Origin of the sequence: Streptococcus sp. 2018WUSS126 (assembly GCF_044427425.1) — a bacterium.
Classification (GTDB): Bacteria; Bacillota; Bacilli; order Lactobacillales; family Streptococcaceae; genus Streptococcus; species Streptococcus hashimotonensis.
This window is the reverse complement of the sequence record NZ_JAOTGB010000007.1, coordinates 1-57,671: the sequence shown is the minus strand read 5'-3', so window position 1 is coordinate 57,671 and position 57,671 is coordinate 1. Positions and strand designations below refer to the sequence as shown.

General features: G+C 41.4%; 52 protein-coding genes and 1 pseudogene (1 of these 53 running past the window's edge). 11 read left to right on the top strand and 42 right to left on the bottom strand.

The genetic code is table 11. The annotated features are described in order from the left end of the window. The 11 genes from ODU34_RS03890 to rplK all read right to left on the bottom strand — a co-directional run. A protein-coding gene (locus tag ODU34_RS03890) for a YozE family protein (protein ID WP_009910192.1) crosses the window boundary here: on the bottom strand, window positions 1–62 show its 5' portion. Its footprint begins 154 nt before the window's first position; only the first 62 of its 216 coding nucleotides appear in the window; the start codon lies at window positions 60–62; the stop codon falls past the left edge of the window. A gap of 5 nt (window positions 63–67) precedes the next feature. Then, window positions 68–523 carry a DUF1801 domain-containing protein gene (locus tag ODU34_RS03885; protein ID WP_105179024.1) on the bottom strand — a complete coding sequence of 152 codons (456 nt, stop codon included), beginning with the start codon at window positions 521–523 and terminating at the stop codon, window positions 68–70. 8 nt (window positions 524–531) lie between these two features. Then, window positions 532–1,452, bottom strand: a complete 921-nt coding sequence (locus tag ODU34_RS03880) for a 2-dehydropantoate 2-reductase (protein ID WP_105179023.1) — start codon at window positions 1,450–1,452, stop codon at window positions 532–534. 9 nt (window positions 1,453–1,461) lie between these two features. Then, the gene (gene cvfB, locus ODU34_RS03875; protein WP_024384950.1) at window positions 1,462–2,316 is read right to left on the bottom strand and encodes an RNA-binding virulence regulatory protein CvfB; all 855 of its coding nucleotides are present in this window, start codon (window positions 2,314–2,316) and stop codon (window positions 1,462–1,464) included. A 131-nt stretch (window positions 2,317–2,447) separates the two neighbouring features. Beyond that, a complete protein-coding gene (frr, locus tag ODU34_RS03870; protein ID WP_024391695.1) occupies window positions 2,448–3,005 on the bottom strand; it encodes a ribosome recycling factor in 558 nt (185 codons plus the stop codon). 151 nt (window positions 3,006–3,156) lie between these two features. Continuing rightward, window positions 3,157–3,891, bottom strand: coding sequence for a UMP kinase (gene pyrH, locus ODU34_RS03865; RefSeq protein WP_015445263.1), 735 nt, complete (start codon window positions 3,889–3,891; stop codon window positions 3,157–3,159). A gap of 166 nt (window positions 3,892–4,057) precedes the next feature. Next, window positions 4,058–5,698, bottom strand: coding sequence for an oligosaccharide flippase family protein (locus ODU34_RS03860; RefSeq protein WP_398578325.1), 1,641 nt, complete (start codon window positions 5,696–5,698; stop codon window positions 4,058–4,060). Window positions 5,699–5,952: 254 nt separating this feature from the next. Then, window positions 5,953–6,741 carry a glutathione-dependent disulfide-bond oxidoreductase gene (gene yghU / locus ODU34_RS03855; RefSeq protein ID WP_105179022.1) on the bottom strand — a complete coding sequence of 263 codons (789 nt, stop codon included), beginning with the start codon at window positions 6,739–6,741 and terminating at the stop codon, window positions 5,953–5,955. Between the two features lie 8 nt (window positions 6,742–6,749). Then, window positions 6,750–7,040 (bottom strand): hypothetical protein, encoded by a 291-nt coding sequence (locus ODU34_RS03850; protein WP_012775208.1) that lies wholly within the window; start codon window positions 7,038–7,040, stop codon window positions 6,750–6,752. A 106-nt stretch (window positions 7,041–7,146) separates the two neighbouring features. Continuing rightward, the gene (rplA, locus tag ODU34_RS03845; RefSeq protein ID WP_004194879.1) at window positions 7,147–7,836 is read right to left on the bottom strand and encodes a 50S ribosomal protein L1; all 690 of its coding nucleotides are present in this window, start codon (window positions 7,834–7,836) and stop codon (window positions 7,147–7,149) included. Between the two features lie 40 nt (window positions 7,837–7,876). Next, the gene (rplK, locus tag ODU34_RS03840; protein WP_002935890.1) at window positions 7,877–8,302 is read right to left on the bottom strand and encodes a 50S ribosomal protein L11; all 426 of its coding nucleotides are present in this window, start codon (window positions 8,300–8,302) and stop codon (window positions 7,877–7,879) included. Window positions 8,303–8,456: 154 nt separating this feature from the next. Between rplK and ODU34_RS03835 the strand changes: the two genes are divergently transcribed. After that, window positions 8,457–8,825 carry a DUF3397 domain-containing protein gene (locus ODU34_RS03835; protein ID WP_205014586.1) on the top strand — a complete coding sequence of 123 codons (369 nt, stop codon included), beginning with the start codon at window positions 8,457–8,459 and terminating at the stop codon, window positions 8,823–8,825. Window positions 8,826–9,134: 309 nt separating this feature from the next. On the opposite strand, the gene ODU34_RS03830 is transcribed toward ODU34_RS03835, so the two are convergent. From ODU34_RS03830 to ODU34_RS03810, 5 genes are all read right to left on the bottom strand, one after another. Beyond that, on the bottom strand, window positions 9,135–9,521 hold the full coding sequence (locus ODU34_RS03830; RefSeq protein WP_002935887.1) for a VOC family protein: 387 nt from the start codon (window positions 9,519–9,521) through the stop codon (window positions 9,135–9,137). Further along, window positions 9,521–11,890, bottom strand: a complete 2,370-nt coding sequence (locus ODU34_RS03825) for a DNA translocase FtsK (protein ID WP_105179020.1) — start codon at window positions 11,888–11,890, stop codon at window positions 9,521–9,523. The genes ODU34_RS03830 and ODU34_RS03825 overlap by 1 nt, the downstream gene beginning before the upstream one ends. Window positions 11,891–11,975: 85 nt before the next feature. Next, window positions 11,976–12,515, bottom strand: a complete 540-nt coding sequence (locus ODU34_RS03820) for a hypothetical protein (RefSeq protein WP_053866828.1) — start codon at window positions 12,513–12,515, stop codon at window positions 11,976–11,978. Further along, window positions 12,516–12,893: a VOC family protein gene (locus ODU34_RS03815; protein ID WP_105179019.1), complete on the bottom strand. Its 378-nt coding sequence runs from the start codon at window positions 12,891–12,893 to the stop codon at window positions 12,516–12,518. It lies immediately after the preceding gene. 84 nt (window positions 12,894–12,977) lie between these two features. Further along, complete coding sequence (locus ODU34_RS03810; RefSeq protein ID WP_024413393.1) at window positions 12,978–13,331, bottom strand: DUF2500 domain-containing protein; 354 nt, start codon at window positions 13,329–13,331, stop codon at window positions 12,978–12,980. Between the two features lie 143 nt (window positions 13,332–13,474). On the opposite strand from ODU34_RS03810, the gene ODU34_RS03805 reads away from it, so the two are divergent. Continuing rightward, window positions 13,475–14,278, top strand: coding sequence for a peptidylprolyl isomerase (locus ODU34_RS03805; RefSeq protein WP_398578296.1), 804 nt, complete (start codon window positions 13,475–13,477; stop codon window positions 14,276–14,278). Between the two features lie 255 nt (window positions 14,279–14,533). Here the strand turns inward: ODU34_RS03805 and ODU34_RS03800 are convergent, their stop codons facing one another. Next, window positions 14,534–16,078 (bottom strand): peptide chain release factor 3, encoded by a 1,545-nt coding sequence (locus tag ODU34_RS03800; protein WP_002935863.1) that lies wholly within the window; start codon window positions 16,076–16,078, stop codon window positions 14,534–14,536. A 237-nt stretch (window positions 16,079–16,315) separates the two neighbouring features. Between ODU34_RS03800 and ODU34_RS03795 the strand changes: the two genes are divergently transcribed. Continuing rightward, a complete protein-coding gene (locus tag ODU34_RS03795) occupies window positions 16,316–18,652 on the top strand; it encodes a cation-translocating P-type ATPase (RefSeq protein ID WP_205014587.1) in 2,337 nt (778 codons plus the stop codon). A gap of 29 nt (window positions 18,653–18,681) precedes the next feature. Here ODU34_RS03795 and ODU34_RS03790 read toward each other — a convergent pair whose 3' ends face one another. The 12 genes from ODU34_RS03790 to yycF form a co-directional block, all read right to left on the bottom strand. Continuing rightward, window positions 18,682–19,380, bottom strand: a complete 699-nt coding sequence (locus ODU34_RS03790) for a TIGR02206 family membrane protein (protein ID WP_105179016.1) — start codon at window positions 19,378–19,380, stop codon at window positions 18,682–18,684. Between the two features lie 160 nt (window positions 19,381–19,540). Continuing rightward, entirely contained in the window at window positions 19,541–20,137 is a 597-nt protein-coding gene (locus ODU34_RS03785) for an NAD(P)H-dependent oxidoreductase (protein ID WP_105179015.1), read from the bottom strand. A 94-nt stretch (window positions 20,138–20,231) separates the two neighbouring features. Then, the gene (locus ODU34_RS03780; protein WP_161498328.1) at window positions 20,232–20,771 is read right to left on the bottom strand and encodes a Crp/Fnr family transcriptional regulator; all 540 of its coding nucleotides are present in this window, start codon (window positions 20,769–20,771) and stop codon (window positions 20,232–20,234) included. 11 nt (window positions 20,772–20,782) lie between these two features. Continuing rightward, window positions 20,783–22,144, bottom strand: a complete 1,362-nt coding sequence (murF, locus tag ODU34_RS03775) for a UDP-N-acetylmuramoyl-tripeptide--D-alanyl-D-alanine ligase (RefSeq protein WP_105179013.1) — start codon at window positions 22,142–22,144, stop codon at window positions 20,783–20,785. A gap of 341 nt (window positions 22,145–22,485) precedes the next feature. Further along, window positions 22,486–22,866, bottom strand: a complete 381-nt coding sequence (locus tag ODU34_RS03770) for an OsmC family protein (protein ID WP_105179036.1) — start codon at window positions 22,864–22,866, stop codon at window positions 22,486–22,488. A gap of 101 nt (window positions 22,867–22,967) precedes the next feature. Further along, window positions 22,968–24,014, bottom strand: a complete 1,047-nt coding sequence (locus tag ODU34_RS03765; RefSeq protein ID WP_105179012.1) for a D-alanine--D-alanine ligase — start codon at window positions 24,012–24,014, stop codon at window positions 22,968–22,970. 104 nt (window positions 24,015–24,118) lie between these two features. Continuing rightward, a complete protein-coding gene (recR, locus tag ODU34_RS03760; RefSeq protein WP_105121818.1) occupies window positions 24,119–24,715 on the bottom strand; it encodes a recombination mediator RecR in 597 nt (198 codons plus the stop codon). 9 nt (window positions 24,716–24,724) lie between these two features. After that, complete coding sequence (pbp2b, locus tag ODU34_RS03755) at window positions 24,725–26,800, bottom strand: penicillin-binding protein PBP2B (protein ID WP_136646830.1); 2,076 nt, start codon at window positions 26,798–26,800, stop codon at window positions 24,725–24,727. A 91-nt stretch (window positions 26,801–26,891) separates the two neighbouring features. Further along, complete coding sequence (vga(F), locus tag ODU34_RS03750) at window positions 26,892–28,277, bottom strand: ABC-F type ribosomal protection protein Vga(F) (protein ID WP_032497549.1); 1,386 nt, start codon at window positions 28,275–28,277, stop codon at window positions 26,892–26,894. Window positions 28,278–28,632: 355 nt separating this feature from the next. Continuing rightward, window positions 28,633–29,436 (bottom strand): MBL fold metallo-hydrolase, encoded by an 804-nt coding sequence (locus ODU34_RS03745; RefSeq protein ID WP_024407014.1) that lies wholly within the window; start codon window positions 29,434–29,436, stop codon window positions 28,633–28,635. A 6-nt stretch (window positions 29,437–29,442) separates the two neighbouring features. Next, complete coding sequence (vicK, locus tag ODU34_RS03740; protein WP_105095421.1) at window positions 29,443–30,792, bottom strand: cell wall metabolism sensor histidine kinase VicK; 1,350 nt, start codon at window positions 30,790–30,792, stop codon at window positions 29,443–29,445. Then, on the bottom strand, window positions 30,785–31,489 hold the full coding sequence (gene yycF / locus ODU34_RS03735; RefSeq protein ID WP_105179009.1) for a response regulator YycF: 705 nt from the start codon (window positions 31,487–31,489) through the stop codon (window positions 30,785–30,787). The genes vicK and yycF overlap by 8 nt, the downstream gene beginning before the upstream one ends. A 193-nt stretch (window positions 31,490–31,682) precedes the next feature. On the opposite strand from yycF, the gene ODU34_RS03730 reads away from it, so the two are divergent. From ODU34_RS03730 to ODU34_RS03715, 4 genes are read left to right on the top strand one after another with little or no spacing between them, the layout of a single operon-like run. After that, window positions 31,683–32,444: an amino acid ABC transporter ATP-binding protein gene (locus tag ODU34_RS03730; RefSeq protein ID WP_002935839.1), complete on the top strand. Its 762-nt coding sequence runs from the start codon at window positions 31,683–31,685 to the stop codon at window positions 32,442–32,444. 10 nt (window positions 32,445–32,454) lie between these two features. Further along, on the top strand, window positions 32,455–33,294 hold the full coding sequence (locus tag ODU34_RS03725) for a transporter substrate-binding domain-containing protein (protein WP_105179008.1): 840 nt from the start codon (window positions 32,455–32,457) through the stop codon (window positions 33,292–33,294). A gap of 14 nt (window positions 33,295–33,308) precedes the next feature. Next, a complete protein-coding gene (locus tag ODU34_RS03720; RefSeq protein WP_105179007.1) occupies window positions 33,309–34,007 on the top strand; it encodes an amino acid ABC transporter permease in 699 nt (232 codons plus the stop codon). A 14-nt stretch (window positions 34,008–34,021) separates the two neighbouring features. Next, window positions 34,022–34,681 (top strand): amino acid ABC transporter permease, encoded by a 660-nt coding sequence (locus tag ODU34_RS03715; RefSeq protein WP_105179006.1) that lies wholly within the window; start codon window positions 34,022–34,024, stop codon window positions 34,679–34,681. A 46-nt stretch (window positions 34,682–34,727) separates the two neighbouring features. On the opposite strand, the gene ODU34_RS03710 is transcribed toward ODU34_RS03715, so the two are convergent. The 6 genes from ODU34_RS03710 to ODU34_RS03685 form a co-directional block, all read right to left on the bottom strand. Further along, on the bottom strand, window positions 34,728–35,591 hold the full coding sequence (locus ODU34_RS03710; protein WP_105179005.1) for a hypothetical protein: 864 nt from the start codon (window positions 35,589–35,591) through the stop codon (window positions 34,728–34,730). A gap of 64 nt (window positions 35,592–35,655) precedes the next feature. Next, window positions 35,656–37,605: a threonine--tRNA ligase gene (thrS, locus tag ODU34_RS03705; RefSeq protein WP_398578295.1), complete on the bottom strand. Its 1,950-nt coding sequence runs from the start codon at window positions 37,603–37,605 to the stop codon at window positions 35,656–35,658. 2 nt (window positions 37,606–37,607) lie between these two features. Then, on the bottom strand, window positions 37,608–37,943 hold the full coding sequence (locus tag ODU34_RS03700; RefSeq protein ID WP_398578294.1) for a MazG-like protein: 336 nt from the start codon (window positions 37,941–37,943) through the stop codon (window positions 37,608–37,610). Between the two features lie 269 nt (window positions 37,944–38,212). Continuing rightward, entirely contained in the window at window positions 38,213–38,587 is a 375-nt protein-coding gene (locus ODU34_RS03695) for a hypothetical protein (RefSeq protein WP_024384912.1), read from the bottom strand. Between the two features lie 14 nt (window positions 38,588–38,601). Then, a complete protein-coding gene (locus ODU34_RS03690) occupies window positions 38,602–39,915 on the bottom strand; it encodes a glycosyltransferase family 4 protein (RefSeq protein WP_024384913.1) in 1,314 nt (437 codons plus the stop codon). After that, window positions 39,916–40,914, bottom strand: a complete 999-nt coding sequence (locus ODU34_RS03685) for a glycosyltransferase family 4 protein (protein WP_105179003.1) — start codon at window positions 40,912–40,914, stop codon at window positions 39,916–39,918. Window positions 40,915–41,223: 309 nt separating this feature from the next. On the opposite strand from ODU34_RS03685, the gene ODU34_RS03680 reads away from it, so the two are divergent. Further along, window positions 41,224–43,143: a Spy0128 family protein gene (locus tag ODU34_RS03680; protein ID WP_105179002.1), complete on the top strand. Its 1,920-nt coding sequence runs from the start codon at window positions 41,224–41,226 to the stop codon at window positions 43,141–43,143. Window positions 43,144–43,576: 433 nt separating this feature from the next. Here ODU34_RS03680 and ccpA read toward each other — a convergent pair whose 3' ends face one another. After that, window positions 43,577–44,581, bottom strand: coding sequence for a catabolite control protein A (gene ccpA / locus ODU34_RS03675; protein WP_105179001.1), 1,005 nt, complete (start codon window positions 44,579–44,581; stop codon window positions 43,577–43,579). A gap of 209 nt (window positions 44,582–44,790) precedes the next feature. Here ccpA and ODU34_RS03670 point away from each other — a divergent pair, with 209 nt between their 5' ends. Next, entirely contained in the window at window positions 44,791–45,876 is a 1,086-nt protein-coding gene (locus ODU34_RS03670; RefSeq protein ID WP_105179000.1) for a Xaa-Pro peptidase family protein, read from the top strand. Window positions 45,877–46,318: 442 nt separating this feature from the next. Here the strand turns inward: ODU34_RS03670 and tgt are convergent, their stop codons facing one another. Continuing rightward, a complete protein-coding gene (gene tgt, locus ODU34_RS03665; protein ID WP_044763490.1) occupies window positions 46,319–47,461 on the bottom strand; it encodes a tRNA guanosine(34) transglycosylase Tgt in 1,143 nt (380 codons plus the stop codon). A gap of 532 nt (window positions 47,462–47,993) precedes the next feature. Between tgt and ODU34_RS03660 the strand changes: the two genes are divergently transcribed. Beyond that, window positions 47,994–48,836, top strand: a complete 843-nt coding sequence (locus tag ODU34_RS03660) for a DUF975 family protein (protein ID WP_136646828.1) — start codon at window positions 47,994–47,996, stop codon at window positions 48,834–48,836. Between the two features lie 304 nt (window positions 48,837–49,140). Here the strand turns inward: ODU34_RS03660 and ODU34_RS03655 are convergent, their stop codons facing one another. From ODU34_RS03655 to ODU34_RS03635, 5 genes are all read right to left on the bottom strand, one after another. Further along, window positions 49,141–49,569: a CoA-binding protein gene (locus ODU34_RS03655; RefSeq protein WP_136646827.1), complete on the bottom strand. Its 429-nt coding sequence runs from the start codon at window positions 49,567–49,569 to the stop codon at window positions 49,141–49,143. A 224-nt stretch (window positions 49,570–49,793) separates the two neighbouring features. Beyond that, a complete protein-coding gene (locus ODU34_RS03650) occupies window positions 49,794–50,576 on the bottom strand; it encodes a glucose-6-phosphate isomerase (RefSeq protein ID WP_398578324.1) in 783 nt (260 codons plus the stop codon). Next, window positions 50,563–53,199, bottom strand: coding sequence for a DNA polymerase I (gene polA, locus ODU34_RS03645; RefSeq protein WP_136646825.1), 2,637 nt, complete (start codon window positions 53,197–53,199; stop codon window positions 50,563–50,565). The genes ODU34_RS03650 and polA overlap by 14 nt, the downstream gene beginning before the upstream one ends. A 99-nt stretch (window positions 53,200–53,298) precedes the next feature. After that, on the bottom strand, window positions 53,299–56,664 hold the full coding sequence (locus ODU34_RS03640; RefSeq protein ID WP_398578293.1) for an FtsX-like permease family protein: 3,366 nt from the start codon (window positions 56,662–56,664) through the stop codon (window positions 53,299–53,301). 11 nt (window positions 56,665–56,675) lie between these two features. Beyond that, entirely contained in the window at window positions 56,676–57,377 is a 702-nt protein-coding gene (locus ODU34_RS03635) for an ABC transporter ATP-binding protein (protein ID WP_012027323.1), read from the bottom strand. A gap of 158 nt (window positions 57,378–57,535) precedes the next feature. Here ODU34_RS03635 and ODU34_RS03630 point away from each other — a divergent pair. Next, window positions 57,536–57,671 (top strand): annotated as a pseudogene (locus ODU34_RS03630) (IS4 family transposase); the annotation flags it as partial.

Below are 57,671 nucleotides of genomic sequence, written 5' to 3'. Positions count from 1 at the left end.
ACTGGTTCATTACTTTTCGGGTTGCGCTGGGTCATCAACCAAGAATAAAAACTTCTTCTCACTACATCTACTTTCTATGATTTTTTTCGTAGAGCTCTATATAGCGCTCCATAGACATCTTACTAACCAATTCCCCTATCAATTCATAAGGAATGTTCTTGGGATTTTTCATGCGAACACAGGACTTGCCCATATCCAGTTTGGTAGGTACCTGTGCTTGATAAGCAGCAACGAACCAATCATTCAATTCTTGGTCCATATAGATTCCCATGTGGTAGAGGGCGATGTGTGCCTTTTGTGATGCCAAGGTAAGGAAAGGCAGGGGCTCTCCCGGTGTGCAATGATAACCATCAGGGTAGGCATTAAGCGGCACATAATAGTTAATCATACCTCCCAAGATGCCTACTTCAAAACCAGCTGGTAACTGTTCCACAATCACTTGATGGAGCCGTTCAACCGCTTCCTTCCGATTCTCAGGCAAGGCAACCATATATTCTTCAATCGTTTCCACTTCAATCAGCATAGCAACCCCTATCTCAATCCAAGCATAGCTTCCTTAGCATGCACCATTTCCGTAATCATCTGGCAATAAGGCGTTGGAATACCTGCACGTTTACCCTTGAATACAACAGCTCCATTCAGATAATCAATTTCTGTCTTTCGACCATGTTGGACCAAATCCTGATGCATAGATGGATAGTGATTGGAAGCTTTCTTCGAAGCATCAATAACATATTTCCAAATAGCTTCTTCGTCAATTCCATCTGCCTCAGACTTAGCAACAGCAATAAATTCTTTGAAAATCCCCTGTACTAGATTCAGTCCAGCCTCCGTACCAAATAATTCACCAATTGTACAGTCTAAAATGGTACAAGTTGGATTCATCACACCATTGACACAGGCTTTCTGCCAAATAGCACTGACAACATGATTGTCATAGGTCACATTTAGTCCAGCTTCATTCAGCATTTCAATAATATCCGCAACTGAATGCTCATCACCAAGAATATGCTGAACGGAGATAGAACCTGGCCCCTGCAAATTCGCGTGTCCTGGCCCCTTAAGCCCAGCCAGCCAAATAGTCACACCGACCATGATACTTTCATCTGGCACATAACGGCGCATGGTAGTCGCATGACCCAGCCCATTCAACAGGCTAAGAACCTTGGTCTTCTTGCCAATAATCCCTTTAATATCCTGCAACATCTTGGGCAACTGGTCCGCCTTGGTCAGAAGAATAATCAAATCAGCCACTTCCGTCGCCTCAGTCGGCTTCATAATCGGTAAGTGGACCACATCATCAAAATCACCTGTCACCTTTAAGCCATTTTCACGAATGGCCTCAATGTGAGCATCCCAATTATCCAGCAAAATCACTTCATGAGCTGTTTTGGACAACTGATAACCAAACCGACAGCCCATGGCACCACTTCCAGCAATATATACTAGCATAGACGCCCCCTACACCAACTCTGTTCCCAAAGAATCCTGTTTAATTTTTCCAGCCTTCATCAGACCTCCAAGAGCTTTTTTGAATTGCCCTTTGGAAATACCAAAGGTGGCCTTGATGTCTTCCGGAGCAGACTTATCGTTCAAGGTCATGAAACCTCCATTGCTTTCCAGATAAGTCAATATCATCTGGGCATCATTTTCCAGCATCTCAAATGAACGTGGCTTGAGAGACAAGTTCAAGGTCCGATCAACTGCACGGTAGCCGATGACACGCGCCTCTAAAACCTGACCCAAACGTGGTTCCGCGAAGCGTTCGCTCGGATGGATAAAACCAAGCATGTTGTTGTCTGGCAAATAAACAAAAGTACCATTCATTTTCAAACGATAGACAATCGCTCGCAGATTTTGATTTTGCATATTGTCATAGGCAGGTCCAGCCATTTTCTGAAAATCTTCCTGAAAAGCTGGCAGAGCCCAAATGCGATCCTTCTTATCGACGTCTAATTTGACGTACAACTGATCCCCTTTTTTCGGCCAGAGTTCCTTGATTTCAGGCAAAATGTCTAAGGAAACAACCACTTGCTTGTCTGGCAGACCTGTATCCACAAAGACCCCCAAATCCTTACGTACCTCTGTGACAGTTCCCCAACCAAAGCTGGTACGACTCGCCCCAACTTCCTTAGTTGTCAAACGGAGTTTTTGTTTCATATCGGTATAGGCAAATCCCTTAACAGATTGACCTAGACTATGTTCTCCTTCATCCTTAGAAAGAGCAAAGGTTCTACCCTCTTTTTGGACAAAGTAAAACTGATCGTTTTCGTCAGTCACTAAACCAACGATATACTGTGCTAATAAATCATTCATGATTTTCTTCTTTCTGATTAAAAAGTGGGGGAAGTCTTGTCTAACTCCCCCCATTAGATTTCTTATTGGTTCACCACTGGAAGTTAGACAGCCCGGTGATGATTTGTTTTTGTAGCCTAAAAACGTGTTGATTAAACTTCCAACAATTCTTTTTCTTTGTCGGCAGTCATTTTATCAATTGTTTTGATAGCATCATCTGTTACTTTTTGAATATCTTTTTCAAGTGACTTCAATTCGTCTTCAGTGATTTCTTTTGCTTTTTCAGCTTTTTTAGCATCATCCATAGCATCACGACGGATATTGCGGATAGCAACTTTAGAGTTCTCACCCACTTTTTTCACATCCTTCGCCAAGTTCTTACGCGTTTCCTCTGTAAGGGCAGGGATAACCAAACGGATAACAGTACCGTCAGATTGTGGCGTCAAACCAAGATCTGAAGCGTTCAAAGCACGCTCAATATCCTTCAAGATTGACTTATCAAACGGAGTAATCAATAAAACACGCGCTTCTGGCACTGTAATACCAGCCAACTGGTTCAATGGTGTTGGAGAACCGTAGTACTCAACGGAAATACGGTCCAACAAACTAGCATTGGCACGGCCAGCACGAATGTGGCTAAATTCACGTGCCAAACTCTGATGAGATTGATTCATGCGCTCTTGCGCTTTAGCAATAATTTCTTTAGACATAAGACTTCCTTCTTTGTATTTTTTTTACAGTCTTTTAGTTTACTTTTAGTACTAGGCAACGAGCCACAGGCATAATTGAAGTTGGAAATAAGGAAACAATACTTCCTCGATCGTCGAAGTACATAAAAGAAAAACTAAATGACGATATGATTTATTTTTCTTCTGAAGAATTTGAAACGGTAGTACCGATTGGCTCACCGAAGACAACACGTTTAATATTTCCTGGTTCATTCATATTGAACACGACCAAATCAATATCATTGTCCATTGAGAGAGTTGATGCCGTCGCATCCATGATTTTCAAACCACGACTAATCACTTCACGGTGTGTCAATTCATTGAATTTAACTGCATTAGCATCTTTCTTCGGATCAGCATTGTAGACGCCATCCACACCATTTTTAGCCATCAAAATCGCATCCGCTTCAATTTCTGCAGCACGAAGAGCCGCTGTCGTATCCGTTGAGAAGTACGGAGAACCAATACCAGCTCCAAAAATAACAATGCGACCTTTTTCAAGATGACGAAGAGCACGACCGCGAATATAAGGCTCTGCAACTGACTGCATCGCAATCGCTGTCTGCACACGTGTATCCACACCAAGCTGTTTAAGGGAATCAGCCATTACAAGAGCATTCATAACAGTCCCCAACATGCCTGTATAGTCTGCTTGAACTCGATCCATACCCGCTTCAGCAGCAGGTTCTCCACGCCAAAGGTTACCACCACCAATAACAAGGGCAATCTGAATACCTGATTCTGCGACTTCCTGAATTTCCTTTGCCATTTCCTGAACAGTTTTAAGGTCAATACCGACACCACGTTCACCAGCCAAGGCCTCACCAGATAGTTTGATTAGAATACGTTCGTATTTAGGTTTCATCATCTCTCTCCTCTTTTTTATCCCTACTATTCTACCACAAAAACCGTTTTTTTTATACTGAAATCTCCAAGAAAAAAGGAAAATTCTCAACGAACTTTCCTTCTCGCATTCTAAAACGCCTCTTTTTCCCAGCTTTTCAATAGTAGAAAATAGAGATTTTTAAAACAAACTAGCCTAGGCGCAATTTCCTCCGTAAACTCTGAGCCCGACTTCCAATTAAACGATCTAGCTGACGAGTCTTCAATGTCAAGATGACAAAAACAAGCATACCTGCTCCACCTGCAACAGCCAAGTGGATAAAGCTAGATACATAGCCATTTGCTGGAAGGATAAGATTCAGGACAAATTCAATCCCCCATACAATGAATCCCATTACGATAGAAATCCAACTAATGGTCGCAATATCTTTTATCACTAGTCTTTCATCAATATGCAGAACCTTATCAATTCGTCTATAGAAGAGGTACAGCATAATTCCCAACCCAAATATCGTCGAGATAAAGCTACCATATACCTTAAAGACATAGATCATTGGTACTTGTAAAATGATTTTCACTAGCATCCCAATCAAGAAATAATAAATCGCTCTTCTATTTTCAAATATCGCTTGAATGACTACACTAATGACAGAATATAGTCCCAGAGGTAAAATTAAAAATAAGTTCCAAATGAATAGAGTAATGGCGATAGGCTCTGACGGTCCGTAAAAAATCGTATAGAGTGGCCCGGCTAACAGGACTGTTCCAACAATTGCCGGTATAGTGAATATAAAGAGTAATTGTAGATTATCCGCCACTAAATGAGACGCCGCCTTCAAATCTTTCTTGACAAATTTCTCTGTAATCAATGGAATAGCAACACTTCCCAAACTCAGTGAAATCCCGATAATCATCATCGTAATCTTACTTGGATTGGCAGCCATATATGAATAAAGTTCCAAAAGTTCCGAATTACTGTAATCCGTAATTCTTTCCATAACACGAATAAAGGTGACTTGGTCAATAAACTGCAATAATTGAATCGTTAGACCTAAAATGATAATTGGAATCGCATCTCGAACAGTTTCCTTAATAAGTTGACCTGTATCCAAAGAAATCTTTTGTTTCTTAGCATGAAGCAACTTGCCAAGGTAACCTTGCTTCCATAAAGTATAAACTAAAATCCCAACACTAGCAATCATCCCGACAAAAGCTGCAAAGGTAGATTGGACAACCGCTTCAAGATAGTCACCGTTACCCAACTTCATAATCATAAATGTTGCTGCCAGTATCCAGATAACCCGTACCAGCTGCTCTGCAAGCTGACTGATCGCATAGGGCTTCATATCGTGCCGACCTTGGAAAAAACCACGCAAAATACTCATGGCTGGGAAGATAAAGAGAGGCGGGACTAGACTATACATGACTGGAAGTAACTTTTCCTTTGACCCCGATGCGTCTGCCAACCACGGAGCACTTAGATACATGACCCCTGCAAAGACAGCTCCAAAGACCAACATGAGCTTGAAGAATTCTCTGACCAAGTAAAGCGACACCTCTTCTTTACCCAAGACATTGTATTTAGCTACTTGTTTGGCAATAGCTGTCGGAAGACCAGCTGTTGAAATCAATAAGAAGTTGGCATAGATTTGATACCCCATACTAAAGAGGGCATTGGCTTCAGCTCGATATTCCCCTAACCAAATATACCAGGGAATAACATAGGCAACACCAAGCAGGCGACTAAGAATATTTCCAGCAGTCAACCAAGCCAAGCCTCTGGCCATTGTCGCCTGTTCTTTGGACTGCTGCATTTCAACTTTTTCGGACATTTTTCTATTACTTTCTATGTAAATATAAGACAGGAAAAACTCATACTCTTCGAAAATCAAAATCAGACGTTGTTGACTTGATTTGATGAACTTCAGTTCTATCTGCATCTACGTCGCCTAGTCTAATTCTGATTTTCATTGAGTATCAATTATTAATTTCTATTTTTGGATTTTCACAAAGTCTAACTCTTTCATTATAAACTTTTATCATACCAAAGTAAAAGAAAAACCCACCTATAAGGTGGGCAAGTCAATTAATTATCAATTGAATGATATTTCACTGTCAACCCTCGTTGTACAGCTGGGCGTTGGGCTATTTTCTCTACCCAGGACTTTAGATGCTTGTAAGAATCAACATCTAAAAATTCTGCCGATCCTGGATATAGTTCTCCTTGAACCAAGCGACCATACCAAGACCAGATAGCAATATCTGCGATGGTATAGGTATTTCCAGCTACATATTCTCTTATCCCCAATAATTGATCCAAGAGATCCAGCTGACGCTTAGTTTCCATTGTATAGCGATTAATCGGATATTCTTGCGCTGTCGGAGCGTAATGGAAGAAATGTCCAAATCCTCCACCAACAAATGGAGCGGCGCCAGTTTGCCAGAAGAGCCAATTAAGAACCTCTGTCCGCTCTGCCCAGGCTTTTGGTAGGAAGGCGTCAAACTTTTCTGCCAAGTAGAGGAGAATATTGGCTGATTCAAAGACCGAAATCGGTTCTTGCTCGGAATAATCTACCATAGCTGGTATTTTGGAGTTGGGATTGATGGCAACAAAATCCGAGCCAAATTGATCTCCTTGACCGATATTGATGAGAAAGAGGTCATAATCAGCTTCCGAAATACCTAACTCTTTCAACTCCTCCAACATAATAGCAACCTTAATGCCATTCGGAGTCCCCAATGAATAGACTTGGAAAGGCTTCTCTCCCTTTGGTAGGTCTTGCTCAAAGCGACTGCCCGCTGTTGGACGGTTGCCAGATCGGTTGTCATTTTCATCTTCCCACTTCCAAACGAGTGGTTTTGTGTATTCTGTCATGTTTTCTCCTATTTTACCTTTCCTGGAAAAAGACTGGCATAGCGATAATGGTTTTGAACCTCTTGAAGGTAATGGGCTAGTTGCACCAATTCCTTAGGCGCTCGGCAAGTCAGAGCTGTTAACTCTGCATTGATAAAGCGACTTAAGTGTCCTGCCAGTATATAGAGATTTTCCTCCTTGTCCAGCTGACCTGCTACCTCCAATATTTTTTCACGCAGGGCTTCTGAAAATGCTTCCTGCGGAAGGTTGTAGGCTGCAGAAAGGTATTTATAAAGCTCTTCTTTCTCTGCTACTTTCATTGGATAACTCCTTTTATGTAAATTGAATATAGTATAAATCGAAATCAAGTGCTTGTCAAGAAAATCTCAAGAAAAAAAGATTGCCTTAAGACAATCTTTCTATTGATTAAAGTGAGTTAGGATCAACTTTGATACCAACACCTTGTGTTGTTGTGATTGATACTGAAGTCATGTAAGTACCTTTAGCTGTAGCTGGTTTAGCTTTAGCCATTACATCGTGGAAAGCTTTGAAGTTTTCAACGAGTTTGTCAGCGTCAAATGATACTTTACCGATAAGAGCTTGTACGATACCTGCTTTGTCAGCACGGTAAGTGATTTTACCACCTTTAGACTCTTCAACTGCTTTAGCAACATCCATTGTTACTGTACCAGTTTTAGGGTTTGGCATCAAGTTACGTGGACCAAGTACACGACCAAGACGTCCAACAACTGCCATCATATCTGGAGTTGCGATAACAACGTCGAAGTCCAACCAACCACCGTTGATTTTAGCAACGAGGTCGTCTTCACCAACAAAGTCTGCACCAGCAGCTTTTGCTTCTTCTGCTTTAGCACCACGTGCGAAAACAAGAACGCGTGAAGTTTTACCAGTACCGTTTGGCAATACCATTGCACCACGGATTTGTTGATCAGCTTTACGTACGTCGATGTTCAAGTTGTAAGCAACTTCAACTGACGCATCAAATTTAGCGAAGTTAGTTTCTTTTGCAAGAGCAACAGCTTCTTCTACGCTGTAAAGTTTTGTGCTGTCGATTTTTTCAAGAGCAGCACGCAAGTTTTTGCTTTTTTTAGCCATGTTATATGTCTCCTTGTAATCAGATAATCTTGGGTGCTACTTAGTCAGTAACAGTGAATCCCATAGAACGAGCAGTACCTTCGATCATACGCATTGCAGCTTCAAGAGATGCAGCGTTCAAGTCAGGCATTTTAGTTTCAGCAATTTCTTGTACTTGTGCACGAGTAACTGTTGCAACTTTAGTTTTGTTTGGTGTACCTGAACCTTTTTCAACACCTGCAGCTTTTTTCAAAAGAACAGCAGCTGGTGGTGTTTTAGTGATGAAAGTGAATGATTTATCTTCATACACAGAGATAACTACTGGGATAATCATACCAGCTTGGTCAGCTGTACGAGCGTTAAACTCTTTTGTGAATCCCATGATGTTGATACCTGCTTGACCAAGTGCTGGTCCGACTGGTGGAGCTGGAGTAGCTTTACCTGCAGGAATTTGAAGTTTTACGAGTTTTTCGACTTTTTTAGCCATGATATAAAATCCTCCTATTGTGGTTTTGGCGGTAATTAAAGATTTTTACCTCCCACAAATATGTGTTTTACACATACCTTTTCATTATACACGAATTTCAAAGAAATGCAAGCTTTAGGTTTACTTTTTTTCACATTTTTTATAGAATGAATGTATGTTTGAATCGATTATATTTTTAAAAATAATAGCCTTTCTATTTATCTTTCTAACCTTGGCCATTTCGATAATTGCTGTCAAGTTTTTTAGGTTGCAAAACCGAGGATGGAACTTTGCAGACATTGCCTTTCCTCTCTATGCAATTGAATTTTATCTGATTTCGGACAAGGCCTACTATAACAGTCTACTGCCTCAGCTTGTCCTAGCCCTCTCACTACTAGCGATTGGTCTTTGTGGTTTCTTCCTTTTAAAGAAAAAGAATTTTTTATACCGCCGTTTCTTCAAGGTTTTCTGGCGAGCTAGTTTTATCTTGACCTTTTTGATGTATCTAGCTTTGGTTATTGCGGTCTTCACTTTAAAATCCTAAAATCATCCATCCTTTCATCGATGGCATAATGAATCCCCATTGCAGGCGCAGCGGGGATTCTTTTTTATACTAAATCAGACAAGGCGACATAGATGCATAGTCGAATGAATTAGCTTTCAGACAAGGAACTGAGGTGCAGGCTGTACTATAGTACGGCAAGCCGAAAGTGACGATGTATCAAAGTTAATTCAAATGACTATAGATAGAACTGACGTTCATCAAATCAAGTCAACAGCGTATGATTTTGATTTTCTAAGAGTATTAATTAGTTGTCATATTGATAGGCCTCTCTGGACATGAAAAGATGGACTATTCATGAATTTCTAGAGGGAGGCCATCTGGATCAAAGAAGAAGGCCATTTTTTTACCATCAAAATCATCTGTTCGCAGGACTTCATGTCGGATGTCCAGACGATCAAACTCTTCCAGACAGGCTTCCACATCTGCAACCTGGAAGGCTAGATGGCGTAGACCTGTATGTTCAGGATTGGGCATGACCGGACGCATTGGTGCATCTGGTTTGATGAAGATTTCCAAGATCAGATTGCCTTTTTTGACATTGAAGAGAATATCATTTTTTTCTGGGCGAATATGTTCATCCACCTGTTCAAAGCCTAGTTTTTCAACATAAAATTCTCTTGTTTTGTCATAGTCACTACCGATAATTGCAATATGATGAACTGCATCAAATTTCATTATTGTGTTTCCAATACCTTTCTAGGTTTTGTTCCTTCAGCCGGACCAATGACACCCGCTGCTTCTAGCTCTTCCATGAGGCGTGTTGCCCTGTTAAAACCAACAGACAAGCGTCGTTGAATCATAGAGGCGCTGGCTTTTTGTGTCTCAACTACCAAGGCACGTGCTTCGTTGAAAAGTGGATCTCCTCCAGCATCACCAAAACCTACATCGCCATCACCTTCTGCCACTTCACCAGGATCAAAGGATTCATCATAATCTGCATCTGCCTGATCCTTGATAAAGCCAACTATCGCTTCTACATCATCATCGGATATAAAGGAACCTTGCAAGCGGACTGGATGGTTTTCATCAATCGGTTTAAAGAGCATGTCACCGCGGCCCAAGAGTTTTTCAGCACCATTTTCATCTAGAATCGTCCGACTGTCTGTACCGCTTGATACGGCAAAGGCGATACGAGATGGTACATTGGCTTTAATCAAGCCTGAAATAACATCAACAGATGGTCGCTGGGTAGCAAGAATCATGTGGATGCCTGCTGCACGAGCCTTCTGTCCCAAGCGAATAATGGCATCTTCCACTTCCTTGCTGGCTACCATCATCAAGTCTGCCAACTCATCTACGATGACCACAATGAGAGGAAGTGGAATCTGTTTTTCTTCTGAACGGCTATTAAATTCTTCGACCTTCGCATTATAACCTTCTAAGTTTCGGACACCAATTTGGCTAAACAACTCATAGCGTTTCTCCATTTCATCCACTACTTTTTGAAGAGCTCGAGCAGCCTTGCGCGGGTTGGTCACAACGGGAATCAATAGGTGGGGAATATCATTATAGACCGATAATTCGACCATTTTGGGGTCAATCATCATGAACTTAACTTGGTCTGGACCAGCTTTCATGAGAATTGAAGAGATGATACCGTTGACAGCAACAGACTTCCCTGAACCAGTTGAACCAGCCACCAATAGATGGGGCATACGTGCTAGGTTAAAGGAACGGACGGAGCCATTTACAGCCTTACCGAGAGGAATTTCCAGAAGCTTGTCTGGGTCTGTTTTAGATTGTTCCCAGAGCTCACGGAAAGGTACTGTAGCCACTTCGGAGTTTGGAACTTCAATACCGACCAGAGATTTTCCTGGGATAGGAGCTTCAATACGGACATCTTTAGCCGCAAGAGCTAGAGCCAAGTCATCAGCTAGGTTAGAAATCCGATTGACTCGGACACCGACTGCTGGTTTGACTTCATACTTGGTTACCGATGGTCCAATCTCAGCACGCTCAACCACCACCTTGATTCCAAAACTGGCAAAGGTATCTTCTAAAACTTTAATATTCTGGCGAACAATCCGTTTTTCATTGGACTGACTCTTAGCTTTTATAGGAGCAAATAAGTCTATGGACGGAAGTTTATATGCTAGTCTCTGCTTAGGCTTGAAATCAATCTGCATATCTATCTCGTCCTTCTCAAACTCATTTGTTTCAGAATCCTGGCTTGCCGAGTTTGATGGTGCTGGTTGGTCATCTTCTGCCAACATAATAGGAAATTCATCTTCTATGTCTAAGTGGTCATATTCTGAAATAATCGGTACTTGAACAGGCTCTTCTTCTAGGATTTCACCCGTTTCTAAATCGAAATGTCTATCTACCAGCGCCAAAGCCCGAGCTGACTCTTCCTCTTCCTCTAGACGAAGGCGTTCCTCTTCTAGACGAGCTAATTCTTGCTGACGTTTTTCTTCTCGTTCTGCTTTTTTCTGTGTTAGAAGCTCTGCTCTTTTTACCTGCGTCTCCGCCAACTTATCTTTGGCAACCGCCAAGCCATCGGCAACATCATAAACAGACCATGGGCTTACAAAAAAGATACCAAATGCTATCACTAGAAGACCGATGAAGAAGGAACCGACATTTGCAAAGAGGAAGGAGACTGGCAGATAGAAGATACTTCCAATCATCCCTCCACCTAGAAATGCTGTTACCTGAAACTTAGCTAGGTCTGACAAGGCCAATTTTAGAGTATGACCGAATAGGTCACTCCCTTGATAGGTCCAGTCTAAATAAGCCTGAAATTCAATTAATAACCCGATAACAATCAGCCAGAAGCCCGATATGGTCCCTTCTCTTTCGCGTAAGATTTTGGGAATAAGAAGGTAGATAAATGCACCCGCCAATAATAGATAGGCCAGACTACCAAATAATAGCCGGAAAATATTGTAGCTGGTCACTCCAAACACACCTAAGCGACTGGCTGCAAAGGCAATGAATAAAAGCCCCAATACTCGAAGGGTGATATTTTTAACACGTTCTTGCTGTGCTAATTCTGCCTTGGTTGGTCGCCTCGTAGCCTTTCCTTTTTTACTTGTCTTTCTCATAGATACCTCAACTTTCTCAATCTCTTTATTCTATCATAATTGGGAAGAATTTTCATGGGAGAAAAAATAGACCAGCCTTGCCAGTCTACATTTTCTTCTTTGGGTGTTTGTCAATAACTTCTGGATGATTTTCCAGAGCAGCTCTGCCTTTTTCCGTCAGGGCATAGCCACGGACAGCAAAGTAGGGAGCTAGTTTCTCTTCTGTCAAGTGGTCCTTGAGGGCAGTGTCGAGGTCGGCCGCCTTCATCTTGGAAAGACCGGTCACGCCTTCTGCCTTGAGGATATTCTTCTTGGCAGTGGAAGTGATGTGGTCCAGCGAATCAAAGGCTGACTCTAAATAAACATAGCCATCCACCAACAACTTTTCCATGTGGGCAGGTCCGTTGATGCCGTAAATGTACTCAAAATACTTGGAATAGGGCGTCGTAGTTGTAAAAGTGCCAAAATTGACACGCCAGAGGAGGATAATGTCCCCTGCCAGCAGACCTTCTTCTAGCCGAATCATATTGCGTTTTGGAACGGGCTTTGCCTCCAAAAGCCAGGCCGCCAGGTCACGTTCAGGGGAAATATAGGGCTTGACCTCATGGTCTTTATACATTTCTTCAATACGATTCTGAATTGACATTTATTTTACCTCTTGTACTGCGTAATAGTTGCCTTCTTCGTCGCTAAAGTTGAAAGTTTTCATAAATCCAAGATCCATAACTGGGTTGGCATTGACACCGCGTTCGATAAATTCTTGGTAGGTTTTTTCAACATCTGCAGATGCCATCAAGATGGATGGAATACCAAGAAACATCTCTGGATGCATTTCAGCAACTGCTGCCTTATCATGAAGAACAAATTGAACATTGCTATCTACTTTTGGCGCGATAACATAAGAAACTTGCGGACCTTGTTCTTGGCGTTCTACACGCTCAAAGCCAACTTTTTCATTCCAGAATTTTGCAGCTGCTTCAGGATTATTGACATACAGCATAACCTGTCCGATTGATTGAATCATTTTAAATACCTCTTTTGTGTTGTACGAATATCTGTTCAGACCATTATACACTAGGTAGGGATATTTTCAAAAGAAAAACGACTCTTAGAGCCGTTCAAAACCTAGGAAGCGAGTCCCCTGAAAATGCAGGCTGCCTACATCTCCCTCTGCCAAGAGGGCATACTCGTCTGAGCGTACACGGAACTCCTGCCGTCTTCCCTCCCATTCAAACGTTACATAATAATTGGTTCGTGCTACTTCATTACCAAAAACATGGGTTCGTTTAGAGACAAGCTTGGCCCTGTAGGATTCTTTTGGGGCCTGATTGTTATGGTGCCATTCCATAAAATTTTTAATAATATGGAAACAAACCGTCGCTAATATGATTGCAGAAAAACTGTAGAAAAGGACCGTATGCCATACTAGGCTTCCATCTGGGCCAAACAAGTTCTCAAACATCACTATTCTCCTTTTTACATTTGTGAATATAGTATATCATATTGTTGAATTAGATACACTTTTTATACTAGATAAAAATTGAAAAAATCCATATTTCATGGTAGAATGAGCATAATTTTGAACAAGACAAGAAAGGATTTTCAATGAAAAAAATACTAGCTCTTGCTCTAGCTTCGAGCATCTTGCTAACTGCCTGCACAAACAACTCGACAGCTAATAGCTCATCTTCTGCAGCATCTAGCTCTAGTTCAAGCTCGACTACGACAGCTGATACAACTGCTTCTAGCCAATATGCCAAATCTTTGGCATACGCCATTAACAATCCCAAAGCTACATTCCCCCAACTTTCCAATGAAATTGGTGAAAATGAGGCTGCTATTAAAATAAAAACAACCGAAGGCGATATCACTATAAAACTCTTCCCCGAGCAAGCTCCACTAACTGTGGAAAACTTTCTGACCCATGCCAAGGAAGGATACTATAATGGAACGATCTTCCATCGTGTCATTAAGGATTTCATGATTCAAGGTGGCGATCCTCTTGGAAATGGTACTGGTGGAGAGTCTATCTGGGCCGGAAAAGATACTACTATCGATGCTGGAAATGGTTTTAAAGACGAGATTTCAGCTTTCCTTTATAACATTCGTGGCTCACTTTCTATGGCAAATGCTGGTGCAGGAACAAATGGAAGTCAGTTTTTCATCAATCAAAATACAACTGACATGTCTAGCCAACTCTCTAGTTCTAGCTATCCTGGTAAAATCATTGATGCTTATAAAAACGGAGGCAACCCAAACTTAGATGGCAAGCATACCGTATTTGGTCAAGTCATTGAAGGGATGGACATCGTAGATAAAATCGCTTCCGTCGAAACAGATGGTAGCGATAAACCTAAAACAGATGTAAAAATTGAGTCTATTGAGATTCTGAAAGATTACACCTTTTAAAAATGAAGCTGGGCAAGACATCTATGATGTCTTGCCCAGCTTCATGTATTCTATCATATCCTTTTATAGTTATCTTTATCAAGGTAAACTGACTACCGTCAGTTCCTATTCCCAACTAGAAAAGGTCCACTGGACTTCGACGCAGTAGGCGTCAACAAATCACTCTTCGCATTGCTCGAGTTCTTTGGACGCCCTTGCGAGGGAAAGACGACGAAATCAAATCAACTTTGTTGATTACTGATTTCTGTCTTTCCGCTACATCTTCTCTTCCAACTCCACATCAGGATATTTGTCCGCGAACCAGCGGAGGGCGAAGTCGTTTTCAAAAAGGAAAACTGGTTGGTCAAAGCGGTCTTTGGCTAGGATGTTGCGGCTTGATGACATGCGTTCATCCAGGTCTTCTGGCTTAATCCAACGGACAGTCTTTTTTCCCATTGGGGTCATGACTACCTCAGCATTATACTCGCCTTCCATGCGGTGTTTGAAAACTTCAAACTGGAGCTGACCAACGGCACCCAGCATATACTCGCCTGTCTGGTAGTTCTTGTAGAGCTGGATAGCCCCTTCCTGTACCAGTTGCTCGATTCCCTTGTGGAAGGATTTTTGTTTCATGACATTTTTAGCGGAAACTTTCATGAAAATTTCGGGTGTGAAAGTCGGTAGCGGTTCGAATTCAAACTTGTTCTTACCTACGGTCAAGGTATCTCCTACCTGATAGGTCCCTGTATCGTAAACCCCGATAATGTCACCCGCCACTGCATTTTCCACATTCTCACGGGACTCGGCCATGAACTGCGTCACGTTGGACAACTTGGCTCCCTTGCCTGTACGAGGTAGGTTAACCGCCATACCGCGTTCAAATTCGCCTGAAACCACACGGACAAAGGCGATACGGTCACGGTGACGAGGGTCCATGTTGGCTTGGATTTTGAAGACAAAGCCTGAAAAATCTTTGTTGAGCGGGTCAATGACGTCACCAGTTGTCGTCTTGTGACCGTGTGGCTCTGGAGCAAATTCCAAGAAGGTGTCCAGGAAGGTCTGCACCCCAAAGTTTGTCAAGGCTGAGCCGAAGAAAACCGGTGTCAAATCGCCGTCCAAAATCGCCTGCTCTGAAAATTCATTCCCAGCTTCCGCTAAAAGTTCAATATCATCCAGAACTTGTGCATAAAAGGGGTTAGAACCAAAGAGCTTGTCACCCTCGTCCAAGCTTGCAAAACGCTCATCACCTCGGTAGAGTTCCAAGCGTTTATTATGGAGATCATAAAGTCCCTCGAAGGATTTCCCCATACCAATCGGCCAGTTCATTGGGTAGCTGGCAATGCCCAAGACTTCTTCCAACTCCTGTAACAAATCCAACGGCTCACGACCGTCACGGTCCAACTTGTTGATAAAAGTAAAGACTGGAATATTGCGGTGCTTCACAACCTCAAAGAGCTTTTTGGTCTGGGCCTCGATACCCTTGGCAGAATCCACCACCATGACAGCCGCGTCCACCGCCATCAAGGTCCGATAGGTATCCTCAGAGAAGTCCTCGTGCCCTGGTGTATCCAGGATATTGACCCGTTTGCCCGCGTAGTCAAACTGCATAACAGACGAAGTTACCGAGATCCCACGCTGCTTCTCAATATCCATCCAGTCAGACTTGGCAAAGTTACCAGTCTTTTTCCCCTTGACCGTACCAGCCTCACGAATCTCACCCCCAAAGTAGAGCAACTGCTCGGTAATGGTGGTCTTACCTGCGTCCGGGTGAGAGATGATCGCAAAGGTGCGGCGTTTCTTGATTTCTTCTTGTAGTGACATAATGCTTCCTTTTCATTTTTTTGTATTTTGATTCATAGCAGAGCTGAGCTTTTATCTTATTCGATTTGCATTGGATTCATCCTTATTCTTTACTAGACAACTCTCTTATTATATCGGAAATAAGGGAATTTTTCAAACTATTGAAGAATAGGTCTACAGACCTATACTGTTGTATTATAAATATGTTACAATAAGTATGAGATGTATTCTATATACTAGAAAAAGAAAGATAAAATAATGAACAAAAAAATAAAAGGTTTATCAACCAAGGAAGTACAAGAACGTATTCAAAACCAGCAAACCAATCATTTTAAGACAAAGACCAGTGCCAGTAATTGGGAAATCTTCAGACGAAATGTGTTTACATCTTTTAACGCACTCAATTTTGCCATTTTCTTAGCCTTACTAGCTGTTCAGGCATGGTCCAACCTTTTCTTCTTCGGAGTCATTGTCCTCAACGCTGTTTCAGGAATGCTGACAGAATGGCGGGCACGACGAATGATTGACAAACTCAACCTGATGAACAAGGATTTTATCCGAGTTGTTCGTGACGGCGAGACAATCTCTATTGCACCAGAAGATATTGTCTTAGATGATGTTCTCTTGCTGTCTGCTGGCGAACAAGTTCCTAGTGATGCTATCGTTTTAGAAGGTATAGCCGAGGCAAACGAGGCCATGTTAACCGGTGAAAGCGACTTGATTGTGAAAAATAATGGGGCTGAATTATTGTCTGGTAGCTATCTAGTTAGCGGACAGATTTATGCAAAAGTCATCCATGTTGGCGCAGAAAACTATGCCAATAAACTCATGCTTGAGGCGAAAACTCACAAACCTATCGTCTCTCGTATTCTTTACAATATGGATAAAATTGCTAAGTTTACAGGAAAAATTATCATTCCATTCGGGCTCGCTCTTTTTCTAGAAGCCTTTTTCATCAAACTTCTTCCCTTAAAAGACTCAGTTATTACCAGCTCTACTGCCCTACTAGGTATGTTACCAAAGGGAATTGCTCTGCTAACCATCACTTCTCTCTTAACTGCCGTTATCAAGCTGGGAATGAAAAATGTCCTCGTACAAGAAATGTATTCCGTCGAAACACTTGCCCGAGTTGATGTTCTTTGTTTGGATAAGACCGGAACGATTACTCAGGGGAAAATGACCGTCGAAAACCTGCTCCCCTTAACCAACCATTATTCACTTGACACTATCCAACAGATACTCGCTACCTATATCCAGACAAGTGAGGATACTAATTCAACAGCTCAGGCCATTCGAAAAGAATATGGTGATTTAGAGCACCACTATAAAGCTAGTCACATCATTCCATTTTCTAGTGATAGAAAATGGGGAGCAATGACAATAGAAAACATTGGTCACATTTTTCTAGGGGCACCAGAAATGCTACTAACACAAAATCCTCCTTCTGTTTCTGAGGCACAGGCTCGTGGTTCCCGTGTCCTGATTCTTGCGCTTAGCCAACAGTCCCTTCCTTCTTCTCAAAATCAGCTACCTGAGAATATTGAACCTCTAGCTCTATTAGAAATTGCCGACCCAATCCGAGAAGACGCCGCAGAAACACTAGCCTATCTTCGCTCGCAAGAAGTGACACTAAAAATAATCTCTGGTGACAATCCCGTGACTGTCTCACACATTGCTAAGGAAGCTGGATTTGCTGACTACGATAGCTATATCGATTGTTCCAAAGTTGACGACGAAGAACTAATTGCCAGAGCTGAAACAACCGCCATTTTCGGTCGCGTATCCCCACATCAGAAAAAATTGCTCATCCAAACCCTCAAAGCACAGGGACATACTACTGCAATGACCGGTGACGGGGTCAATGATATTCTCGCACTACGCGAAGCTGATTGTTCCATTGTTATGGCAGAAGGCGATCCCGCTACCAGACAAATCGCTAATCTAGTCCTCCTAGATTCTGAATTTCGAGATATTCCTGAGATTCTCTTTGAGGGACGACGCGTTGTTAATAACATCTCCCACATTGCACCCATCTTTCTTATCAAAACAATTTACTCTTTCTTACTTGGCCTTATCTGTATCGCTAGTATCGCCCTAGGTAAAGCAGAATATTTGTTAGTTTTCCCATTTATTCAGATACAAATGACTCTCATTGGTCAATTTGTTGAAGGTTTTCCTCCTTTTATCCTAACTTTTGAACGAAATATCCGCCCCGTAGAAAAACATTTTCTCAGAAAATCTCTTCTCTTAGCCCTACCAAATGCTCTCATGGTTGTTCTCAGTGTCCTTATTTTCCATTTAATGCAAGTCTTTGGATACTTAAACTTGCATGACATGCAAACCCTCTCTTATTATGTTCTTGGTTCAACAGGTCTACTGGCTGTCATTCGTGCCTGTTTGCCACTGTCAAAAGCTCGACTGGCTCTTATTATTTATTCCGTTTTCGGTTTCTTCATCAGCTCCCATTTCCTACATGGTCTGATTGAAATTCACCCCCTAAACAGTCACACATTGCCAATCTATTCTGGATTAATGCTTATTTTTATCCCTGTCTTTTTCTGGATTAGCTACAAACAAGGCGCGTTTAAACGCTAAAAATAAGACTTGAAAGCAATTTTCAAGTCTTATTTTTTCAGTATCTGCGAATCCATTTGTCTGCTTTCTTTTTTCAAATAAGTAATCACCATAGCTTGTATACTCAAAATAGAGAAACAGAGCAGACAGGTTACCAAGAAGAAATTCAAAGGAAGATTATTAGTATTCACTAAAGGTGCCTGTCTCAAAAATCCATAATTTCCGCCAGTTAAAAGAGCTACTCCTAGAATCAGCATATTCATAATAAGCGTATATTTCGCCACCTCTTTTCCTTTCAACATCTCCCCTTCTAAATCAGATAACAGGTACAACATACAATTAACAGTCAAGGCGTAGTGGCCAATAACAAAAGTAAAGAAGGTTAGATGCGGGAAAGCAAATGGATCAAATACCGGATGAATAAAGGCCGAAAGCGATCCGAAAAGACCGAGATAAGCAAAATAACGTTTCAGAGGTCCGGGCTTAGCCCAAAGAATAAAGAGCATAGCCAAGCGACAGTGATAAAAAGGAAGACTCTCAGAAATAGAAAAATCAGCCATAATATACCAAGTATAGAGGGAGACAATCTGTATAAATTGAAGCCACCAAAAAACAGTATGAAACCATCTCTTTTGGTAACAACGAAAACAAAGATAGAGCATGAAAAACCAAATAATCATGAGAAACAGATGTTCCAATACGTCCAAGTTCGGTGCTTCAGAAATCTGATTACTAAAAAAATCACTCATCTTATTAAATTCCTTTCTTTCCCCAGGAATCAGTATATCAACTTTTCGGTATTTTGACAAGACTTGCTAAAAAAGAGAGGTCTCACCTCTCTACTTTTCTATTGCTTCCACCACTTTTCCAAGAATCATAGAGTTGGAGCCTTTGAAGAGGATTGACTTATCACTGTTGAATACGTTGATAAATCCGTTTTTCAATCTGCTCTAGCCAAGATTTTCTTTTCCTATCATCAACCATTTTTACCATGTTATAACTCATCCATTTCACATCTTTGTAGCCTGTCTTCTGAAATGTTCCCTTGATTAACGCATTTTTGATAGCATTCCCATAAATTAGTTGATACAAAAATTTAGGAGTATTCATAGTTGTGATTATGGTGATAGTTTTTAGCTTCTCGTGACGTGCCTGCATACTATAGCTATTTGCTTTATAGTCGTAAAATGCTCCTGGAAAAATAACTTTGTCAATGAAGCCTTTCATCATCGCTGGCATCAACTCCCACCAGATTGGAAAAATCAAGATGAGATGATCTGATTCTCCGATATGCTTTGAATAGGTTTGGGCTTGTGGATCAACCTGCTGATGTTTCACAAATCCGAGCAAATCTTCACTAGTCATCACAGGATTAAACTTTTCTGCATCTAAATCAATAACCTGCACTTGACTACCCGCCTTTTGAGCACCAGCTATACTGGCTTCTAAAATAGCGTGATTATATGATTTTTCATAGGGATGGTTATAGACAATTGTTGTTTTCATTGAAATTTCTCCTCTGTTTTTTTTATTGTTCCTTGTTTATCATTCAAGGTACAACCAGTATATTACAATCTAAAAAGACCGACATTAACAAATGTTAAGTCAGTCGTTTTTTTATTCTAGAAAGTGATACAGGAGTTATTCCTAGGTAAGAAGATAAATAAATATCTGGAACTCTCCATAACAGGTCAGATTTTTCTTGAACCAATTCTAAAAATCGTTGCTCAGGTGAGTTTTTTATTCGTGACAGAAAAAGATGGTTGTATTTAATCATTTTCTGACTTAAAAGTATTGTCAACGAGCGATAATACTCTGGGTGTTCTAGTAAAAATGTTTCAAATAGTTGCCGATTTAGGCAAGAAACCACAGTATCTTCAATAGCTTGAAGACTGTAAATACTTTCTGTCTTCGTTAAAAAACTTTCAAGAGACGAAACCGAATCTCCCTCAAAGAAAAACTGAATAGTGATGTCTTTTCCGTCATGGTTATGCCACAGTCTCAACGCACCGGACTTTACAAGATAAATCATATGCGAGACTTGACCTTCATCTAAAAGATGGTCTTTTGCCTTTATTTCTTTATATATTAAATGTGGTTGAATATCTTCATGTTGAAACAATTCATCTAGGATTGACAATTCTATTTCTCCTATTTTTCTAACGCTTCCACCACTTTTCCAAGTTTCATAGAATTAGAGCCTTTAAAGAGGATTTGGTCCTCTTTCCCTAGACTTTCCCTAATCTGTTTTACCAGGTCTTCAAATTGATCCTGCTCTGCATTTTTCCTAAAGAAATAGACTTTTCCAATTGGGAACATCTGACTAGCCAACTGAGCCAGACCTTCAATATCCTGACCGTAGAAAATAACGGTGTCTAGCACATCAGGCGACAGGCTCAGAATCATTTGATTGTGGAGATTGACGGACTGGCTACCCAGTTCTTTCATGTCTGCCAAAACGGCGATTTTCTTGCCACCTTCATTGGCTGGAATGCTAGAGAAGGTTTCCAAAATCAATCGCATGGCCGTTGGGTTTGCGTTGTAGACATCGCTGAGAATATCTGCTCCGTTTGCTGACTTCTTCCACTCGGTGCGGTTGCGGGTCAAGTTAAGACTGGCTAGAGCTGACTTGATTGCCTCATCAGGCACACCCAAGGTCTTGCCCACATAGCTTGCTACCATGGCATTGGTGGCATTGTACTTGCCTGTTACTGGGAGGAAAATGTCGCCGTCCATAAAGTTGACGGTGAAGGTCAGGCTATCTTTTGACTCGACCAGACTGGTCACCTGCAAATCAGCCTGCTCACCGAAGCGAATGAGTTCTACATGGCTTGGCAAGAGCTTGTCCGCAATCGGATCTGCTGGGATCAGAAGCTTACTACCAGCTGTCATTCCGTCCGCAATCTGTAATTTTCCTTTGGCGATCTCTTCGCGTGAGCCGAAAAATTCCAGATGCGCTTCACCAAAAAGGGTAATAACTGATAGACTTGGTTTGGCAATTTCGGATAGGAGATGAATGTCTCCCAAGTGATCTTGGCCCATTTCCAAGACCAGTTTTTCTGTATTGTCAGGCATATGGAGGACGGTGTAAGGCAGACCAATTTCGTTGTTGTAGTTGCCTTGTGTCTTATAAGTTTTGTAAGTCGTCGCTAGAACATCGTGAATCATGTCCTTGGTGGTGGTTTTTCCGTTTGAGCCTGTCACGGCAATGACTTCTACCTCCGTTTTCTCTAAGTAGTAGGCCGCTAATGTTTGTAGCGCAGCCAAGCAGTCATCTACTAGGATGTGAGGAACATCAAGGCTGGCTTCCGAAAGGGTTACAGCGCAGCCATTTTCAAAAGCCACAGGAATAAAGTCATGACCGTCACGCGCTCCCTTAAGTGGAACAAAGAGGTCGCCAGTTGTGACGAGCCGGCTATCGAACTCGACCTTGTTGAGTGCTGTATCAGGATAAAGACTAATATCATTTTTTGCGCCCAAGATCTGAGCGACTTCATGTAGGGTTAATTTCATTGTTTTCTCCAATAAACTAAAAAGGGAGCGGGAAAGAACTCAAACATTCAAAGAAGAGTTCGTCTTCACGCCCCCGCACAGCTCAAACTGTCTGGGAGACAGTTTGAGGTTGGAAATAAAGCGAACACAGTTCGCATCAGTAGTTAGGTCAGATTTAGAGTGTGATACACGAACAAATCTGCCAATCAACCACTGCGCTGAGATGTTGACTCAAACTTTGAAAAGTGGACTGATTTATTTACCCAGTATCTTTCTATTATACCACTTTTTATCGAACTTGAGTGAGGACACCATCTTTCATCTCATAAACCTTGTCGCATTTCTTCAATTGCTAAAAACATCTACTCCACACTTTCTAAGACATAAAAACTTGTCTCAAACTTCAAGTCTTCCCTCAAAAGAGCTTTGACTTTACATTTCTTTTCCACATAGGCAAGAATCTCTTTCTGCTTTTGCGCTGAAACCGACTCTCCAATTCCAATCAACACTTCAAAACGCTGATTGTCCAAGCGACTCTCCACCTGAACAGGCATGGTTTTGTTGCCTTCTTGACTGGCATAATAGCCCTGCACACACATGGTGATACAGGCAGCTAAGCCAATATTAACTAGACTAACTGGAGTCTCCCCCTTCTCCGTCACCCCAAAGGTACGAACCGATTCGCCATAACCTTGAGAAACTGCCTGAAACAGACCTTCCCCTCTTACTGTCGTTTGATACATAAACACCTCCAGAACATGTTCCATTTTATTCCTTTTTGCAAACCTTTGCAAGAATGTGAACTAGAAAAAGATTGGAAATTTTCCAATCCTTTTCATTCTCATTAAATCAAATGACTTTCACGTTTTTCAAACATTTCCTTGGCCAAACGAACAAGCTCTTCAATCAAGTCTGGGTAAACAAGTCCCATATTATCCCAAAGGAGTGGATACATAGACCACTGAGTAAAGCCTGGCATGGTGTTGAGCTCATTCAGGAAGATGTCTCCGTCTTCAGTCAGGAAGAAATCACAGCGAGAAAGGCCACAACCACCGATAGCACGGAAGGCCTTGGCAGCATTGTCCCGCATGGTATCCATGATAGACTCATCAATCTTAGCTGGGATTTCCATTGTGATTTTGTTGTCGATGTATTTGGCATCGTAGTCATAAAAAGCAACGTCTTTGACTACTTCGCCAGGAAGTGTCGTTTTCACGTCAGCATTTCCCAAAAGACCAACCTCAATCTCACGCGCATTAACACCCTGCTCAACGAGGACACGGCTGTCATACTTGAAGGCCAAATCAAGCGCCTTACGCAAGCCAGCTAAATCCTCGGCTTTTGAGATACCGACACTTGATCCCATATTAGCTGGTTTTACAAAGACCGGATAAGTCAATTTTCCTTCAATCTCTGCAATCTTATCATCGATAGTTTCACCCTCGATAACTGCCACATAAGGTACTTGGGAGATTCCTGCTGATTCAAGAACACGCTTGGTAGTGATTTTGTCCATGGCAACGCTGGAAGACAATATATTAGTACCAACATACGGCATACGAAGCACTTCCAAGAAGCCTTGAATTGACCCGTCTTCTCCCATTGGTCCATGAAGAACAGGGAAAACGACTGCCTTTTCTTCATAAATATCGCTCGGACGGATTTTTTGCTCTTCAACAATTGTCGCGTTTGTCATGAGTTTTTCATCGGCAGACGGTGTTTGAGAAAACTCTTGCGTCTTTATAAAGTCCCCAGTTTGTGTGATGAAATAGGTTTTGACAAAAAATTTATCATAATTGATGGCACGCATGACGCTTTCGGCAGACAGAACGGATACCTCACGCTCTGCAGAACGCCCACCATATAGTAAAATCAAGGTTTCTTTTGACATATATTTTCCTTCCTGTATCAACGCTACTACTCTTAGTATAGCATAATTTAACAAATCATATCTATCCTATCTTAAAATTAGGAACGTATCTAACTACAGAGCAGCTATAGCTCTGTGCGGTTTTCAATAGCCCTCAACAGGGTCACTTCATCTGCATATTCAATATCACTGCCTACCGCTAAGCCACGAGCTAGTCGGGTTACTTTGATTCCCGCAGGTTTGAGGATACGTGAGATATACATAGATGTAGCCTCTCCATCTGCTGTTGCATTGGTCGCCACAATAACTTCTGTAACCTCATTATCCATTAGGCGAGTGAGGAGGGTTTTCAAATTAATATCATCTGGTCCGATACCATTCATGGGAGAAATCAAGCCATGCAAGACATGATAAAGACCGTGGTATTCTTGAATATTTTCCAAAGCTGTAACATCTCGACTATCCTCTACAATCAAAATAGTAGATTGGTCTCGCGTTGAGTCCTGGCAAATGGCACAGGGGTCCTGATCTGTCAGATTACCACAAACGGAGCAATAAGATAGGTCTCGCTTAGCTGCCAATAAATTTTTAGCAAATTCATTAACGACATCATCCTCCATGCCAATAGTATAAAAAGCTAAACGGGTAGCCGTTTTTATACCGATACCTGGCAATTTAGAATAGCTATCAATTAACTTGGCAATAGGTGTAGGGTAAAGCATAAGCCTCCTTTAGTTCATTGGGTGAAGTGATTGATATAAATTGATAATTTCTTGAGTAATTGTTTTAGTAGTTGTTGAACTTTGATTGGTCAAATTTGGTAGGACAACTGCTACCGCAATTTGAGGATTATCACTAGGCGCGTAGGCAACAACGTTGGTGTTGATCGCAGTAACCACATCTCCTGAAGCTGTTGTTGTATAGGTTTCGGCTGTACCAGTCTTGGCACTGATGGTCACGGTCGCACCACGACCGATAGCACTACCTGTATTAAAGCGCCCACCGCCATTGACAACTTGGTAGAAACCTTGACGAAGAAGAGACATATCCTCAGCGGAGATATTAACCTGATTCATCTCCTTACCAGATACGGTTTCAATTAATTCTCCCAAACCACCTTGGGCATTATTCCCATAAATTCCCTCAACGAGGTGAGGAGAAATCCGTGTCCCATTATTCGCAATGGTCGCTGCATACTGTGCCATCTGCATCGGTGTATAGTTATCAAACTGTCCAAAAGCGTTGGTAATAAAGTTGGCTGTCGTATACTTATCTGGTAAAAATCCTGTAGATTCGAGTGGAAGGTCAATACCTGTAGAAGCACCAAGACCATATTCTGCAAAAGTCGAACGAAGCTTAGTCATAGCGTTTTTCAATGTATCACCATCATTCAAATACATGTTAGCTGAGTAGGTCTGACCAAGTAGCCCCAAGGCAATTTTAACCATGTAGACGTTAGAAGAATATTCTAGAGCCTCTGTCGCATCAATATTAAAACTACCATAGGCCCCATACCAAGAGGTAATTGGAGCTGAACCTGCAAAATAGATTGGTTCATCTAATTGAACCTGATTACCACTGATAACTCCATTTTCCCAACCAGAGCTAATTGTCGCTCCTTTGACGATGGAACCTGGTGTAAAGACACTTGTAATCGTACCAAGAGCATCCTCCGTAATAGTACTTGAGCCTTTTTCGTGACTATATCCTGACATAGCAAGCACTGCACCTGTAGAAGGATTTAATGCAACTGCATAAACACCTTCCGAGTAAAGCGCACTACCAGTAGCTAGCTCACTTTCAAAGTATTTTTTCAAAATAGCATTGACCCCATCTTGAAAGGCTAAATCAATAGTCAGTTTAATATTATTTCCCTGCTGCCCTTCTTGGATTGTCTCAATACTTTCGATATTTCCATTTCTATCCAGGTTTATTTGTTTTTTCTCACGTTGACCTTGCAAGACTTCTTCATATTGTTTCTCGAGGTAGGCAGTTCCCACACGGTCATTTGAAGAGTAGCCCTTGGATAGATAATATTCTGCATCTTCTGCAGGCAAACCAGCCTGTTCACTCGTTACTGTACCGATAATGGAGCTGAGGGAAGTTGGTAAAATCGTCCGTTGCCAGTTATTGGTCGTTGAAATGCCTGGAAGTTGACTTTCATTGGCTACGATATGAGCAACCTGTTCAGAAGTCAGAGTATCCGTTACCAAATTAACAGTAGAGAAGTAAGTAGCACCATTCATCTGCTTGAACAGTTCAATCGCTTTATTGTCTTGCTCAGAATATTGTAATGCTTCGGCAGGGATACTATCAACTGCATTCGAATAAATTGTTGATTCGCTCAAGTAGTTACCATCGGAATCGTATTTTTTATCTTTTGGCAAGGCCTCGACTACCTGACGATAAACCTCTTCATCTGCCAAATAATAATCAGCCTTATCACGTTGAGTAATTGTTACGTCTGAAACATTGACCCACTGCAAGAGTTTATTAGCTACTTCTTTCATTTCCTGAGCAGACATCTTGTTGGGACGTGTGAAGGAGACAACCTGCTGAATCTCGTTTTCAACCAAAGGTTTTCCCTGTGCATCGTAAATCTGCCCACGGATAGAGCCATTGCTGATGATTTTCTGACTGGCAGTAGACAGCTTATTACTATAAAAATCATGATTGATGATCTGCATATCTGCCAGACGCAATATCAAAACTAGGAAAAGGAAAATCACGATAGAAAATAAAATATTTAAACGAAGGGAAATAAAATTTCCATCGTGTTCCAAAGGCTTGTTCTTTCTTTTTTTCACTTCAAAGACCTCATTCTAGAAATATCCTTCTTATTATACCACAGGCAAAAAATATTTTTTAGACAGAGCCTCCTTTTCAGAAAATATTTTCTTATGATTTCTTCACGAGACAAGCTTGCACTATCTCCCATTGACTGTGAACAGATGTTTCCACAAACTGTTGATCATGGGAAATCAAGAGGACACTTCCTTCATATTCTTTCAAGAATGTTTCCAAAGCCTCAATAGCTGCCATATCTAGAAAATTTGTCGGTTCATCTAATATCAAAAGATTTGCATCTGCCAACAATACCTTAGCTAAGGAGAGACGAACACGCTCACCACCAGACAGATTTGCTACCTTCTGCTGAGCCTTATCGTAAGAAAGTCCTAACATACCTAATAAATTGAGAATCGTCATCCTATCTTGAAGAGAGGTACAACTAACATTTTCAAAAGCAGTCTTTTCTTCATCAAGGTTTATCAAATCCTGTGCAAAATAAGCAATTTTTAACTTAGGGTTATAATAGCCTGCTAATTCTTTCCTTAATATTTTTTGGACAAAACTAGTCTTTCCAGAACCATTCGCCCCCACTAAGGCTAACTTCTCCCCAAACGTCATCCCTATCTGAGGGAAACCAAATAAATACTTTTCCCTAATCCAGAGCTGACCAGCCTGTAAGCGAAAGAGACTGTGAAGACTAGTATCCAAGGCACCTTTCGCTTCCATCTTTACCCACGTTTCCTTTCTAGGTTGTTCAACCTTGTCCAGACGCTCCATCCGTTTTTCCAAATGCTTGGCAGCCTTGGCCATAGACTTGGCTTGACTGTCATAGGATCCCATAAAAGCACTGACTTTCCACTCAGATGATGAAACACCTTTCTTTTTCTTCCCCATCTTCTGAGCCTTGACCTGACGCTCTTGTTGGGCTTTTTTTAGTTGAGCGACTTTTTTCTGATAGACTTCATAAGCCTCCTGCTGTCCTTCTCGCCTAGCCCGGCGACTTTCTACAAACGCCTCGTAATTCCCTGTATAGACCTGAATACTTCCTTCTTCTAAATGCCAAATGTGACTGGCTATTTGATTGAGAAAATGCCGATCATGACTGACAACCAGTAGACTGCCACGATAGCGTTTGATTTGTTTGATTAGCTTTTCCTGGTGTTCTTGATCCAGATTGGCAGTTGGTTCATCCATGATTAACAACTGTGGTCTTTGGGCAAAAGCCTCTTGAATAGACTTCCAAACCTGTTCCCCACCTGAAAGCGAGCTCCTTTCCTGTAACTGGGATACATAGGCCCAGTCTGCTTTTACCTCAATCTGACCAGCAAAATCCCTATCCAGTCCCAGTAAGATTTTCAAAAAAGTAGACTTGCCAACACCGTTATTTCCAACCAAACCAACCTTTTGACCAGCTTGAAGGCTCAACTGCTTGATTGTAAACAAACTGCGTCCCGCAAATTCCTTCTCTAATTGAATACATTTCATTACTTCCATATAGACCTCTTTTCTTCACAAAAAGAGCCCCTATTCTGCAAAATGAACACAGAAAAAAGCCATGTAAAACATGACCTCTCCTATGGAAAAGTCACACGAATAGTAAGCCCTTATGAGCAGTCTTATCCCTTGTGTAGTCATTTAGTTTATCTTCTATTACTTCGTTAACTCGCTTTGCCGTACTTCAGTACAGCCTGCAGCTCGTTGCCTAGTACTAAAAGCAAACTAAAAGACTAAATTATCAAATAATTGATTTTCAACAAGTTTTAAGAACGACTAATAAGTAGCTTAATTATTCATGTAACTTCACCTCACGTATTTTATATATTTATTCTAAACAAGTTAAATGAATTTGTCAAATCTTGGTCAAGGCAGTCGCTGTATCTGGCGATGTATCATAGACTTGGAAATCCACTCCAACTCCTAAATCAGCCTGTGCCAATTGATTAACCATGGTCATGTGAGCCAATTCCTTGATATTGTTTTCCTTTGACAAATGCCCTAGGTAAATCTTTTTGGTCCGATTTCCAAGTGAGCGAATCATGGCATCAGCTCCATCTTCATTACAAAGATGTCCCTTATCAGATAGAATCCGTTGCTTCAAATTCCATGAGTAAGAACCTGAGCGCAAAATTTCAATATCATGGTTCGATTCAATCAAATAAGCATCGGCATTTTCTACAATTCCAACCATGCGGTCACTGACATAGCCTGTATCCGTCAACATAACAAAGGATTTGTCATCCTTCATAAAACGGTAAAATTGCGGACATGCAGCATCGTGACTGACTCCAAAGGACTCAATGTCTAGGTCGCCAAAAGTCTTCATAGCACCCAATTCGAAGATATGTTTTTGAGCCACATCAATCTTGCCCAATTTGCTCTCCATAGCCTGCCAGGTCAATTCATTGGCATAAATGTCCATCCCATACTTACGTGCTAAAACACCGATACCATGGATGTGATCGCTATGTTCATGCGTTACCAGGATAGCATCAATATCCTCAGGCTTTCGGTCAATTTCCGCCAAAAGACTGGTAATCTTTTTCCCTGATAAGCCCGCATCCACTAAGATTTTCTTTTTATCTGTTTCCAGGTAAAAACAATTCCCGCTGGACCCCGAAGCTAAAATACTATAATTAAAACCTTTTCCGATCATATTCTCCTATTCTTCCTCATCTGAATCATCCCACTCATCTAGTGCGATGTCCTTGCTGTACGGCAAGACAATTGTAAACGTTGAGCCATGACCATATTCGCTTTTAGCCCAGATAAAGCCCTTATGTTGTTTCACGATTTCTTTTGCAATAGCTAAACCAAGACCTGTGCCACCTTGGGCACGAGAACGTGCCTTGTCCACACGATAGAATCGGTCAAAAATTCTAGGTAAATCTGCTTTCGGAATCCCCAGACCTTCGTCTGAGACGGATACAATCAACTGGCTATCTGTGGTCTTCATGCTGAAGGTAATTGTCCCGCCGTCTGGCGAATATTTAATGGCATTATTTAAGATATTATCCAAAACCTGAGTCATCTTATCTGTATCAATCTCAACCCAAATAGGACTGATTTGATAGTCACGAACAATCGTATAGACCTTATCAGAATCAGCATTTTTCATTTGGTCAAAACGGTTAAGAATAAAGGTCACAAAAGCAGTAAAGTTTATCAGTTCGACATCTATCTGACCAACCTGATTATCAATACGCGATAAGCTTAGGAGGTCTGTAATCATCCGCATCATGCGGTTGGTCTCATCTAAGGATACCTTAACAAAACTCGGTGCAACAGACTCCGTCAGCGCTCCCTCATCCAGAGCCTCTAGATAGGATTTGACGGAAGTCAATGGCGTACGCAATTCATGACTCACATTTGACACAAACAGCCTACGTTCCCGCTCTTCCTTGGCCTGCTCGGTCATATCATGCAAGACGACAACCAGGCCAGAAATTAGACCACTCTCACTACGAATCGTGGCAAAATTAGCGCGTAAAGTCAAAAATTCTTCGTTTTCATTGGTGTGATCAATCACAATCTCAGGTGTCTGAGCCAACAAATCTCTCAATGTATAACGGTCTGATAAATCTAAAACCTCTAGCAGGTGATACTGCTCCTGCTTTTGGCTAGAAAGCCCCAACTGTTTCTGGGCCATATCGTTAATCATGATGATCCGTCCGATACGGTCTGTAGCAATAACACCGTCACTCATATAGGACAGGATGGAAGACAGACGTGTCTTTTCTTGTTCTAAATTATCATGAGTTAAGCGGATGACCTCCGACAAATCATTAAGAGAATTCGCCATGTCTGTGATTTCAGGACTTCCCCTCATGTCTAACACATCTGCATAATTCCCCTCAATTAAGGCATTGACTTTTTGATTGAGTTGTTTAATTTGCTTATTATCCCGATAGTTTTCAATCAAAAGGACCGTCAGAGCAATTAGAAAGCCAATCAAAATGACAACAAACCAAAATTCTGCCGTGGTCATTAAATAACGTAATTGATTAATCATTTCCTTTTATAAAATATCCCACTCCGCGACGAGTAAGAATGTATTCTGGTCTGCTTGGTGTATCTTCAATTTTCTCACGCAGACGACGAATCGTTACATCCACCGTGCGGACATCACCAAAGTAATCATAACCCCAAACTGTTTCCAATAGATGTTCTCGAGTCATAACCTGACCTAAGTGTTTGGCCAAATGGTGGAGCAATTCAAACTCACGATGGGTCAGCTCCAGCTCTTTGCCATGCTTCTTAGCGACAAACGCATCAGGCAGAATGACCAAATCGCCAATCACCAACTCTGGAGTTCCTGTTGACTCAATATTTGTCTGCGTCTCTGCCAATTCACTACGACGAAGAAGAGCCTTAACACGCGCCTGCAATTCACGATTAGAGAAGGGCTTGGTCACATAATCATCCGCCCCGATTTCAAGCCCGATAACCTTATCAAATTCGCTATCTTTAGCAGATAACATCAAGATTGGAACATTGCTGGTCTTACGAATCATTCGAGCGACCTCTAGTCCGTCCAATTCTGGCAGCATCAAGTCCAAAATGACAATGTCAGGAAACTCAGCCTCAAATACTTCCAAGGCTTCACGTCCATCGAAAGCTGTCACAACTTCATATCCCTCACGCGTCATATTAAACTTAATAATATCTGAGATTGGTTTTTCATCATCTACAATTAATATTTTTTTCATTAGTATCTTACCTTTGCTTTATTTTTTCTATTATATCAAACTTACCTAAAAAATTCATATTTCAAAACCATCTGACACAGATATGTCATATTTTATTACATACAATACATTAAATTGTCAGAATTTACTTGACATTGTATATAGGCAATGCTAAGATGGGAATACCTAAAAAACACTATGCAAGGAGAATTTTATGGCTTTAGTAGAATTTAAAGATGTCAACAAATACTATGGCGACTACCACGCCCTACGCAATATCAACTTGGAATTCGAACCTGGACAGGTTGTCGTTCTCCTTGGACCTTCCGGATCCGGAAAATCTACTCTCATTCGCACGATTAACGGTTTAGAGGCAATTGATGAAGGAACGCTCATTGTCAACGGACATGATATTTCCTCTACTTCTATCAAAGAGCTCGTATCACTTCGCAAAGAAGTTGGCATGGTTTTCCAGCATTTTAACCTCTACCCACACAAAACCGTGTTAGAAAATGTTACTTTGGCACCTATTAAGGTTTTGGGAATCGATAAAGCTACGGCTGAAAAAACCGCTCAAAAGTATCTTGAGTTTGTTAACCTCTGGGATCGGAAGGATTCCTACCCTGCTATGCTATCCGGAGGCCAAAAACAACGTGTCGCCATCGCTCGTGGCTTGGCTATGAAACCTGAGCTTCTACTCTTCGATGAACCAACATCTGCCTTGGACCCAGAAACTATCGGCGATGTACTTGCAGTTATGCAAAAATTGGCACGTGACGGGATGAATATGATTGTCGTAACACACGAAATGGGCTTTGCCCGTGAAGTAGCTGATCGCATCATCTTCATGGCCGAGGGAGAAGTTTTAGTTGATACAACAGATGTGAATGGCTTCTTTGACAACCCGACAGAGCCTCGTGCCCAACAATTCCTCAGCAAGATTATCAACCACGAATCTGATAAGGTAAAACTCTAGGAGGTAGTCTATGGATAAGAAAAAAATCAACATTTTCTTTGCAATTAGATTATTGGTCTTCGGACTTATTCTTCTCGTTTTCGCAAAACAACCAGCAGCTCAAACAGAAACACCCGCATCCATTACCAATAGTGATCAAGTTCAAGCTATCATCGATAGGGGCGTGCTCCGCGTCGGAGTGAAACAGGACGTCCCAAACTTTGGCTACAAGAACCCTGATACTGGTGAATTCGAGGGAATGGAGATTAACATTGCTCGCAAAATTGCAGACGAGTTAGGTGTAGAGATTGAATTTACCCCTGTTACGGCACAAACTCGCGGACCACTGCTTGATAACGGTCAAGTTGATATGGTCATCGCAACTTTTACCATCACCGAGGAGCGCAAGCTACTCTACAATTTCACAACTCCTTACTACACAGATGCCGTTGGCTTCTTGGTCAATAAGGATAGTGGAATCAAGACCTTTACCGACCTAGATGGAAAGACAATCGGTGTAGCTCAGGGTTCCATTACACGTACCCTCATCTCTGAACTAGCAGATAAGTATGGCATTTCAGTAAACTTTGCTGAACTTGGTTCTTATCCAGAACTCTCTGTCTCGCTACGTGCTCACCGTACAGACGCATTTTCTGTAGACCAATCTATCCTTTCTGGGTATATCAGCTCGAAATCTGAACTCATGGACTTTAGCTTCTCAGCTTCTGACTATGGAATTGTTACTAAATTATCTAACAAAGACCTTAACGACTACTTAAATAGTCTCGTAGAAAAATGGACTGCCGATACTAGCCTACAAAGCATCTATGATGCCAATGGTCTCAAACCAGTCACAGAAACTGACGAATAGAAAGGTGAAACAATATGACAGTTTTAACAACTAGTCCTTACGCTTGGGAGAACTGGGTCAGTTATTTCAAGGATTTTCCAACCTTTTTCCAAGGTTTTCTCTTTACCTTAGCCATTTCTGTCGGGGCCTTTATCATGGCCATGTTTTTAGGAATTGTCTTTGGTAGTCTCTCTTCAAGTAAAAATAAAGTTTTAAAAATCATCGCACGTGTCTATGTTGAATACTATCAAAATACACCGCTTTTGGTTCAGTTCATGATTGTTTATTATGGACTTCCACTGATTTCAAATTATGTTCTCATGCCGTCCATCTACTGGACAGCTGTTATCTGCGTGGGCCTCTATCACGGTGCCTATATCGCAGAGGTCATTCGTGCAGGGATTGAGGCTGTGCCTGCCGGGCAAACTGAAGCCGCACTTTCACAGGGATTTACCCAGGCTGAAACCATGCGAATCATCATATTGCCACAGGCCATTCCGACCATTCTTCCACCTTTGACCAACCAAGTAGTAAACTTAATTAAGAATACGGCTACTGTTGCCATTATCTCTGGAGCTGATATTATGTTTATGACAAAATCTTGGTCTGCCATGAATGCCAACTACATACCAGCCTTTGCTGGTGCTGCTTTCCTTTACTTCATCATGTGCTTCCCTGTTGCAAGCTGGGGTCGCCGCATTGAAGAAAAGAATAAGTCAGCTTTTTCACACTAATAGGAGGTTGAACGATGCATTATGTTTTAGAATTACTCAAACCTTCAACCTTCCAACTCTTGTGGAGTGGTTTGAAGTTAACACTCTATATCTCAAGTATTTCGGTAATCCTGTCCATTCTTTTCGGAATGATTCTAGCTATCATGCGCAACGGAAAAAATCCAATTTTCAAGTGGATTGCAACCATCTATATCGAATTTGTGCGTAATGTGCCAAACTTGCTTTGGATTTTCACAGTTTTCTTAGTCTTCCAAATGAAGTCAACGCCTGCTGGTATTACTGCTTTTACTATTTTTACCACGGCAGCCATGGCCGAGATTATCCGTGGTGGTCTCAACGCCATCGGACCGGGCCAGACCGAAGCTGGTTTATCACAGGGTTTTACCCCAGTGCAAATCATGGTCTATATCATCATGCCGCAGGCCATTCGTAAGATGTTGCCAGCCATTATCTCGCAGATTGTAACGGTCATCAAGGACACTAGTTTCCTCTACTCCGTTATCGCCTTGCAAGAACTCTTTGGTTCTAGTCAAATCCTCATGGGACGCTACTTTGAGGCAGAGCAAGTTTTTGCCCTTTACCTCATGGTTGCTCTCATCTATTTCATTATCAACTTTGCCATTTCAAGTCTGTCACGTTATGTGGCCAAGTCTTGGGCGAGCAGTATTGAATAAACATTCCTCCCAGCCAATTGGTTGGGAGTTTTTGTGTTTGTAACAACTATTTTAAGAATAAATAATGATGATCTTTTACCTTGATTGTTACGAAAAAACTAGTTGACTGCACTCCAGGTCTACGAAAACCAATTCTATAGGTTCCGTCTTCCACATTAGAATAGTCAAATGTTTCGACTTTCTGTTTTAAATCAGCTAGTAATTTATCTTCCTCTACTAAGTCGTTTTCTAAACCAAGGTCCTTCTTATTAAAAAATTCAACTTCAATTACCGCCATTTCTTCCTCCATGAGCCAGTCTAAATTAATATCATAAAAACCTGCAAAAGCCCGACCATTATCGCGATTTTCCTCTACCTTTTCATAAAACTTTATCAATTTTTCATCCTGAGTTTCAAGCCTACCATCCACTTCAAACAAAGTGAAATCTTTTTCTTCCATCAATTTAAATATCTGCTGTGCCTGATTCAGTAAATATTTACCTCTCGGCTGATGCCACATAGCTTGGTCAACGATACCATCAAATTGATGTAACATACTGCTTGGGCTATCGTGAAAATATGCAGCCATACTTAGCATTCCCTGTAATTCTTCCTTACCTTCAATCTGGTCATTGACCAAGGTATCGGAAGATTGAAGTGTAATCGACTGACCATCTACAACTTCAGTATAGTCATACTCTACAACATCCCATGGGTTACCAATGGTTATAGGACGAAATTTTGTCAACTCTACCTTACCAGTGAAACCATATGACTCCATACCCTGTTCAAGCATCATCTGATACGATATCAATTCCTCTCGACTAGCCACCCTGGGACTAAATAAGAGATACAAACCAATTATCATGACAATAAAGAAACCAACGATTCCTAACATCAGACCTACAATAACTTTTATTACTCTTTTCATTATTACCACCATTTTCCTTGACTATTATACCAAAAAAGAAGCCCTTTCGGACTTCTTGTTCTAATTATTCAGCTTCTGCTGGACGCGACTTGCGGGCAATATCTGCTAGGATATGGTCCACAAATTCTGTGACTGACTGAGTTTGCGTTGCTTTACTTCCGTAACGACGAACGTTGACTGCATTATCTTCCATTTCCTTATCACCGACGATGAGTTGGTATGGAATCTTGCTGGTCTGGCTCTGACGGATCTTGTACTGCATCTTCTCGTTACGTTCATCCACGTGTACACGAACGCCACGGTCTTGCAATTCTTTGGCAACCTTCCAAGCGTAATCCAAATGAGCTTCCACAGAGATTGGAATCATGGTCACTTGGGTTGGAGCCAACCAAGTTGGGAAGGCACCCTTGTAGGTTTCAATCAAGATGGCAGTGAAGCGTTCCATAGTCGAGATAACACCACGGTGAATCATGACTGGGCGGTGTTCTTCACCATCAGCACCAATGTAGGTCAGACCAAAGCGTTCTGGCAAGAGGAAGTCCAACTGAATAGTTGACAAAGTTTCCTCGTTACCAAGGGCAGTTTTCACCTGAATATCCAACTTCGGACCGTAAAAGGCTGCTTCACCTTCTGCCTCGAAGTAGTCCACGCCCATTTCATCCATGGCACCCTTCAGCATACGCTGGGCATTTTCCCACATCTCATCGTTGTCATAGTACTTCTCTTTGTCCTCTGGGTCACGATAAGAGAGGCGGAAACGGTAGTCGTTTAGGTTGAAATCTGCGTACACATCGATAATCAACTGGAGAGCTTTTTTGAACTCTTCTTGGATTTGTTCAGGTGTCACGAAGATATGACCGTCGTTGAGAGTCATCTCACGAACCCGCTGCAAACCAGTCAATGCACCTGATTTCTCATAGCGGTGCATCATACCAAGCTCAGCGATACGCACAGGCAACTCACGGTAAGAACGCACATGGTTTTTATAAACTTGAATGTGGTGCGGACAGTTCATCGGACGTAGAACAAACTCCTCACCGTCGCCCATGTCCATAGTTGGGAACATGTCTTCTGAATAATGCTCCCAGTGACCCGAAGTCTTATAGAGTTCAACAGAAGCCAATGGTGGCGTATATACGTGCTGGTAGCCTGAAGCCAATTCCTTGTCTGTGATGTAACGCTCCAAGGTACGACGGATAGTTGCACCGTTTGGCAACCAGAATGGCAAGCCTTGACCAACTTCTTGGCTGATCATGAAGAGATCCAATTCCTTACCAAGTTTACGGTGGTCACGTTCTTTAGCTTCCTCACGCATTTGCAGGTAAGCTTTGAGGTCTTTCTTGTCAAACCAAGCTGTACCATAAACACGTTGCATCATTGGATTTTCGCTCTTACCACGCCAGTATGCACCAGCCACATTGAGCAATTCAAAAATCTGGATACGGCCTGTTGACGGAACGTGTGGGCCACGGCAGAGGTCAACGTATTCTCCCTGGGTATAAATGGTCAAACCACCCTCGTCATCAGAGTGCTCGTGAATCAATTCCAACTTGTATGGATCAGTTTTGAAAATCTCAAGAGCTTCTTCCTTGGTCACCTCACGGCGTTCTGAAGGGAAGTTTTCCTTGACAATCTTCATCATTTCTTCCTGAATGCGTGGCAAATCTTCATTTGAAATCTGACCAGCCGCATTGTCCGTGTCATAGTAGAAACCATCCTGAATAGCTGGACCAACCCCCAACTTGATGTCTGGGAAAAGACGACGAGCCGCTTGGGCAAACAAGTGGGCAGCTGAGTGACGCAAGATGTCCAAGGCATCCTCATGGTCAGGCGTTACGATTTCAAGCGTACCGTCCTCTTCGATGGCACGAGTGGTGTCAATCAATTTACCATTGAACTTACCAGCAAGAGCCTTCTTCGCCAAAGACTTGCTGATGCTCTCTGCAATTTCAAAAGTAGTCACACCAGCTTGGTACTCACGAACAGCACCATCTGGGAAAGTAATATGAATCATATTTATCTCCTTTTTTTATTTTTAATCCCCAATAACTCTTCTTTCTGAGTTAAAAAGGTTTCCATTTCTTTTTGAATATCAATATCCAGTCGGTCGGCTAATTCGATCAACCACCAGATATTTTCAGCCATTTTATGCTCCAAGGTATAAGGCGTTTCATCATAGTAACGCCCCTGCTTGGTCATAATCAGACGGTTCATGTTGCCAATATCATTGGTCAAAGCCAAGAGGTCCTCCTCGATGGACCACTCTTTGTCGTGGTGCTTGACTTCCAACTCTCTGTAAGCCTTGCGAATGGCTAGGCAACGGTCAATCGTTTCTTGTGGAATGTTGGTCAACTTCATCTCCTTGTTTTGTCAAAAAAGAAAATACGACACCCTCGCAAAAGGACGTCGTAACGTGGTTCCACCTTCATTCGCAGTCAAGCTGAAAAGCCTGACTACCTCAGATTGGCGATAAGGGAACCACCCTTTTATGTTTGCATAAAATCATACCGAGTAGTGTCAATCCTATCCTCTATGTGCTTGCACCCACCGCACACTCTCTCAAAGATTTCCTAGAATTGATAAGTCTCTAGAGGCTATTATAACAAGGATTTTCTGATTTTTCAAGGATTTTTCCTCATTTTCTTTCTTAGAGAAAATAGCAGAGCTCCTATCCCATTTCCAATCAGAGCACATAAGGTGTAGACAATCTGATAGAGAATAATCCATTCCTTAAAGAAAAAGATGGTTACAGGATAAAGCAGTAAAACCAAGGCAAGAAGGCTAGGAGAAAAGCCATAAAAAAATCCATAAAGAAGACCCGTTAGGAATAACACAATGGGAGTATAGAGCAATATATTCCCAACCACCAGCTCCTTAGAAAGCATAGTGTCACTAATCAGATGAAAGGCAATCAGATAAATACCTGCATACATGGATAGAACAATGAGAGTTGCCAAAACCAGATTCTTCCAACTCTCTTTCCGAAGCTTTTCCATTTGAAACCTCCAGATTATTCAAAGAAATTCCGGATTGATTTTACTTGTTCGACTGATTTTTTCAATATTTTTGCTGTTGTGTCCGTTGATTTAACTACTACTTTTTGCGGTAGGTAAATAGCCTCTTTTATCAAAGCTTCTGCTACACTATCTTGATTAGTATGTTCTTTTCTAAAATCATACGAAATCTTCAAATCTAGATAATATTCAAAAACCTTGCGCCCAAAATTCGTAGAAGAAATCTCATAGAGCTTCTTATCAAGCACATACGGATTCATTGGTGGTGTAGCAATAATTGCCTCAACGACGGCATCTGCCAACTCCTGTTCTCGAATGAAGAGTGTCCCAAACATCTTATCTGTTATAACGTTTTTTAAGTAGGGATTGCTATGTGCCAAAATAGGAGTTCCAGAAGCTAAGCTTTCTAAGAAAGTTAGTCCCTGTGTTTCACTGGTCGAAGCAGAAATAAAGAAATCCGCAGCTTTATAATAAAGCGCTGTATCACTTGGAGCAATCATCCCCGTCAACTGGATGTGTTCATCTAGATTAAGCTCCGCTATCATTTCCTGAAGATCATTTGTATAAGGTCCACCTCCGACAATGACCAACTTCACCTTGGGATTTTCCAGCAAAATTTTTGGCATTGCCTGAACGATTGCTTGGATATTCTTCTCGTGAGAAATCCTAGACAGACTTAACAACATCGTTTCATCACTAGCAATTCCTAGTTGTTCCCGCAACTCATCTGTTTCATCCTTGCCAATTTCTGGTCTATCAAACTTTGCCAGGTCAATTCCTGTCGGAATGACTCGTTTAGAAATCGGAACGTTGTAACTCATTAAAAGATCTTCAACAATCTCACTGGGGCAAATTACCCCATCCAGATCTTTTAAAAATGCCCGTACTAAATATTTAACCATCCCAGGACGAATAATCCTCCCCTTGGCAATATAGTGTACGTAGTCTTCATACTGGGTATGATAAGTATGTACCACTGGAATATCTAGTTCCTTGGCAATCATTTTCCCCAAAATCCCCAAAGAAAATTCTGTATGAGTATGAATAATATCTAGTTTATAGCGACTTGCAATTTTTAAGGCATCTGTAAAACCCGCGTAGGCCACTCGACGATCTTTAAAGGCAAAAAAAGGTACGCTAGGAATTCGGATAATGTCCCAATCTTCGTAGCGATTCACATCCTCATCTGTCGTCGTAAAAATAAATACCGTATGTCCCAATTTCTCCAACTCTGTCTTAAGAGTCCGAATCGAAGTCGCGACTCCTGAAACCTGTGGAAAATAGGTATCCGTAAACAATCCAATCCGCATTTACATCTCCAATACTTGTCGATAGGCATCCACCAATTGGTGGGAAACATTGTCAATCGAGCGACTAACCGCAACCTGGTAGCCCGCCTCACGTTTATCAACCTGCTTGTCTAAGATTTTCTGAATAGAATCGACAAAATCATCCACTGTATGTCCCAATTCGGCAACGTTTTCGTCAATCCAACCATTGTAAACTGGAATATCTCTTAGAACAACATGCTGATGACTAGCAAGAGCTTCCAGAACAACAATCCCTTCTGTTTCCTCATACGATGGGAAGAAAAAGGCATCCGCTCCGCTCATTGCACCCTGAAAAACAGCACCTTTAAAATAACCTGGAAACTCGACATTCGCTGGATGATCTCCCTCAACAATTTTTCTAATATATGACGGAATCAGCCACTTATTGATTGAACCGAGCCAAATGAAGCGGACATGCGGCATCTTTTCGGCTACCTTGACAAAGTCTTCAATTCCTTTACGTCGGAAGTAGAGCCCTGCACAGACAACAACTGGCTGACCTTCTTCAATTTTAAAATGCTCTCGAAAGATTGCTTCCTTACGTTCATCCTTCTTATATTTATCTAAATCAATACCATTCGAAACGGCTATAATTGGCGTTGTCACACCGTAAGACCGGATGAGTTTTTTTGAATACTCTGAAGGAGTGATGACAAAGTCTGCCTTTTGGTACATGCTTGCTAGATATTTCCCTACAAAAGGAGCTAGGGTATTCGAACCGATAAAGGAATTTTGAAAATCTTCCTTCGTGGAATGTCCATGCATGATTACCTTTTTTCCACTCCGTTTGGCTGCATGTAGCAATAACCAGGAGCGTGGACCGTAAGTATTGATATGAATGACATCATAATCTCCCAGCAGGTCTGTTGTATAAGGAATACCTGCCATATCTAGCGCTTCCATCTGGTGTTGAAGCGCCCGACCAATTCCTGATTTCTCTAAAACAGTTTTACCTTCTAAATACAATAGTACTTTCATAATACCATTATAGCCCTTTTTTACATTTTTTCATATTTTAAACTGTATTCTACACGAATTTTGTATCAATTAAAGCCAATACTAAAGAATATAATCCCAAATATATGATTACATAAAAAACATATAAAACAGATTTTAAAAGCAGAAGGACAGCTTGAATGTTTTTTAGAAGATGTTATAATTTACGAATGGTGCACATTCTGGCACTAAGCGTTCAAAATTTATTGAGGACTTTAGATGTAAAATTTGCATGTTATAACGACACAGATTAGCTACATAAATCATGCTTTGAGAAAGGAAAAAAGGATAATGAATACTAAGAAATGGAGAACATCGCTCCTAATACCAGGAATAGTATTATTTGGGACTGTTGCTCTAGTGAATAATGTATCGGCACAAGAAGTAAAAAATACCATCATCAGCGCAAAACAACCTGATGGGGGACAGGCTACTTCAAAGGCGGTTAATGTCAAAATACCAGCAGTAGTACGACTATTTGGTCGTGAACTTCTAGAAAATGAATTTAAATTTGAGCTTAGAGAAGTGGATAGTGAGAAACTTATTGATACAACTCAAAATACAAAAGAGGGCCAAGTTAGATTTAAAAATCTATCATTCGATAAGCCCGGCGAATATTGGTATACAATTTCAGAAGTAAAAAATGAGCTTAGTGGTGTTGAGTATGATTCGAAATATATTGTAGCAAAAATAACTGTAGAAGATCGAAACAACGGACAATTACAGGCAATGATTGAATTTATTGCTGATGACAATGTCTTTAACAATTTCTATACACCTGCTCCAGCTGCTGCTAGTCTTTCGATTAAAAAAGTCCTCGAGGGACGTACCTTAAACACCGGTGAATTCGAATTTGTTTTAAAAAATGAAAAAGGCGATGAAATCGAAAAGGTAAGTAATCAAGCAGATGGTTCTGTAAACTTTAGTGCCCTAACATTTACAAAAGAGGGAACCTATACCTACACTGTTTCAGAAGTTGATGGTGGACTTGGCGATATTATCTATGACAAATCAGACATTAAGGCCACTATCACTGTGAAAGATAACAATCACGGACAACTAGTCTCAACAGTGACTTATGAAAATAGCGATCAAATCTTCGAGAATATTTTGAATCCTGGGAAGTTAATAGCGCCAACCACGGATAGCATTATTACTGATAATGAAGTCTCTAAGGAAGCAATGACTGATAAAGAGAAGGGAAATATCGAACCCCCTAAAGAGCAAATGACTAATAAAGAGAACGATAATATTGTAATCTCTGAAAAACAGATGCCGAGTGTTATGAACGAAAATGCCGTAACACCTGAAAAGCAAATGACTAATAAAGAGAACGATAATATTGAAACCTCTGAAAAACAGATGCCGACTGTTGAGAATGAAAATGCCGTAACACCTGGAAAGCAAATGACTAATAAAGAGAACGATAAGGTTGTAAGCTCTGAAAAACAAATGCCGAGTGTTGTGAACGAAAATGCCGTAACACCTGAAAAGCAAATGACTAATAAAGAGAAGGATAAGGTTGTAATCTCTGAAAAACAGATGCCAACTGTTGAGAATGAAAATGCCGTAACACCTCAAGAACAAATGGCTAATAAAGAGAAGGATAAGGTTGTAATCTCTGAAAAACAGATGCCGACTGTTGAGAATGAAAATGCCGTAACACCTGAAAAGCAAATGACTAATAAAGAGAAGGATAATATTGAAACCTCTGAAAAACAGATGCCAAGCATTGTGAACGACATGGTCGTAACACCTCAAGAACAAATGGCTAATAAAGAGAACGATAAGGTTGCAATCTCTGAAAAACAGATGCCAAGCATTGTGAACGACATGGTCGTAACACCTCAAGAACAAATGGCTAATAAAGAGAAGGATAATATTGAAACCTCTGAAAAACAAATGCCGAGTGTTATGAACGAAAATGCCGTAACACCTGAAAAGCAAATAGCTAATAAAGAGAACGATAAGGTTGTAATCTCTGAAAAACAGATGCCTGTTAATGGGAACAACCAAAATGGTACAGTCGAAGAAAATTCAAACACTAAACCAACAACTGAAAAAACAGATAAGCAGGAGACTTCAACATTTAAAACCGAAACTGCTAAGCAAATCTTACCAGTAACTGGTGAGAAAGGAAGTTTATGGTTATTGACAAGTGGTATTATCGGGCTTGCAATTGCGTTGTTTACACGTAAACGTAAATTATAATAATCACCTAACTGATACAGTTCTAAAGGATGAGAACAAGCCCAGTACTGCTTCTCTAGATTCGTATCAACACCTCGCACAACTTACAGAGTGTGACAGACTTAAAATCAACCACAAAGCCCCCGCTAAGCTTATACATCTAGCGAGGGCTTTATATTTATTTTTTATAATCTTTTAGTTTTCGGTTAGTATAGCCATTTCGTTTGCTTTTAGTACTCGCTTCAAAGGTTCGGGGAACCTTTGAAGGCTGGAGATAAGTCGAAGCAAGTTTGCCTCAATAGCTACAGGTTGCTAGAACAGCCTAAAGGCTGTTCTAGGTTGGAAATGTTTCCTCGCTCGTCGAAGTAATAAAAGATAAACTAAATGATTATAATGTTTGATAGAGTGAGGGTGTGGAGTAATAAGATATCTTATCCGGCTACTCCCATATTTATCACTTAGTTGATTTCCGTACTTTGATTCCGTGGTTAAGAACTACCTCACGGTTTTCCAACTCTTCCTTGTGCATGATTTTGGTGAGCATGCGCATAGCAATTGCACCAATATCATATAGCGGCTGATTGATAGAGGTCAGGTTTGGACGGGTAAACTTGGTCACTAGGGAATCATCACTTGTAATGATTTCAAAGTCTTCTGGAACCTTGATGCCCATATCACTAACACCATTCAATAGACCAGCAGCAATCTCATCTTCCGCAACATAAGCTGCAGTTGCTCCGGCATTCAAAATACGTTCTGCTAGAGCGTAGCCTTCCTCGTATTTATACTTGGATTCAAAAACCAATCCTTCGTTAAACTCGATTCCGTTGTCCTTCAAGCCTTGTTTGTAGCCTGCAAAACGAACTTTACCATTGATGTCATCTACAAGCGGCCCTGATACAAAGGCAATTTTCTTGTTGTTCTTAGCTAACAGATTGACTGCATCAACACTAGCGACAGCATAGTCAATATTGACACTAGGTAATTGGTGCTCCAAATCCACGGTACCAGCTAAAACAATCGGTGTACGTGAGCGTGAAAACTCCGCACGAATCTTGTCTGTCAAATGATAGCCCATGAAAATGATTCCGTCCACCTGTTTTGAGAATAGGGTATTTACTACATTGATTTCTTTCTCATCATTTTCATCACTGTTTGCTAGGACGATATTGTATTTGTACATATCGGCAATATCATCGATACCTTTGGCCAAGGTTGCAAAATAAGCATTAGCAATGTTTGGAATCACAACCCCCACAGTGGTAGTCTTCTTGCTGGCCAATCCACGTGCAACAGCATTTGGACGATAATCCAAACGGTCGATGACTTCTAATACTTTTTTACGAGTATTTTCCTTTACGTTTTTATTCCCATTTACCACGCGCGATACTGTCGCCATGGATACACCTGCTTCGCGGGCAACGTCATAAATCGTTACCGTATCGTCAGTGTTTAACATACGTTATGTACTCCCTTTCAATAGTTCTAGTTCTATGAAAATTACGCTTTCACTCAAGTATAGTGTATCACTTTTTGAAACCACTTTCAAGAGAAAAACACCATTTTTTTGATAATACTTGCAATTTTTTTCATTTTTTGGAACAATAGTCTATATAATAAACGAAACTTTCACTTTTTTTACCACTATATGCTAGAAAGGTCTCCACTATGTCAAAATTACATCATGTTAAATCCTACTTAGAAGCCAACAAAATGGACTTGGCCATCTTCTCTGATCCAGTTAGCATCTATTATCTGACTGGCTATCATAGCGATCCTCATGAGCGCCACATGATGCTCTTTGTTATGCCTGACCACGACTCACTACTCTTTCTCCCTGCCTTGGATGTAGAACGTGCGGTTGCGACTGTTGACTTTCCTGTAGCCGGCTATATGGACTCAGAAAATCCATGGCAGATTATCAAGAGCAAATTGCCACAAAAATCTTTCTCAGCAATCGGTGCAGAATTTGATAATTTGAATTTAACCCGCTACCATGGTCTTCAGTCTATCTTTAGTCAACCATTTTCAGACATTACACCTCTGATTAATACTATGAAATTGATCAAATCTCGTGATGAAATTGAAAAAATGCTGGTTGCTGGAGAGTTTGCGGATAAGGCTATGCAGGTTGGGTTTAACAATATCTCACTCAACGTAACCGAAACGGATATTATTGCTCAGATTGAATTTGAAATGAAGAAACAAGGCATCTCAAAAATGAGCTTTGAGACCATGGTCTTAACAGGCGACAATGCCGCAAATCCACACGGTATTCCCTCAACAAACAAAATCGAGAATAACGCTCTGCTATTGTTCGACCTAGGCGTGGAAGCTTTGGGCTATACCTCTGATATGACACGGACTGTCGCTGTCGGTAAACCTGATCAGTTTAAAAAAGATATTTACAACTTGACTCTGGAGGCTCACATGGCGGCTGTCAATATGATTAAGCCTGGTGTGACTGCTGGTGAGATTGACTATGCCGCTCGCTCTGTGATTGAAAAAGCAGGTTATGGCGAGTACTTCAACCACCGACTCGGTCACGGTTTGGGAATGAATGTCCATGAATTCCCATCAATTATGGAAGGCAATGATTTGGTCATCGAAGAAGGTATGTGTTTCTCTGTCGAGCCTGGTATTTACATCCCTGGAAAAGTTGGTGTTCGTATCGAGGATTGTGGTTACGTTACCAAAAATGGCTTTGAAGTCTTTACAAAAACACCAAAAGAACTTTTGTATTTTGAAGGGTAATGGGGACCAATCGTTTTTTCACTCATCAAAGCTCGTTGACAACTGTTCATTTTGATCTTCAAAGAACATTAAATAGAAGTGCTGTGAAGCCAAGTATTAAAATAAAAGCATACGATCATGTTACCGAGGAGTTTCATAATCGTATGCTCTATTTATTTGTATTTGTGTCTAACCAAATCTTGAGAAGATGTAACTGATACTCTTCGAAAATCAAAATCAGACGTTGTTGACTTGATTTGATGAGTGAAAGGCTCTAGTGGAGCCTTTCAGCCTGTTACCTTGAAACAAAATAGTAACAGGGTTCTATCTGCGTAAGTAGAAACGAACTACGTTCGCTCTATCTCCAACCTCCAAAGGTTCCCCAAACCTTTGGAGCTAGTCTGATTTTGATTTTCATTGAGTATGATAACAAGGCTAAGTCCACAAAGAAGGCTGTTTTATCTTAAAAATTACGTCCGTTTTTACCGTAACCGTATTTTTCCATAAAGTCTTGACGGAATTCCAAAAGGTTGTCATCCATGATTGCTTGACGGACATTTTTCATCAAATTAATCAAGAAGTAGAGGTTGTGATAACTGGTCAAACGAATACCAAATGTCTCGTCGGCCTTAAGTAAATGGCGGAGATACGCACGTGTATAGTTTTTACATGTGTAGCAATCGCACTCTGGATCTAACGGTGTAAAGTCCTCAGCGAACTGAGCATTTTTCACTACAAGACGTCCACGACTGGTCATACAGGTTCCATTACGCGCAATACGTGTTGGTAATACACAGTCAAACATATCAACCCCACGAATTACGCCATCAATCAAGCTATCTGGTGCTCCAACACCCATGAGATAGCGTGGTTTATTCTCTGGTAAAAGAGGAGTCGTGAAGTCCAGGACAGCATTCATTTCAGCGTGTGTTTCACCAACAGCCAATCCTCCAATAGAGTAACCTGGAAAATCCATGCTAACCAAATCATGAGCTGATTGGCGACGAAGATCTTCAAAACCAGCACCCTGTACAATACCAAATAAGCCTTGGTCATGCGGACGGCGGTGAGCCTTGAGACCACGTTCTGCCCAGCGACTTGTTCTTTCGATGGATTTTTTTACATAGTCATAAGGCTGGTAGAACTGCGGACACTCATCAAAGCTCATCATAATGTCAGAGCCAAGATTGTTCTGAATAGAGATAGCTTTTTCAGGTGACAGGAACATCTTACTACCATTGAGATGGTTTTTGAAGGTCACACCTTCTTCTGAGATATTGCGACTATCCGCCAAAGAATAAACCTGGAAACCACCTGAGTCAGTCAGAATCGGTTGATCCCAGTTCATAAATTTGTGCAAACCACCTGCACGCGCCACCAATTCGTCACCTGGACGAAGCCACAAATGATAGGTATTCGATAAGATAATTCCTGAACCCATCTCTTTCAATTCTTCAGGCGACATGGTCTTTACCGTTGCCTGAGTCCCAACTGGCATAAACATGGGGGTCGGAAAGGTCCCGTGTGGGGTAATAATTTCACCCAAACGTGCACCTGTGTGCTTTTCTTTCTTAATCAAGCGATACTTGATTGGAACATCTGTCATCTTTTATTTACCTCCCGCTAGGAAAAACAGTCCTAGGAATTTAATCTTGCATGGTCTAATCCATCAGAGTGTCTTAAATGTTCTCGCTTATTTCAGCGATATTTACCTTGTGTTCTACTTATTTAACAGTAAATAGATAGGCGCATCACAACAAACTGACAAATTATAGTCATTAGTTTATCTTTGATTACTTCGACGAGCGAAAGGTTGGGCTCAAGACCAACCTCGCTTCTTAGGGGTCGTGTCAACATCTCAGCGCAGTGATTGATTGGCTGAAACAATCTGGGGTTAGACTGTTTCAGCTCAACAACTTAAAACTAGGACTTGTTGACGAACTTTTTTTGACCAGTCTAGTTCTTTCCCACTCCCTATTTCCAACTTCAAACACTCCACTAGAGTATTTGAACTCGCTCTGCCGTACTTCATAAAAGCAAACTAAACGATTATACCACAGCACCTTCCAGTCTATCAAAAAAAGCCTAGCTTGTCATCTAGAATTATGTTACAATGTTAAGATAAGGAGGTTATGTAGATGTTTACAATTTTTAATATACGTGAGCGGGCTCGCCAAACGCTAAACGAGACACCTGGTATCTATCAAGTGGCCGTCATCCCCGTCACCATTTCTGTTATCGTTCAGTTAATTTCTTTCTCCCGTAATAGCCTTGCTGGAATATCAGCTGAGGAACTTGCTAGTCCTAGCTACTTTATTTCTACCTCCTTGTTTCCAATATTTTACGGATTGCTACTAGGAATGTTGTCATTATCAGTCATATGGACTATCTTCAATATCATCAAAGGGGGCAAAACTACCACATCATTCAAAGATTCCTTGAGCATTTTCAATCATAAAGATTTCTGGAAAATCTTTCGAACTTACATTTTAAAAAGTTTCTTGCTCTTCCTTTGGGGACTACTGTTTTACCTTGGTATTGGTCTACTTATCGGTGCTGGAACGATGATTACGATTATAGCTGCATCCAGTCAAACCTTGGACCCTAATGCACTCCCTATGGAAATTCTTGCCATACTGGGATTAATGGCCATGGGAGGTATCCTACTTATGCTTTTAGGGTTGGCTCTTTATATTCCACAAATCTATGCTTACTCACAGGTAGAATATATCTTGTTTGAACAATTGGAACGCGAGGAATATACAGGCGCCTTTTCAATCATTCGGTCTAGCCGAAAGTTGATGAAAGGTTACAAATTCAAACGCTTTACACTTGATTTATCTTTCATTGGTTGGTTCCTTCTTGTCATTATTACATTTGGATTGGCAGGTTTATATGTATGGCCGTATCACTATGCTGCACAAATGCACTTCCATGAAGAAATTTTAGATGATCAGGCTAAGAAAATGAGTTACGTATAAAAATAAGAGCGATATTTGCTCTTATTTTTATATAAGTTTTTGTGTCGATATTTAAGAAAAAAATATATCAGTAATTGGTGCAAACAGTTGGATTGTGTTATACTATGACTGAGGAGCGACAAAGGACTATTTAGCCTGCTTGGTATTGGAGCAGATTTCTTCCTTTCTATTTTTACGCCATGTGTAGTAATTTGTTCCAATTCTAAGCGCTCCTCACTTAGAGTCATCCAGCAGTTCAATGGTTCATTGAGCTGCTTTTTCGGTGAAAAAAGTCGGATAAATATAACCCGACTTACTAGTATTGTTATTTCATTTCAAGATATTCAATCTTGATACATTTATTCATGACAATATCGTTACAACCTGCCTGACGCAACAGTTTTTCTGCTTCTTGACTTTCTAATCCAAGTTGAGCCCAGAAAACTTTGGCATTCGACTGGATAAATTCCTGTGCTACCTCTGGTAAAAATTCACTTCTGCGGAAAATATCTACAATATCAATAGGTTGGTCAATCTCTGCTAGACTACTATAGACCAACTCGCCTAAAATAGTCCCACCAGCAGCCTTGGGATTAACCGGAATAATTTTATAACCCACTTCCTGCATGAGCTTGGAAACGCGGTAGGCTGCTGTCTCTTCTCGACTAGACAAACCGACCACCGCAATAGTCTTAGCATTTTTCAAATAGTCAAAGATAATGTCCTGACTAGGATTTTGGAAGGAATAAGACATAGAGACCTCCTTTAATGTATATTAAATGTTAGAATCAATAAAAGCTTAATGAATAAAGTCTGCTATAACACAATCTTGTCAGTTCATCTAGAATAATCTAACTAGTTATCGTCATTTAGTATTTCTTTTATTACTTCGTTAACTCGCCTTGCCTAACTCCAGTTATGCCTGCGGCTCGTTGCCTAGTACTAAAAGACTATACTAACTTAGCTTGTTTATCCTGATTATTTTTTAGCAATTTGGTACACAACATCCTTAACTTGGCCGATAACCTTTTTAAGGTTGGTCCGATCTTTATCGGTTCCTGGATCTAAGGAATAATAGATTGAACCCACAACCACGGAGTCATCATAAGTAGCTGTCGATTCCATCCGATAAAAAGTCAGACGAGCTAATTTTTGATCTGTTAATAACTGTCGCCCAACCTGCCATTCCTGACCATTGATTGTGACAACCGTCTTTTCACTGAAAGAATGATTTGTTTCAACCATCCGTGCTTCTAATTCCTCCGGCGTCATATTGCGACCGTCTTCCAATGGAGACTGATTAAAAGCATTGATATTATAGAGTTGGACCATGTAATTGCTGGAACCTTCTTTAACATCATAGACTGCAGCGACTGTCTCATCCTGAGTATTTTCTGCATTAATTGTCCAAGTAGATGGCACATCATAATAACGGAAATATTCCTTGATATTCCCATTTTCATCTTTTTCAGCAACACCATTATTGGCCGCATAAATCTTGTGGCCTTTTTGTGTTTCGTCGATAGGTGGTGTACTATTAACAGCTACAACCTCTGCATTTGCTAAAACATTGAACTGTTCGTTCGTAGTATCCTGTTTTTCTTGCAAAATCGGTAAGGTGGTTGAAAACTCTTCCCCTGAAGAAGCTGGTGTTTTCTCAGTCTTCTGCGATGCTTTTCCGCAACCTGCGAGCAGAAGACTACATAGACCAATACAAAGAATTAATTTTTTCATACTTTTTCCTTTCTTACTTTGCTTCATACCATGTTGAACCTTCATTTTCATCCACAATCAATGGCACAGACAGACTAATTGCCGATTCCATGGTCTCTTTTACCATGGCTTTTACCGTTTCTAGCTCTGCCACTGGGACTTCCAAAACAATCTCATCGTGTACTTGCAATAACATACGTGTCGCAAGACCTGCTTCAGTCAAAGCCTTGTCAAGATTAATCATGGCTACTTTGAGAATATCTGCAGCCGAACCTTGAATTGGTGAGTTGATGGCTGTTCGTTCCGCAAAATTACGGACATTGAAATTGCGAGAGTTTATATCTGGTAATTCACGACGGCGTTTGTAAATCGTCTCTACATAACCCTTATCACGTGCCTCACGAACAATGGTTTCCATGTAATTCTTAATTCCTGGGAAGCGTTCAAAATAGGTATCGATATAGTCTTTAGCTTCCTTACGTGTAATCCCCAAGTTATTGGATAGACCGAAATCTGAAATACCATAGACGACACCGAAGTTTACAGCCTTGGCATTCCGACGGTCATTTGGTGTCACATCCTCAGCTTTTTCGATACCGAAGACCCGCATAGCTGTCGAAGTGTGAATATCTGCACCTTGCTGGAAGGCCTCAATCAAATGCTGGTCCTGAGAAATATGAGCCAAGACGCGCAATTCAATCTGTGAATAGTCCGATGCTAAAAGGACACTATTTTCAAGCGATGGCACAAATGCCTTACGAATCAAGCGCCCTTGTTCTAGACGAACAGGAATATTTTGCAAGTTAGGGTCCGTCGAAGATAGGCGACCTGTTTGTGTCAAATCCTGTACATAGCGGGTATGAATCTTACCATCTTCTAAAATGGCATCCTGCAAGCCGACTACATAAGTTGATTGAAGCTTGGTAATCTGACGGTATTCCAAGATTTTTGAAACAACTGGTGCAATTGGCGCTAAGCGTTCTAAGACATCCACTGCTGTTGAATAGCCTGTCTTGGTCTTCTTGGTATATTCCAACGGTAGGCCCATATCTTCAAAGAGAATGGTCCCAAGCTGCTTAGGCGAATTGATATTAAATTCCTGACCAGCTAGTTCATAGATTTCCTTGGTCAACTGGTCAATCAAAACTTCGTTTTCAGATTGCATAGCTTTGAGAGTCTCAGCTTCCACCTTAATACCAGCAATCTCCATCTTAGCTAAAACATTTGCCAGTGGCAACTCCATATCAAACAAAAGATCTAATTGCTGATTTTCTTCTAATTTGGTCAACATCGGCTCTTCTGTCTCAATCAAAACCTGAACCTTACGTGCCAAGTGTGGGAAAAAGACCTCGCGTTCTGGTAAGTCTAACTTAGCCCCCTTGCCATAAACTGCCTCATCTGGAACAAGACTGGTCTGACCATAGAGGTTGGCAATGGTTGTTAGGGAGTTGTCCTCAACGGTGGAAAGTAAATATTTGGCTAGACGGCTATCGAAAGTAGCTGGAGATAGCGTAATCTCTTTTCGGTCTAGAAGAATTTTTCCACGCTTAAAGTCATATATTTTTATGGTTTGGTTTTCTAAAAAGTCACGCAAGACTGGACTATCAAGTAGCTCAGGCCCTCCGACATAGATTTTCTCCTTATCCCCCCAAGCTAAACCAACCAAATCCTCTCGGTGATAATTTTCACCCAAGATTTCAAAATAGAAAAACTGGTCTTGTTTGAGCATAGCGGGGCTGATTTCCGTTACGATTTGGAAATCGAGTACCACTTCCTCTTGCGAGCTGGTCGTACCTAACTGAGCCCTTAATTGCTTGAAGCCCATGTCATCATAAAATTGTCCCAGTTCATCCACCTTAGGACCTTGATAAACAATGTCATCCAGACCAATTTCGATTGGTGCCTGAGTATCAATGGTAGCAAGTGTACGAGATAGGAAGGCCTTCTCCTTATCAGCAATCAGGTTTTCTTTCATCTTAGAAGCCTTCATGCTGTCGATGTTTTCGTAAATGCCGTCTAGTGAGCCGTGTTCAATCAGGAGTTTGAGGCCTGTTTTTTCACCGATTTTGGTCACGCCAGGGATGTTATCGGACTTATCTCCCATCAAAGCCTTGAGGTCAATAAACTGAGTAGGGGTAATCCCCATTTTTTCCATGAGGTAGGCTGGGGTAAATTCTTCGAATTCGGCTACGCCTTTCTTGGAAATTTCGACTACGGTATTCTCATCAGTCAGCTGGATCAAATCCTTATCACCGCTGACAATTGTCACATCGAAAGGAATGTCTGTCCGCTCTGCCATTTTGTCCAAGGTACCGATAATGTCATCTGCCTCATACCGATCCAGTTCGTAATGCTTGACTCCCATGGCATCCAACATCTGACGGATAAAAGGAAACTGCTCACGGAATTCGTCTGGAGTCTTGGCACGACCGGCCTTATAGTCTGCATACATCTCCGTACGGAAAGTGGTCTTTCCAGCATCAAAAGCCACAAGAATGTGGGTCGGCTCAATCCGCTTCATCATGTGGTCCAGCATGAGATTGAAGCCGTAGATAGCATTGGTGTGAAGACCTGTCGGACTCTTAAAACGATCAATTTGATTATAAAGTGCAAAGAAAGCACGGAAGGCTACCGAAGAGCCATCGATTAATAATAATTTATTTTTTTTCATGTCTCTATTATAGCATGAAACGTATGTTTTAGTAGACTAGGGAGGGCTGGAATAATAGAAAATCCCAGTCAGTGACTAGGATTTTCCGTGTGATAAACATTACTCAACAGATTTTAGTGCTTCTAACATATCCACCTTTCTCAGATGATGATTGATGTACCAACCAAGAGCAGCCAAAATTCCACTAATGGCTAAGATAGGAATGAGATAGACTTCTAGTCCGACAGATGGATTGAATCGGATACTGTCCGAACCAATCATGGCAAGAAGGAGCTTGTGGAGATAAATACCGCCAACCAGTCCAACCAACATACCAATCAGCGAAAGGGCAATGGTTTCACGATAGATGTACATGGTCACCTCTTTATTGTGGAAGCCCAGTACCTTGATGGTGGATAATTCACGAATCCGTTCAGACATATTAATAATTGTAAGGTTGTAAAGAATGACCAAGCCAAGCAAGATGGATAGAATGACTAGAATGGTCATGATGGTCTGAAGCGAGCCTGCAATCGTGGTAAGCATGTCTATAAGAGAAGTATTTTGAACCAAACTTCTAACTGCTGGCATCGCTAGGAGTTGACTTGCAAGAGTCTGAATATGCCCCAACTGACTGTCTTTCAACTGAACCAGATAGGCATTGGCAGTCTTCTGCTTGCCAGTCACTTGTTCGTAGTAGCTATCTGTCATATAGATAAAATGCCCTGCGTACATATCAGCCACAGCCTCTACCCTGACTGAAACTTCCTTATCTTCCAAGGTCAGTGATAATTTATCACCAACTGAAACTCCGTAGATTTGCGCCAATTTTTCTGTGAGAACAATCCCCCTATCACTCAGTTTAATTGGGTGACCTGTCGAACTTTCCAGACTGACTTGATTTCCAAAATCCCGACGATCTGAAATGTAGAGACTAATCAATAGATTCTTTCTCTGACCGTTTTCTTCCACCGTTTGATTGAACTGTTCAAAAGCCACTGGCAAGGATTGGCGAACCTGATCTGACTGAAGAAAATGTGTTAACTTATCCAACTCTTCCTCAGTAGCTCTGCTATTTTCCACCACCAACATATCATAATGGATCAGCTCCCCAAACTGTCGTTGGACAACTCCTGAAATAGAGGAACGGATACCCAGTCCTCCAAAAAGAAGGGCGACGGTCCCTGCTACTCCAAAGATGGTCATAAGCATACGAAGCTTGTAGCGGAAGATATTGCGGGCTGTCACCTTATGGGTAAAGCTTAGACGAGACCAGATAGCCGGCCATTTTTCAAGCCAAATGCTGGAGCCTGTAACCGGTGGCTTAGGTAAAAGTAGCTGAGCAGGTTTTTCTGTCAGTTCCCGACGAGCCACCAAGTAAGCTGGCAGGACCGAGGAAGCCAGAGACAGGAGCAAGGCTAAACCTGTCCAAAGGGGATAAAAATGAAGTTTAGCTGGTCCAATCACGGTTGTCTGCGTAATAATGTTGGAAATAAGTGGAGACAAGAGGAGATTACCTGCTATTATGCCGACTATTGTTCCTGCCAGACCTGCCGCCAAACCATAGAGAATGAACTTAGCCATAATCTGTCTATTCGTATAGCCAAGGGCCTTGAAGAGACCTGACTGGGTTCGCTCTTCGTCGACAAAACGGGCCATGGTGGTAAAGGTCACTAGAGCTGCGACAAGGTAGAGAACAACTGGGAAGACATTGCCCACTGCCGCAATAGACCTAGTCGCATTGCTATAGGTAGTATAGCCATCCCCCCCTGGTAGGCTTGTTCGAGTATAGACCTGATAAGGCGCTTTTTCCAGCTTACTTAAGTCGGATTTGGCCTGAGCAATCTCGGTTTGAGCTTGGCTAATTTCTTGATCGGCCGAAGCTTTCTTTTCAGAAAATTGGGATTGAGCTTGACTTAACTCTTTATCAGCCTCCTCCAAACGGAGTTCTTCCTGACGGAGCAGTTGATTTGAAGACTCTAACTGACTCAGTCCCCATTCATAGTCTTCTACTCCTTTATTGTAGGCTGCAATGCCTTGTTCATACTGACTCAAACCTGCTTGATAACGGGCCAAACCTGCCTGATATTCTTGATTCCAAGTTTGGTACTGGGCTAGATTGCTATTGTATTCATTTTGTTTGGTTTGATAGTAATCATAACCTTGTAAATAGGCTTGGTTGGCCTGCTCATGGACAGATTCCATTTGGTCTAATCGACTTTTCTCAACATCCAAACCTTCCTGTCTAGCCAACAAGTCAGGATAGTCTGAGAGGGTTTGGCCGTCTTGCAAGTGATTGGCAATTTCAAGGTCTAACTCTTGCTGAGCTTGAAACCAACTAGCTCGCCCTGTGGAAATCTGAGATGCGGTCTGACTCAGTTGGGCATTTTGGGAATCCAATTCTTGCTTGGCCTCTTCTAACTGCTGGGCTGACGTTTCTAATTCCATCTGATAGCCGTCTAGAAACGAAGCAGTCTGTTCTAATTGAGCCTTACGCCCATCCAATTCCTTTTTACTTTCTTCCAATTCAAACTTATTTTTTAATAGTTGGGCTTGGGCAGCTCGTAATTCAGCTTCCGTTTGGACAACCTTAGCCCTACCACGCGCAAACTCTCTACGACCCGTCGCTAATTGCTCCTCCCCTGTTTCCAGTTCTGACTCTGCCTGTTCAAGCTGGGATTGAGCCTGAGCAATTTCCTCTTCCCCTTTTGAAATATCTGTCTGTCCATCTGACTGAATAGCTGCCAATCGTTGTTCATCATTGTTAGCCAATAACTTTTCTAAGTCTTCTTGGTGCTGGTCCAACCTGTCTTGATAGGCCTGACTGTAATATGGTAAATCAACCAAATCATCATAGCGAATACGGGCAATAGTGTAAACTTCTGATTTGAAGGTATCCTGACTAACAAGGCCGTAGCCACCTAACTGCCCATCACCACTTGCAGCCATGCCCATGGTTTCATTGTCCCAAATTTCTGCTGATGCGACAAAGCCCACAAGAGTAAAACTTGTCTGTGTCAAGATTTTTCCATCCTTATCAGACTCCGTCACTTGAACAGTATCATCCAATTTATAACGATTTTTTAAAGAAGTTGATAGGGCTATTTGCCCCTTTTGACTGGGCATTTCCCCTTCTACTAGCTTATAGGTCGATAGGGTCTTGGGAGCTGAAAACAGCCGAATTGCAGTCTGGCCTTCATTAGTAACCACATCTTTAAAATAGCCAGCCTCTACTGTCGCACCCTTAATGGATGCCAATTCATCCATGTCAGCCTGACTGATACCCAGACCAGAAACGACTGCCAAATCCATTGTCCTATGGTCAGCGATATAGGCTTGGGCCGTCTTTTCCATATTGGGAGCTGTGACTTTCAGACCTGTCAAAGCTAGAGCTCCTAGCATCATCAGGCTAAATATGGACAAAAAACGACCCTTGGAAGAAAGCAGAGATTGTCTCATATCCTTCCAGTAGATTTTCTTTTTCATAGTTTCACCCACTAATATTCTAGGCTTGCAATATCCTGTGGTTCTGCGTGTAACTCAACGGAGTGTACACGTGCATCCCGCATTCGAATCACTCTATCTGCAATAGGGGCTAGGGAACTATTGTGGGTAACGATAATCACCGTCGCCCCCTGCTTGCGGGACATATCTTGTAGGATTTGCAAGACCTGCTTACCTGTTTGATAATCCAGGGCACCTGTCGGTTCATCACAGAGGAGAATTTTAGGCTTTTTTGCAACGGCACGGGCAATGGCCACACGTTGTTGTTCGCCGCCTGAAAGCTGAGCGGGGAAATTATTGATACGGTGACCGAGTCCGACCTGTTCCAAGACCTCCTCGGCATCCAAGGCATCCTTGACGATTTCTGCTGCCAGTTCCACATTTTCCTTGGCGGTCAGATTGGCAACCAGATTATAAAATTGAAAGACAAAACCTACATCATCTCTACGATAATTGGTCAGTTCATGACTTGAAAGCTTGGCAATATCCACACCGTCAATCCAAACCTCCCCCTCATCATTGCTATCCATGCCACCTAAAATATTGAGCAGAGTGGATTTGCCAGCACCAGACGAACCAAGAATGATGACTAGCTCACCCTGCTCAATCTCAAAGGACACACCGTCATTTGCCACAATGGTCGCATCCCCCATTTGGTAGTATTTTGACGAATTCTTTACTTGGATGTAGGACATGACACACCTCGCTTCTTCTCTTCCTAACAACTGTATTCTTACTACTTATTATAGCACAAAAGAGGGATTCTCACCCAATGTCATTAAGTTAGCTAACCTATCACGTTTTGTGGTAGGTTAGTTTTTTATGTTACACCAGAAATAAAAGGGGAAAAATCATGCTAGACCAGATTAAAGCTCATTTACTTGATAGTATTAACGACATCGTTTCCACCGCAAACCAGTTTGTGCTTCATCCTGAAAAAGATTTTAGTCGGAAAAGTCAGCTAACGATGAAAACCATGATTCAAGCTA

Coding starts and splice junctions, on each gene's coding strand:
- ODU34_RS03885 (WP_105179024.1), bottom strand. CDS start 523: ATGCTGATTGAAGTGGAAACGATTGAAGAATATATGGTTGCCTTGCCT.
- ODU34_RS03880 (WP_105179023.1), bottom strand. CDS start 1,452: ATGCTAGTATATATTGCTGGAAGTGGTGCCATGGGCTGTCGGTTTGGT.
- cvfB (WP_024384950.1), bottom strand. CDS start 2,316: ATGAATGATTTATTAGCACAGTATATCGTTGGTTTAGTGACTGACGAA.
- frr (WP_024391695.1), bottom strand. CDS start 3,005: ATGTCTAAAGAAATTATTGCTAAAGCGCAAGAGCGCATGAATCAATCT.
- pyrH (WP_015445263.1), bottom strand. CDS start 3,891: ATGATGAAACCTAAATACGAACGTATTCTAATCAAACTATCTGGTGAG.
- ODU34_RS03860 (WP_398578325.1), bottom strand. CDS start 5,698: ATGTCCGAAAAAGTTGAAATGCAGCAGTCCAAAGAACAGGCGACAATG.
- yghU (WP_105179022.1), bottom strand. CDS start 6,741: ATGACAGAATACACAAAACCACTCGTTTGGAAGTGGGAAGATGAAAAT.
- ODU34_RS03850 (WP_012775208.1), bottom strand. CDS start 7,040: ATGAAAGTAGCAGAGAAAGAAGAGCTTTATAAATACCTTTCTGCAGCC.
- rplA (WP_004194879.1), bottom strand. CDS start 7,836: ATGGCTAAAAAAAGCAAAAACTTGCGTGCTGCTCTTGAAAAAATCGAC.
- rplK (WP_002935890.1), bottom strand. CDS start 8,302: ATGGCTAAAAAAGTCGAAAAACTCGTAAAACTTCAAATTCCTGCAGGT.
- ODU34_RS03835 (WP_205014586.1), top strand. CDS start 8,457: ATGTTTGAATCGATTATATTTTTAAAAATAATAGCCTTTCTATTTATC.
- ODU34_RS03830 (WP_002935887.1), bottom strand. CDS start 9,521: ATGAAATTTGATGCAGTTCATCATATTGCAATTATCGGTAGTGACTAT.
- ODU34_RS03825 (WP_105179020.1), bottom strand. CDS start 11,890: ATGAGAAAGACAAGTAAAAAAGGAAAGGCTACGAGGCGACCAACCAAG.
- ODU34_RS03820 (WP_053866828.1), bottom strand. CDS start 12,515: ATGTCAATTCAGAATCGTATTGAAGAAATGTATAAAGACCATGAGGTC.
- ODU34_RS03815 (WP_105179019.1), bottom strand. CDS start 12,893: ATGATTCAATCAATCGGACAGGTTATGCTGTATGTCAATAATCCTGAA.
- ODU34_RS03810 (WP_024413393.1), bottom strand. CDS start 13,331: ATGTTTGAGAACTTGTTTGGCCCAGATGGAAGCCTAGTATGGCATACG.
- ODU34_RS03805 (WP_398578296.1), top strand. CDS start 13,475: ATGAAAAAAATACTAGCTCTTGCTCTAGCTTCGAGCATCTTGCTAACT.
- ODU34_RS03800 (WP_002935863.1), bottom strand. CDS start 16,078: ATGTCACTACAAGAAGAAATCAAGAAACGCCGCACCTTTGCGATCATC.
- ODU34_RS03795 (WP_205014587.1), top strand. CDS start 16,316: ATGAACAAAAAAATAAAAGGTTTATCAACCAAGGAAGTACAAGAACGT.
- ODU34_RS03790 (WP_105179016.1), bottom strand. CDS start 19,380: ATGAGTGATTTTTTTAGTAATCAGATTTCTGAAGCACCGAACTTGGAC.
- ODU34_RS03785 (WP_105179015.1), bottom strand. CDS start 20,137: ATGAAAACAACAATTGTCTATAACCATCCCTATGAAAAATCATATAAT.
- murF (WP_105179013.1), bottom strand. CDS start 22,144: ATGAAATTAACCCTACATGAAGTCGCTCAGATCTTGGGCGCAAAAAAT.
- ODU34_RS03770 (WP_105179036.1), bottom strand. CDS start 22,866: ATGTATCAAACGACAGTAAGAGGGGAAGGTCTGTTTCAGGCAGTTTCT.
- ODU34_RS03765 (WP_105179012.1), bottom strand. CDS start 24,014: ATGTCAAAAGAAACCTTGATTTTACTATATGGTGGGCGTTCTGCAGAG.
- recR (WP_105121818.1), bottom strand. CDS start 24,715: ATGCTTTACCCTACACCTATTGCCAAGTTAATTGATAGCTATTCTAAA.
- ODU34_RS03745 (WP_024407014.1), bottom strand. CDS start 29,436: ATGATCGGAAAAGGTTTTAATTATAGTATTTTAGCTTCGGGGTCCAGC.
- vicK (WP_105095421.1), bottom strand. CDS start 30,792: ATGATTAATCAATTACGTTATTTAATGACCACGGCAGAATTTTGGTTT.
- yycF (WP_105179009.1), bottom strand. CDS start 31,489: ATGAAAAAAATATTAATTGTAGATGATGAAAAACCAATCTCAGATATT.
- ODU34_RS03730 (WP_002935839.1), top strand. CDS start 31,683: ATGGCTTTAGTAGAATTTAAAGATGTCAACAAATACTATGGCGACTAC.
- ODU34_RS03725 (WP_105179008.1), top strand. CDS start 32,455: ATGGATAAGAAAAAAATCAACATTTTCTTTGCAATTAGATTATTGGTC.
- ODU34_RS03720 (WP_105179007.1), top strand. CDS start 33,309: ATGACAGTTTTAACAACTAGTCCTTACGCTTGGGAGAACTGGGTCAGT.
- ODU34_RS03715 (WP_105179006.1), top strand. CDS start 34,022: ATGCATTATGTTTTAGAATTACTCAAACCTTCAACCTTCCAACTCTTG.
- ODU34_RS03710 (WP_105179005.1), bottom strand. CDS start 35,591: ATGAAAAGAGTAATAAAAGTTATTGTAGGTCTGATGTTAGGAATCGTT.
- thrS (WP_398578295.1), bottom strand. CDS start 37,605: ATGATTCATATTACTTTCCCAGATGGTGCTGTTCGTGAGTACCAAGCT.
- ODU34_RS03695 (WP_024384912.1), bottom strand. CDS start 38,587: ATGGAAAAGCTTCGGAAAGAGAGTTGGAAGAATCTGGTTTTGGCAACT.
- ODU34_RS03690 (WP_024384913.1), bottom strand. CDS start 39,915: ATGCGGATTGGATTGTTTACGGATACCTATTTTCCACAGGTTTCAGGA.
- ODU34_RS03685 (WP_105179003.1), bottom strand. CDS start 40,914: ATGAAAGTACTATTGTATTTAGAAGGTAAAACTGTTTTAGAGAAATCA.
- ODU34_RS03680 (WP_105179002.1), top strand. CDS start 41,224: ATGAATACTAAGAAATGGAGAACATCGCTCCTAATACCAGGAATAGTA.
- ccpA (WP_105179001.1), bottom strand. CDS start 44,581: ATGTTAAACACTGACGATACGGTAACGATTTATGACGTTGCCCGCGAA.
- ODU34_RS03670 (WP_105179000.1), top strand. CDS start 44,791: ATGTCAAAATTACATCATGTTAAATCCTACTTAGAAGCCAACAAAATG.
- tgt (WP_044763490.1), bottom strand. CDS start 47,461: ATGACAGATGTTCCAATCAAGTATCGCTTGATTAAGAAAGAAAAGCAC.
- ODU34_RS03660 (WP_136646828.1), top strand. CDS start 47,994: ATGTTTACAATTTTTAATATACGTGAGCGGGCTCGCCAAACGCTAAAC.
- ODU34_RS03655 (WP_136646827.1), bottom strand. CDS start 49,569: ATGTCTTATTCCTTCCAAAATCCTAGTCAGGACATTATCTTTGACTAT.
- ODU34_RS03650 (WP_398578324.1), bottom strand. CDS start 50,576: ATGAAGCAAAGTAAGAAAGGAAAAAGTATGAAAAAATTAATTCTTTGT.
- polA (WP_136646825.1), bottom strand. CDS start 53,199: ATGAAAAAAAATAAATTATTATTAATCGATGGCTCTTCGGTAGCCTTC.
- ODU34_RS03640 (WP_398578293.1), bottom strand. CDS start 56,664: ATGAAAAAGAAAATCTACTGGAAGGATATGAGACAATCTCTGCTTTCT.
- ODU34_RS03635 (WP_012027323.1), bottom strand. CDS start 57,377: ATGTCCTACATCCAAGTAAAGAATTCGTCAAAATACTACCAAATGGGG.